At 63.2% G+C, this 57,671-nt stretch carries 42 protein-coding genes (2 of these 42 cut by a window edge); 21 read left to right on the top strand and 21 right to left on the bottom strand.

Annotation, left to right across the window (positions count from 1 at the left end; all coding sequences use genetic code 11):
- The 6 genes from WDU96_RS01775 to WDU96_RS01750 form a co-directional block, all read right to left on the bottom strand.
- On the bottom strand, positions 1 to 386 hold the beginning of the coding sequence (locus WDU96_RS01775; RefSeq protein ID WP_337336765.1) for a transglutaminase family protein. Its footprint begins 496 nt before the window's first position; the window shows 386 of its 882 coding nt (coding positions 1–386); it begins with the start codon at positions 384 to 386; the stop codon falls past the left edge of the window.
- Positions 383 to 2,887 carry a circularly permuted type 2 ATP-grasp protein gene (locus tag WDU96_RS01770; protein WP_337336764.1) on the bottom strand — a complete coding sequence of 835 codons (2,505 nt, stop codon included), beginning with the start codon at positions 2,885 to 2,887 and terminating at the stop codon, positions 383 to 385. The genes WDU96_RS01775 and WDU96_RS01770 overlap by 4 nt, the downstream gene beginning before the upstream one ends.
- Positions 2,884 to 6,156, bottom strand: a complete 3,273-nt coding sequence (locus WDU96_RS01765) for a transglutaminase family protein (RefSeq protein WP_337336763.1) — start codon at positions 6,154 to 6,156, stop codon at positions 2,884 to 2,886. Before WDU96_RS01765 ends, WDU96_RS01770 begins: the two co-directional genes overlap by 4 nt.
- A gap of 63 nt (positions 6,157 to 6,219) precedes the next feature.
- The gene (locus WDU96_RS01760; RefSeq protein WP_337336762.1) at positions 6,220 to 6,429 is read right to left on the bottom strand and encodes an SCO4848 family membrane protein; all 210 of its coding nucleotides are present in this window, start codon (positions 6,427 to 6,429) and stop codon (positions 6,220 to 6,222) included.
- A gap of 115 nt (positions 6,430 to 6,544) precedes the next feature.
- A complete protein-coding gene (locus WDU96_RS01755; RefSeq protein WP_337336761.1) occupies positions 6,545 to 8,413 on the bottom strand; it encodes an alkyl/aryl-sulfatase in 1,869 nt (622 codons plus the stop codon).
- A 117-nt stretch (positions 8,414 to 8,530) separates the two neighbouring features.
- Entirely contained in the window at positions 8,531 to 9,046 is a 516-nt protein-coding gene (locus WDU96_RS01750) for an adenine phosphoribosyltransferase (RefSeq protein WP_337336760.1), read from the bottom strand.
- Positions 9,047 to 9,145: 99 nt separating this feature from the next.
- Here WDU96_RS01750 and WDU96_RS01745 point away from each other — a divergent pair, with 99 nt between their 5' ends.
- The 5 genes from WDU96_RS01745 to sufU all read left to right on the top strand — a co-directional run bounded on the left by WDU96_RS01745 (position 9,146) and on the right by sufU (position 14,955).
- Complete coding sequence (locus WDU96_RS01745) at positions 9,146 to 10,828, top strand: glycoside hydrolase family 13 protein (RefSeq protein WP_337336759.1); 1,683 nt, start codon at positions 9,146 to 9,148, stop codon at positions 10,826 to 10,828.
- 36 nt (positions 10,829 to 10,864) lie between these two features.
- The gene (locus tag WDU96_RS01740) at positions 10,865 to 11,911 is read left to right on the top strand and encodes a LacI family DNA-binding transcriptional regulator (protein WP_337336758.1); all 1,047 of its coding nucleotides are present in this window, start codon (positions 10,865 to 10,867) and stop codon (positions 11,909 to 11,911) included.
- A 9-nt stretch (positions 11,912 to 11,920) separates the two neighbouring features.
- Entirely contained in the window at positions 11,921 to 13,138 is a 1,218-nt protein-coding gene (locus WDU96_RS01735; RefSeq protein ID WP_337336757.1) for an amidohydrolase, read from the top strand.
- Positions 13,139 to 13,201: 63 nt separating this feature from the next.
- Entirely contained in the window at positions 13,202 to 14,500 is a 1,299-nt protein-coding gene (locus WDU96_RS01730) for an aminotransferase class V-fold PLP-dependent enzyme (RefSeq protein ID WP_337336756.1), read from the top strand.
- Positions 14,497 to 14,955 carry a Fe-S cluster assembly sulfur transfer protein SufU gene (gene sufU, locus WDU96_RS01725; RefSeq protein WP_337336755.1) on the top strand — a complete coding sequence of 153 codons (459 nt, stop codon included), beginning with the start codon at positions 14,497 to 14,499 and terminating at the stop codon, positions 14,953 to 14,955. The genes WDU96_RS01730 and sufU overlap by 4 nt, the downstream gene beginning before the upstream one ends.
- Before the next feature lie 21 nt (positions 14,956 to 14,976).
- Here sufU and WDU96_RS01720 read toward each other — a convergent pair whose 3' ends face one another.
- The gene (locus WDU96_RS01720) at positions 14,977 to 15,876 is read right to left on the bottom strand and encodes a TerC family protein (protein WP_337336754.1); all 900 of its coding nucleotides are present in this window, start codon (positions 15,874 to 15,876) and stop codon (positions 14,977 to 14,979) included.
- Positions 15,877 to 16,106: 230 nt separating this feature from the next.
- On the opposite strand from WDU96_RS01720, the gene WDU96_RS01715 reads away from it, so the two are divergent.
- The 5 genes from WDU96_RS01715 (at position 16,107) to WDU96_RS01695 (ending at position 21,637) form a co-directional block, all read left to right on the top strand.
- Positions 16,107 to 17,537 carry an outer membrane protein assembly factor BamB family protein gene (locus WDU96_RS01715; protein WP_337336753.1) on the top strand — a complete coding sequence of 477 codons (1,431 nt, stop codon included), beginning with the start codon at positions 16,107 to 16,109 and terminating at the stop codon, positions 17,535 to 17,537.
- 68 nt (positions 17,538 to 17,605) lie between these two features.
- Complete coding sequence (gene purL / locus WDU96_RS01710) at positions 17,606 to 19,960, top strand: phosphoribosylformylglycinamidine synthase subunit PurL (RefSeq protein ID WP_420063923.1); 2,355 nt, start codon at positions 17,606 to 17,608, stop codon at positions 19,958 to 19,960.
- 20 nt (positions 19,961 to 19,980) lie between these two features.
- Positions 19,981 to 20,124: a hypothetical protein gene (locus WDU96_RS01705; protein WP_337336752.1), complete on the top strand. Its 144-nt coding sequence runs from the start codon at positions 19,981 to 19,983 to the stop codon at positions 20,122 to 20,124.
- A 40-nt stretch (positions 20,125 to 20,164) separates the two neighbouring features.
- On the top strand, positions 20,165 to 20,875 hold the full coding sequence (locus WDU96_RS01700; protein ID WP_337336751.1) for a hypothetical protein: 711 nt from the start codon (positions 20,165 to 20,167) through the stop codon (positions 20,873 to 20,875).
- Positions 20,876 to 20,884: 9 nt separating this feature from the next.
- Positions 20,885 to 21,637, top strand: coding sequence for a hypothetical protein (locus WDU96_RS01695; protein WP_337336750.1), 753 nt, complete (start codon positions 20,885 to 20,887; stop codon positions 21,635 to 21,637).
- Positions 21,638 to 21,689: 52 nt separating this feature from the next.
- On the opposite strand, the gene WDU96_RS01690 is transcribed toward WDU96_RS01695, so the two are convergent.
- The 3 genes from WDU96_RS01690 to WDU96_RS01680 all read right to left on the bottom strand — a co-directional run bounded on the left by WDU96_RS01690 (position 21,690) and on the right by WDU96_RS01680 (position 24,933).
- Positions 21,690 to 22,598, bottom strand: coding sequence for a glycine betaine ABC transporter substrate-binding protein (locus WDU96_RS01690; protein WP_337336749.1), 909 nt, complete (start codon positions 22,596 to 22,598; stop codon positions 21,690 to 21,692).
- Positions 22,599 to 22,741: 143 nt separating this feature from the next.
- Complete coding sequence (locus tag WDU96_RS01685) at positions 22,742 to 23,686, bottom strand: ABC transporter permease (protein ID WP_337336748.1); 945 nt, start codon at positions 23,684 to 23,686, stop codon at positions 22,742 to 22,744.
- Positions 23,683 to 24,933, bottom strand: a complete 1,251-nt coding sequence (locus tag WDU96_RS01680) for a quaternary amine ABC transporter ATP-binding protein (protein ID WP_337336747.1) — start codon at positions 24,931 to 24,933, stop codon at positions 23,683 to 23,685. The genes WDU96_RS01685 and WDU96_RS01680 overlap by 4 nt, the downstream gene beginning before the upstream one ends.
- A gap of 658 nt (positions 24,934 to 25,591) precedes the next feature.
- On the opposite strand from WDU96_RS01680, the gene WDU96_RS01675 reads away from it, so the two are divergent.
- The 3 genes from WDU96_RS01675 to WDU96_RS01665 are packed head-to-tail and all read left to right on the top strand — an operon-like array spanning position 25,592 to position 27,602.
- Entirely contained in the window at positions 25,592 to 25,996 is a 405-nt protein-coding gene (locus tag WDU96_RS01675) for a GntR family transcriptional regulator (RefSeq protein WP_337336746.1), read from the top strand.
- A complete protein-coding gene (locus tag WDU96_RS01670) occupies positions 25,993 to 26,910 on the top strand; it encodes an ABC transporter ATP-binding protein (RefSeq protein WP_337336745.1) in 918 nt (305 codons plus the stop codon). The genes WDU96_RS01675 and WDU96_RS01670 overlap by 4 nt, the downstream gene beginning before the upstream one ends.
- Positions 26,907 to 27,602, top strand: a complete 696-nt coding sequence (locus tag WDU96_RS01665; RefSeq protein ID WP_337336744.1) for a hypothetical protein — start codon at positions 26,907 to 26,909, stop codon at positions 27,600 to 27,602. The genes WDU96_RS01670 and WDU96_RS01665 overlap by 4 nt, the downstream gene beginning before the upstream one ends.
- Before the next feature lie 37 nt (positions 27,603 to 27,639).
- Here the strand turns inward: WDU96_RS01665 and WDU96_RS01660 are convergent, their stop codons facing one another.
- Entirely contained in the window at positions 27,640 to 27,933 is a 294-nt protein-coding gene (locus WDU96_RS01660; RefSeq protein WP_337336743.1) for a chorismate mutase, read from the bottom strand.
- Positions 27,934 to 27,999: 66 nt separating this feature from the next.
- Here WDU96_RS01660 and WDU96_RS01655 point away from each other — a divergent pair, with 66 nt between their 5' ends.
- Positions 28,000 to 29,184, top strand: a complete 1,185-nt coding sequence (locus WDU96_RS01655) for an AI-2E family transporter (RefSeq protein ID WP_337336742.1) — start codon at positions 28,000 to 28,002, stop codon at positions 29,182 to 29,184.
- An 11-nt stretch (positions 29,185 to 29,195) separates the two neighbouring features.
- On the opposite strand, the gene WDU96_RS01650 is transcribed toward WDU96_RS01655, so the two are convergent.
- From WDU96_RS01650 to WDU96_RS01640, 3 genes are all read right to left on the bottom strand, one after another.
- Entirely contained in the window at positions 29,196 to 30,401 is a 1,206-nt protein-coding gene (locus WDU96_RS01650; RefSeq protein WP_337336741.1) for a lactonase family protein, read from the bottom strand.
- Entirely contained in the window at positions 30,401 to 31,687 is a 1,287-nt protein-coding gene (locus WDU96_RS01645; RefSeq protein ID WP_337336740.1) for an adenylosuccinate synthase, read from the bottom strand. Before WDU96_RS01645 ends, WDU96_RS01650 begins: the two co-directional genes overlap by 1 nt.
- Before the next feature lie 78 nt (positions 31,688 to 31,765).
- A complete protein-coding gene (locus WDU96_RS01640; RefSeq protein ID WP_337336739.1) occupies positions 31,766 to 40,198 on the bottom strand; it encodes a DUF5979 domain-containing protein in 8,433 nt (2,810 codons plus the stop codon).
- A gap of 106 nt (positions 40,199 to 40,304) precedes the next feature.
- On the opposite strand from WDU96_RS01640, the gene argG reads away from it, so the two are divergent.
- Positions 40,305 to 41,747, top strand: coding sequence for an argininosuccinate synthase (gene argG, locus WDU96_RS01635; protein WP_337336738.1), 1,443 nt, complete (start codon positions 40,305 to 40,307; stop codon positions 41,745 to 41,747).
- A gap of 60 nt (positions 41,748 to 41,807) precedes the next feature.
- Positions 41,808 to 44,417 carry a penicillin acylase family protein gene (locus WDU96_RS01630; protein ID WP_337336737.1) on the top strand — a complete coding sequence of 870 codons (2,610 nt, stop codon included), beginning with the start codon at positions 41,808 to 41,810 and terminating at the stop codon, positions 44,415 to 44,417.
- Positions 44,418 to 44,448: 31 nt separating this feature from the next.
- Here WDU96_RS01630 and mnhG read toward each other — a convergent pair whose 3' ends face one another.
- From mnhG to WDU96_RS01595, 7 genes are all read right to left on the bottom strand, one after another.
- Complete coding sequence (gene mnhG / locus WDU96_RS01625; protein WP_337336736.1) at positions 44,449 to 44,811, bottom strand: monovalent cation/H(+) antiporter subunit G; 363 nt, start codon at positions 44,809 to 44,811, stop codon at positions 44,449 to 44,451.
- Positions 44,808 to 45,062, bottom strand: a complete 255-nt coding sequence (locus tag WDU96_RS01620) for an MrpF/PhaF family protein (protein ID WP_396668903.1) — start codon at positions 45,060 to 45,062, stop codon at positions 44,808 to 44,810. Before WDU96_RS01620 ends, mnhG begins: the two co-directional genes overlap by 4 nt.
- Before the next feature lie 5 nt (positions 45,063 to 45,067).
- Positions 45,068 to 45,637, bottom strand: a complete 570-nt coding sequence (locus WDU96_RS01615) for a Na+/H+ antiporter subunit E (protein WP_337336734.1) — start codon at positions 45,635 to 45,637, stop codon at positions 45,068 to 45,070.
- The gene (locus WDU96_RS01610; RefSeq protein ID WP_337336733.1) at positions 45,634 to 47,244 is read right to left on the bottom strand and encodes a Na+/H+ antiporter subunit D; all 1,611 of its coding nucleotides are present in this window, start codon (positions 47,242 to 47,244) and stop codon (positions 45,634 to 45,636) included. Before WDU96_RS01610 ends, WDU96_RS01615 begins: the two co-directional genes overlap by 4 nt.
- Positions 47,241 to 47,792, bottom strand: a complete 552-nt coding sequence (locus WDU96_RS01605) for a Na(+)/H(+) antiporter subunit C (protein ID WP_337336732.1) — start codon at positions 47,790 to 47,792, stop codon at positions 47,241 to 47,243. Before WDU96_RS01605 ends, WDU96_RS01610 begins: the two co-directional genes overlap by 4 nt.
- A complete protein-coding gene (locus WDU96_RS01600; RefSeq protein ID WP_337336731.1) occupies positions 47,789 to 50,725 on the bottom strand; it encodes a Na+/H+ antiporter subunit A in 2,937 nt (978 codons plus the stop codon). The genes WDU96_RS01605 and WDU96_RS01600 overlap by 4 nt, the downstream gene beginning before the upstream one ends.
- A 65-nt stretch (positions 50,726 to 50,790) precedes the next feature.
- A complete protein-coding gene (locus tag WDU96_RS01595; RefSeq protein ID WP_337336730.1) occupies positions 50,791 to 51,864 on the bottom strand; it encodes a LacI family DNA-binding transcriptional regulator in 1,074 nt (357 codons plus the stop codon).
- An 80-nt stretch (positions 51,865 to 51,944) separates the two neighbouring features.
- Between WDU96_RS01595 and WDU96_RS01590 the strand changes: the two genes are divergently transcribed.
- The 5 genes in view from WDU96_RS01590 to WDU96_RS01570 are tightly spaced (at most 29 nt apart) and all read left to right on the top strand, a layout consistent with a single transcriptional unit that may run on beyond the window.
- Positions 51,945 to 53,177, top strand: coding sequence for an MFS transporter (locus WDU96_RS01590; protein ID WP_337336729.1), 1,233 nt, complete (start codon positions 51,945 to 51,947; stop codon positions 53,175 to 53,177).
- A gap of 19 nt (positions 53,178 to 53,196) precedes the next feature.
- Entirely contained in the window at positions 53,197 to 53,892 is a 696-nt protein-coding gene (gene nucS / locus WDU96_RS01585; RefSeq protein WP_337336728.1) for an endonuclease NucS, read from the top strand.
- Between the two features lie 25 nt (positions 53,893 to 53,917).
- The gene (locus WDU96_RS01580) at positions 53,918 to 54,601 is read left to right on the top strand and encodes an HAD hydrolase-like protein (protein WP_337336727.1); all 684 of its coding nucleotides are present in this window, start codon (positions 53,918 to 53,920) and stop codon (positions 54,599 to 54,601) included.
- A 29-nt stretch (positions 54,602 to 54,630) separates the two neighbouring features.
- Complete coding sequence (locus WDU96_RS01575) at positions 54,631 to 55,908, top strand: coiled-coil domain-containing protein (RefSeq protein ID WP_337336726.1); 1,278 nt, start codon at positions 54,631 to 54,633, stop codon at positions 55,906 to 55,908.
- On the top strand, positions 55,905 to 57,671 hold the 5' portion of the coding sequence (locus WDU96_RS01570) for a bifunctional lysylphosphatidylglycerol flippase/synthetase MprF (protein WP_337336725.1). It continues 330 nt past the right edge of the window; only the first 1,767 of its 2,097 coding nucleotides appear in the window; the start codon lies at positions 55,905 to 55,907; its stop codon lies beyond the right edge, outside the window. The genes WDU96_RS01575 and WDU96_RS01570 overlap by 4 nt, the downstream gene beginning before the upstream one ends.

Below are 57,671 nucleotides of genomic sequence, written 5' to 3'. Positions count from 1 at the left end.
TCGGGGGTGTGCTTGACCCGAGGCGACTCGAGCGCGAACTCGGTGGCGCTCCACCCGTGAGGTCCGGTATCGCCGAGCAAGGGACGGGCGCTCTCCCACGGCATTGCAAGCGCCGTCTGATCATAGACAGGTGCGGTGACGGTCACCTCGCTCGTGGCCGCGATCTCGAGACGTGTGTGTGGCTCAAGGAGGTGGTAGTAGGTGACCGCGTTGCCGTAGTAGTCCACGTCGCGAGTCGTATCGCTGGGCACCGGGTCAAGCACCACGGTGTGGGATGCGACGTCTTGCCAGGGCAGTGACCGCGGTCGCAGATGATGCACACCCAGGCTGTTGCGCACCTGCTTGTCATAGCGATACTCGGTGCTGTGAGAGAGCACGTATTTCATGCGCGCCCGATCTCTTCGATCAGCGAGAGCGACGACATCTCCATCGACGGCGGACCAGCCGCGAAGTGCACATCGCCGACCGCCTCTGACAGTTGACGAAGCCCCTGCGACATCTGCTCGAGAAGTTCAGCGAGTGCGGGCCGATAGCCATCAACCTCTTGCGCGAGGGTCGCCGCGTCCGCGGCGTCGAGCATGTCAGCCAACTCGAACCGCAGCCGCTCTGGCCGGGTCGAGCCCGTCGACTCGTGCAACGCCGCCAGATGCGTGTGCAAATGCTCGAGCGCGAACGCGAGCGAGCGCGGGTTGTCGAGGTCTTTGAGCAGCAGCTCGAAGACGCTTCGCGTGCGACCGTAACCGCGATAGCGACGGCGATGCGTCACAAGACTCTCGGCAGCCAGCAAGACGCCGTCGAGAATTCCCCGATCGGTAGCACGAACCGGGTGTGCCGAGGTGGTTGCCGTGAGCAGCGCGCACAGCTGCATCGAGCGCTCGATGTAGCGCCCTGCCTCGATCATGTGCCAACCCGAGTCTCGAATCATGTTGGCCGTGACGCCGTGCAGCGAAAGCACGCCCGTCAGCATGCGTCCCGCGGACTCTGCGATCTGCGGGCTGTGCGCGGTTGTGCGCGCGACCGCCATCGCCCGATCGGCCGCACCGAAAACTCGCCACACGTCGCCCGAGAGCTGATCGCGAACACCCTCAAGCGAACTTCGCATGCGCGACAGTGCATGTGCCGCTGACCCGGGGCGACGCGCGTCTACCAGCAGCGAACGCAACTCTTCGTTCGGTTCCGCGAATCGGGTGCCCGAGAGCGAATGGATGACGCCGAGCAGTACCGACTCGGTACCGCTTCGGGGCGCGCGTTTGCGCTCAAGATCGGCTTGGGCCGCCAGAACGAGGCGCAGCATGTCTTCGGCACGCTCTGCGTAGCGGCCGGCCCAATACATGTCTTCGAGGGCACGCGGGGCGAGAGCGGGGATGGACGGGATCAGCGTGCGCGGCATCGTCAACGCCAAGCCCTGATCAGGATCGTCGGGGTCAGCCTTCAGCACCCACACGTCTTTGGTCAGAGGCGCGCCGTCGTCATCACGTGCCGTCGCCATGCCGCCAGCCAGGGTGCGGTACGACGATCCGTATCGCACCGTAAAGCCCCGCAACACCAGCGGCTGAGCCTCGGCAGCCCCGCTGCGTCCCCACGAGGGCGCTTGCGACAGCGGCAGCCGGGCGAGACCCACATACCGATAGGGGTGCGTTTCGATCTTGCTGATGAGCGCTTCAACGGGCACTCCGTCACCAGCCAGGTCGCCATCGAGCGTGCGCACGATGACGCCCTCCGGGTCATTGCGCAAGCGGTAAAGCACTTCGGCCAGGCCGGTCGCTTCGCCGCACCACCAGGCGGGAGTCGCCGGCAGGCGCAACTGCTCACCGAGAAGTCGCTCGCAGGCGGCAGCCATGAATGGCAGCAGCGCAGGGTTCTCAAGCACGCCGGAGCCAAGACCGTTGACGACCTGAACAGTGCCACGACGCACCGCTTCAACCAGTCCAGTGACCCCGAGTTGTGAATCTCCCCGCAGTTCAAGTGGATCGCACCACTGCGAATCGACACGGCGCAGAATGACGTCGACGCGGTCGACTGGCTCGGTGTTCGGCCAGCGCGCGGGCTTGATCCACACGCATCCGTCACTCACGATGAGGTCGTTGCCCTGCACGAGCGGAAACCCTAGCGTGTTGGCGATGAAGGCCTGATCATATGCCGTTTCAGAGTGCGTTCCTGGCGAGAGCACCACAACTCGAGGATCGGTATCGTCGCTCGCCGCGCACTGCAGCAGCGCGTCGCGCAGAATTGCGAAATACGGATCCATGCGGTGCAAGTCTGCTTCTTGATACAGATCCGGCAACAGCCGCGAGATCACAAGACGGTTCTCCATCGCGTACCCAAGCCCCGAGGGTGCCTGTACCCGATCGGCCAGCACCCGCCACTCGCCGTCTTCGTCTCGACCAAGATCGGTCGCCGACATCAACAACGGATGAGCTTGGGGAACACTCGGGCGCGCGATCGCGCGCACGAAACCGGGGTGAGCGGTAACCACGGCGGCGGGAATGATGCCCTCCGAAAGGAGTTTCTGCTCGCCGTAGATGTCAGTCATGATCGCGTTGAGCAGTTCAGCCCGTTGCACCAAACCGACCTCGAGCGTCGTCCACGACTCTGCGTCGAAAACCAGCGGCAATGGGTCTAGCTTCCACGGCCTGGCACCGTCGCCGGGGTGCGTGTAGGTAACGCCATCATCGGCGAGCGCTTGCGCGATCTCTTCGTCGAGGCGTCCGACTTCAGCCGAGGTCAGGGTGACAGCCGCCGCGGCAAGAGTCTTCCACGCAGCACGAAGCGTGCCTTCGGGCGCGATGACTTCGTCGTAGCGCGCCTCGGAAGCACGCTCGTCAGCGGCAGTGAGCGGCAATGTCGCCCGCGTCAGCTCTGCCGCGTATTCGTGGAGCACACTCACTTCGGAGGAACCCTCCGAAGGTCGAGCGTGCGCGGGTAATCGCTCGTGGCGGCTTTGCGCGCAGCATCCTGCATGGCCGCGATATCCAGCTCGCCGGCCGAGAACCCACGCTGCTCGAATCGACTCGCTCGACGAGCCTCGGCCTCGTTCGCGTTGACCGGAGGATGATCGTACGACCGACCACCGGGGTGCACAACGTGATAGGTCGCGCCGCCCAAACTCACTGAGGACTCGATGTCGACAACCTCGAAGGTCAGCGGTGCGTGCACCTCGATAGATGGGTGGAGCGCAGACCATGGCTGCCACGCGCGGTAACGCACCCCGGCGTAGTACTCGCCCAGGTGCTCGGTCGGAGTGAGTGGCACAGGTATACCCTGGCACGTCACAAGGTGCCGGTCGCCATCGAGTCCGCGCACGCGCACCTGGATTCGCTCAACCGACGAGTCGACATAGCGCGCGGTGCCGCCAGCGGTTGCCTCTTCGCCCAGCACGTGCCACGGTTCAATCGCTTGACGCAGCTCAAGTTCGATGCCGTTGCTCGCACCGCCAATTCTGGTGATGCCGATGCGAGGAAAACGGAACTCGACAAACGGGTCGAGCCAGCTCTCTTCAAAGGCGATGCCGTGCGCGCGCAGGTCAGCGACAACCTCGGCAATGTCTGCTCGAGCACCCTGCGGCAGCAGAAAGTCTTCGTGCAGGCGGGTTCCCCACCGCACCAATGGCGCCGTGTACGGCTTCTCCCAGAACATCGCGACCAGACTGCGCACCAGAAGAGCCTGCACGAGAGCAAGTTCGGGATGCGGCGGCATCTCGAACCCGCGCAGCTCAAGCAAGCCCAACCGGCCGCGACTGCTGTCGGGCGAATAGAGCTTGTCGATGCAGAACTCGGCGCGATGCGTATTTCCGGTGAGGTCGGTCAGCAGATGGCGAAGCGCTCTGTCAACGAGCCACGGCAGATTGGTGGCGTCTTCGTCGTCGGGATCTTTCGACAGGCGAAGCACTTCTTGCAGCGCGATCTCCATCTCATACACGGCTTCAGGGCGTCCCTCATCGAAGCGAGGCGCCTGGCTGGTCGGACCGATGAAGCGTCCCGAGAACAGGTAAGAGAGTGACGGATGCCGCTGCCAGTACGCCACAAGGCTTGCCAGCAGATCGGGGCGGCGCAGCAGGGGCGAGTCAATCGGCTGGGTACCGCCCAGAGTGATGTGGTTTCCGCCACCGGTGCCGGTGTGCAGGCCATCGAGATCGAACTTCTCTGTGGCGAGTCGGCTCTGCCGCGCGTGCTCATAGAGCGATTGAGTCAGGTCTCGCTGCTCAGCCCACGACGATGTCGGCTGCACGTTCACTTCGATGACCCCGGGATCTGGGGTGACCACAAGCTGACTGACGCGAGCGTCGGGCGGTGGACCGTACCCCTCGAGCACGATCGTCGTCTTGCTCTCGCGTGCTGCCGTCTCGATGAGAACCAGCAGATCGGCATATGCCTCGAGTGTGGTGGTCGGCGGCAAGAACACGTGCACGTGACCCGAGCGGGCCTCGATGGCGAGCGCGGTGCGCTGAGCGGTGTCAGGCTCGACAACGGTGACCTTGGGAATTCCTGGCACCAGCGACGGACCAGCCTCAAGGTAGCTCGGCTCCCCGGGCTGCTCGGGGTCGGTCCACGCGATCGCGTCAAGCGGCAGGCGCAGTCCCACCGCACTCGTACCCGGCAACAACACCAACCGGCCGCGGCGGAACGTCCACGCGGGGCTCGTCCATTCCTCTTCGGTGGTGATGGGCAGCACCCAACCGGTGGCTTCATTGACCGACTCATCGAGCTCGGCGACGTCAGCCTCGGCGAGGTCGTCTGAGTCGGGGCGCGGGCCCGCTGGCTTTCGCAACTCGGCGGCGACATCAGCGAGCGGGTCTTCGAACGCGGCCAATAGCTGGCTGGCAGGAAGGCCAAGCAGCTCAGTCATTCGACGCGCGAGCGCTTCGGCCTTCGCCATGGCGTCGGGCGCAGCCTCACCGTTCCAGGGGTCGGCAAACAGCGCGGGATCGCTCCACATGCGCACCCCGTCGGTGCGCCACTGCAGTGCGATGTTCCAGCGCGGCAGCGGTTCGCCCGGGTACCACTTGCCGTCACCTCGGTGCACGACCCCGCCCTGCGCGTACTGCTCGCGCAGCCGTTCGGCGAGGATCGTCGCGCGCTCGCGCTTCTGTGGACCATCAGCATCCGTGTTCCACTCCGCGGCCGTGGCGTCATCCAGCGCAACGAACGTCGGCTCGCCGCCCATCGTCAATCGCACATCCCCTTGGCGCAGTCGCTCGTCGACGGCTTCACCGAGCTGGTCGATGCGTTCCCACTGCTGGCTGGTGTACGGCTTGGTGGTGCGAGGGTCTTCGTGAATGCGTCGAACTTCGTTGTGAAAGCCGAAAGTGACCTGGGTGCGTCCGGTCGCTCCTTCAATCGGCGCCGCGGTGCTCGGGTGCGGCGTCGCGCTGAGGGGGATGTGCCCCTCGCCGGCAAACAGTGCGCTGGTGGGATCCATGCCCACCCACCCTGCTCCGGGAATGAAGACCTCCGCCCACGCGTGAAGGTCGGTAAAGTCGGCAGTGGGCCCGCTGGGGCCATCGAGCGACTTCTGATCTGCCGCGAGCTGCACGAGATAGCCCGAGACAAAGCGTGCCGCAAGACCGTACTTGCGCAGCAAGCTCACCAGCAGCCATGCCGAGTCGCGGCAAGAGCCGATGCCGATGCGCAGCGTCTCGTCGGGCGTCTGCACGCCCGGTTCCATGCGCACGTCGTAGGCGACGGCGCGGTTCACCGCAGAGTTCAGACTCGCCAGGAACGAAACAGTCGCCATGCCACCCTCGGGAAGCTCGGGAAGTTCGCTCTTCCAGCGTTCAGCATCGGCACTGTCGTCGACGGGCGCGCGGTAGGGCGCCAGGTCGGCAGCGAGTTCTGGGCGATAGGCGAATGGGAACTGTTCGGCGTACTCTTCCATGAAGAAGTCGAACGGGTTGATCACCATCATGTCGGCGACGAGGCCCACCGTGATCTCGAGCTTGCTGACCTTCTCAGGAAACACGATGCGAGCGGCCCAGTTGCCGAACGGGTCTTGTTGCCAGTTGATGAAGTGGTTCTTCGGACTGATCTCGAGCGAATAGGCCTCGATGGGCGTACGGGCGTGTGGGGCGGGGCGCAGCCTGATCACGTGGGGGTGCACCGTTACCGGCTCGGAGAACTCATAGCTCGTGTAGTGCTCGAGAGCGACCTTGATCGACATGGATCAAGCATCCCTGAATTCTGTTGCCGATGGGTTACGGACGCGCACGCAATCTGGTGCTCCTCACACCAGAAGCAGCACGCCGATGACAAGCGAAGCGGCGGCGAGCACCAGCGCGACCGTGATCAGCACGACGTGCACGCGGTAAAACGCGGTGCGTGCACCTGGCTCACCAGCGCGGGTGTCGTTGGCGATGCGGGGGTAGAAGCGCGGCCACACCACAGCGTTGAAGACGGCGTTCGCGAACAGGGCAATGGCTGCGATGGTTTCCACCCTTCGAGCGTACGTTGACCCCAGGGTCATGCCCGCCACGGCGCCATAGAGACAAGCCAAGACCCGCCGCACGCCTGAAATCCAGCCAATGCGACGGGTCGTTCGATCACAAGACCTACGGCGTAACGATATTGAAAGAGTCGTCACCGGGGGCGAGCACGGCAAGCAGTTGCTGCAAGATGTGGGCGTCACCGACTGTCTCGATACCGGGCGATGAAGAATCGCCCGCCAGCAGTGCAAGCAAACGCAGCTTGGCAATCTTCAAGGTCATGCCAACCTCACCGCCAGACTTTTCGCGGTACACCAGCACACCGTTGCGGACCGTCACCGCGAAGCGGCGATCGGCATCGGTGAATTCGATCGCCAAAGCGAGATCGAGCTCCCAGGCCTTTGGCCCGTCGATGCGGATCGCGATTGAGTCAAGCAACTGCTCGGGCGAGAGCTGCGCCAAGAGCGTGGGCGCGTTGGTCTTGATAGGTGTCCCGAAATTCGCGCCCCGCAGCTCGGTCGCACCCGAGAGAAAGAAGTTTCGCCAGGTTCCGTTCTCTGATCCATAGCCCAACTGCTCAAGCGTGTCGGCGTAGAGCGTGCGCGCGCTGGCGTGGCTCTCCTCAACAAAGATCGCGTGGTCGAGCAGCGTGGCCGCCCAACGGAAGTCGCCGCTGTCGTACGCCGCTTGTGCGAGTTCGACGACGCGATCAATCCCGCCAATGGCGTCAACATAGCGGGCAGACAGTTCAGTAGGCGTATGGGCCCACAGGCGCGCCGGGTTGCCGTCAAACCAGCCGAGGTAGCGCTGCACTATTGCCTTGACGTTGTGACTGACCGACCCGTAGTAGCCGCGCGCGTTCCATGCGTTCTCGAGTGCGGGCGGAAGCACGAATGCTTCTGCGGCCTCTGCCGCGGTGTATCCGCTGTTGATCAGTCGAAGCGTCTGGTCGTGCAAGTAGGCATAGAGGTCGCGCTGCGTCGACATGAATTCGACGATGCGCTCCTCACCCCATGTCGGCCAGTGGTGCGAGGCAAACACAACGTCGGCGCGTCCGGCGAACGTGTCGATCGCCTCGGTGAGGTACTGCGCCCACACGTGAGGGTCACGCACGAGCGCGCCGCGCAAGGTGAGTAGGTTGTGCAGCGTGTGAGTGGCGTTTTCGGCCATGCACAGCGCGCGGTGCTTGGGAAAGTAGAAGTGCATCTCAGCGGGTGCCTCGGTGCCCGGCGCCATCTGAAACTCGATTTCGACACCATCGATGGTGTGGGTTTCACCCGTCGTCGTGATCTCGAGCGTGGGCGCGATGATCGCCACCTCACCGGTAGAGGTAGTCTGACCAAGCCCCGCACCGACCGCGCCCTGCGGGCCGCGCTCCAGCGCCTGCCCATACATGTAGCCGGCGCGACGCGACATCGCAGTGCCCGCGTAGACGTTTTCAGATACCGCTTCTTCAACGAAGCCTTCGGGAGCGATGATCTGCACCGCACCCGAATCGACTTCGGTCTGCGACGTCACACCGAAGATGCCTCCGAAGTGGTCAATGTGCGAGTGCGTGTGGATCACCGCGACGACAGGCCTCTCACCCCGGTGCTCGCGGTATAGCGCAACAGCCGCGGCCGCGGTCTCAGTCGAGATCAACGGATCGATGACGATGATGCCGGTTTCTGACTCGACAATCGTCATGTTTGACAGGTCAAAACCGCGCACCTGATAGATGCCATCGGTGACTTGGAACAGGCCCTGCGTCGCAACCAGTTTGGATTGGCGCCAAAGACTCGGATGAACCGTCGTGGGGGCATCGCCCTGCAGAAACGCGTAGCTGTCGTTATCCCACACGACGGTGCCGTCTGCTGCGCGCACGATGCCCGGCTTGAGCGCTGCAACGAAGCCGCGTTGGGCGTCGTCAAGATCTCGTCTGTCAGAAAACGGCAACGATCTCAGTGCCTCGGCATGCTGCTCCTGGATCGTGAGCGTCGCTGGGTTGTGGTTCATTGCGAAGTGCTCCTGTTCACCTGCTGACGACCGTCTTTGGTCGTCGTACCAGGCTAAGAGTAAGCAGGTTTCGAAACCACCACCAACGAGTAAACAGTCGCGGCTGGTGTCGGCGGCTCAGGCGGTGAACACCGAGTGCACGTCACCGACGACGGCGCGCCCGCCCAGCGCCTCGAGCTCCATGAGCACCGAGGTCGCCACGACGGTGCCACCCAGCTTCGAGACCAGTTCGTGCGCGGCGACCAGCGTGCCTCCGGTGGCCAGCACGTCGTCAACCAGCAGCACCCGAGCACCGGGCTTCATGTCATCGTGCGCCTCGATGGTCGCGGTGCCGTATTCGAGCGTGTACGAAACGGCAGCAGCTGGTCGAGGCAGCTTGCCTGCTTTGCGGATCGGCACCAGCCCAACGTTCGCCGCCACGGCGATCGCACCAGCGAGCAAGAAGCCACGCGCTTCCACACCCGCCACGACGTCGAACTCGCCAGCGAAGGGTTCGATCATCGAATCGATCACCGCTCGATGGGCCGCGGCATCAGCCAGCAAGGGCGTGATGTCGCGAAACAACACACCTGCTTCGGGATAGTCGGGTATGGTGCGGATCAGCGACTGGGCGCGCTCTAGGGCTGCGTTCACTCGCCCACGATACCCCGCGTCGCACGACTTACTGAGCGACAGTACCACCGCCCGACCTTCTATCTCACAGGATGTAAGCGCTTGCATTACGCTGATGAAATGACTTCTCCCGTTCCAGGCACGCTCCCCACAGAATCCGAAGGCCGCGTTGGCAAGGAGTGGTGGCGCACCGCCGTGATCTACCAGATCTACCCGCGCTCGTTCGCCGACGCCACGGGCAACGGAATCGGCGACCTGCCCGGCATCACCTCGCACATAGGCGACCTCTCTGATCTGGGCGTCGACGCCATCTGGTTGAGTCCATTTCAGCGGTCTCCGCAGAAAGATGCGGGCTATGACGTGTCGGACTACTGCGACGTTGACCCACTCTTCGGCACGCTAGACGACTTCGACGACATGCTCGCCGCGGCGCACGAGCGCAGCATCCGGATCATTGTGGATCTTGTTCCAAATCACTCGTCCGACCAACACATCTGGTTTCAGCAGGCTCTTGCAGCCGCTCCAGGCAGCGCAGAGCGCGCGCGCTACATGTTCCGCGACGGCAAGGGCGCCAATGGCGAACTGCCCCCCAACAACTGGGACTCCGTCTTCGGTGGCCCCGCGTGGACGCGTATCAAAGAGGCCGATGGCAGCGATGGCCAGTGGTACCTGCACCTCTTCGACTCGTCGCAGCCCGACTTCGACTGGACCAACGAAGAGGTGCGCGAAGAGTTCCGCGGCATCTTGCGTTTCTGGCTCGACCGGGGGGTCGATGGCTTCCGCGTCGACGTCGCTCACGGCATGATCAAGGCCGATGGCCTGCCCGACTACACCCCCGATCCCGAGGCAGGGTCGATGGGTGGCGAAGAAGCCGATGTTCCTTACTGGGGCCAAGACGGTGTGCACGACATCTACCGCGACTGGCATCAGGTTGTCGCGGAATACGACGGCGACCGCGCGCTCTGCGCCGAAGCGTGGATGCCCACGCCAGAGAAAACCGCGTTGTGGGTGCGCCCCGATGAGATGCACCAGGCGTTCAACTTCGCCTATCTCGAGACCGATTGGAATGCCGCAGAACTCCGCGCGGTCATTGATCGCTCCCTCGCGGCGTACGGTGCCGTCGGCGCGCCGAGCACGTGGGTGCTGTCAAACCACGACGTTGTACGTCACGCGTCACGCCTCGCACTGACGGCCGAAAACCCGCAGGGCGCCGGCATCGGCCCCGATTCTGCGGGCCTTCCCGACCCGGTCGTGGGCCTTGCCCGCGCGCGAGCAGCCACAACGCTCATGCTTGCTCTTCCGGGATCGTCTTATCTCTACCAAGGCGAAGAGCTGGGGCTTCCCGAAGTGATCGACATTCCCGGCGAGGCACGGCAAGACCCCACCTGGTTCCGCACAAACGGTGAGCGTTACGGCCGCGACGGGTGCCGAGTTCCGATTCCGTGGACTGCCGAAGGTGGCGCCTACGGTTTCAGCGAGTCCGGAGAATCCTGGCTGCCGCAGCCAGCCGAGTTCAAGACGCTGGCGCGCGATCAGCAGCTGGGGGATCCGTCGTCGACGCTCTCGCTGTATCGCACGTTGCTCGAGCAGCGGCGAACTCACGACCTCGGTGCGGGCTCCATCGAGTGGCTCGAGGGCTTCGGTGACAACACGGTGGCTTTCCGCAACGGTGATGTCACCGTGATCGCCAACACCGGCTCCTCGGCAATCGACCTGCCGCGCGGATCGGTCATCGCGAGCAGCGGGCCTGTTGATGCTGGAGAGCTTTCGGGCGACACGACTGTCTGGATCGTCGTCTCCTAGCGAGGTCGGCGGGCGCAGCGGCTGGGGACGTACAAGATGGTGAGCATTGACGAGGTCGCCCGGCGCGCTGGCGTTTCGACCGCCACGGTCTCGCGGGCGCTCAGCGGGCGCGGAAACGTTTCCGCGCCCACCCGCGTCAGGGTCGAGACGGCGGCAGCGCAACTGGGGTACGTGGTGTCTGCCTCTGCGTCCAGCCTCGCGTCAGGTCGCATGCGCAACATCGGCGTGCTCGTTCCCTACATCGACCGCTGGTTCTTTTCCACCGTGCTGAGCGGCATCGCAACAGCACTCATGCGTCGCGGTTATGACATCACGCTGTACAACCTGACCGCTGATCGCGCCGAGCGCCGTGATCTCTTTCAAACGTTTCTTCGGCGCCAGCGGGTCGACGGCATCGTGGCGATCTCCATCGAGTTGGATGCGACTGAGACGGAACTACTGAGACAGCTGAAGCTTCCGGTCATCGCGATCGGTGGTCCGAACCCCCAGTTGACAACGCTCACGGTCGATGACGTCGCGGTGGCACGCCTTGCGACTGAGCACCTGTTGACGCTCGGTCACCGAGAAATCGCTCATATCGGCGCGAACCCCGAGTTCGACATCGACTTTCACGTGCCCACCCAACGCCGCTTGGGGTTCGAACACGCGCTTGCCGATGCCGGCATCGCCGCGGAGGCGGCGCTATATGAGCCCGCTGACTTCACCATTGAGGGTGGTTTTCGCGCGGCCAAGCAGTTGCTGGGAAAGCCGGGCGTCAGTCCATCTGCGATCTTCGCCGCCTCAGACGAGATGGCGATCGGGGCGCTGCTCGCCGCGCGCGAGCTCGGCTATCGCGTGCCCGACGACCTTTCGGTCGTTGGCATCGACGGCCATGATCTGGGTGAATTCTTCAACCTGACCACGGTCGACCAGTTTCCGCTCGGTCAGGGTGAACGAGCCGCCGAGGCGCTGCTCAGAGAGCTCGAGCCTTCAGCATGCGACCCGCTGCAAGAACCGACGAGCCTGCCGTATGAACTCATCGTGAGAGGGTCAACAGCCCGATTCCACCAGACCTCACCCGCGGCGACGGCCCGCTCGTCGTAGGCTCGGGTCATGGCTATCGATCTCGACGCGCTCTACATCGACCTGCACCGCCACCCTGAACTCTCGTTCCAAGAGACCAGAACGGCCGGCGTTATCACGCAGAAGCTCGACGAACTGGGCATCGAATACGAAGAAGGAATCGGAAAGACCGGTATCGCTGCCGTGATTCGCAACGGCGAGGGCCCGGTGGTGTGGCTGCGCGCCGACACCGACGGCCTCCCTGTGGAAGAAGCTACCGGGCTCGAATACGCCAGCGTCGTACGCGGGGTCGATCCTGCCGGAACCGCAGTACCGGTCATGCACGCGTGCGGCCACGATATGCATATCTCGGCGATGATCGGCGCTATCGAGCAGCTCACCCAAACGAAAGACGAGTGGTCGGGCACCCTCGTGATCGTCTTTCAACCTGCAGAAGAATACGGCGCGGGCGCACAGGCGATGATCGCCGATGGCGTGCTCGAGCGCTTTCCGAAGCCAGACATCGTGCTCGGTCAACACGTCACTCCGTTGCCCGCGGGCACGATTGGTGTGCGCAGCGGCACGCAGATGGCCGCCTCTGACGGCCTGCGTGTCGTACTGCACGGGCGAGGCGGCCATGGCTCGCGGCCGCACTCGACTGTCGACCCGGTTGTCATGGCAGCGGCAACGATCATGCGTCTGCAGACGATCGTGTCGCGCGAGATAGATCCTCGAGATGTCGCAGTCGTCACTGTGGGCTCGATTCACTCTGGGCTGAAGAACAACATCATTCCGCCCGACGCCACGCTCGAGCTCAGCCTGCGATATCCCAATGATGAGGCGCGCGAGCGCGTTATGGCCAAGGTTGAGCGCATCGTCAACGCCGAAGCGGCAGCATCGGGCGCCGAGCAAGCCCCCACGATCACGATCGATCACACGCTTCCGCCCACGATCAACGACGACGCTGCGACCGCACGTCTGCGGACGGCATTCGATTCGGCATTCGGTGCGGGCACTGTTGTCGACCCCGGCATGTTCACGGGTAGCGAAGACGTGTCATGGTTTGCGCGCGAAGCAGGCGTGCCGTTGGTCTACTGGTTCTGGGGCGGAGTCGACGCGAAGAAGTTCGCCGAGGCATCGGCCGCGGGAACAATCGAACGCGACATTCCGACCAACCATTCGCCCTACTTCGCGCCGGTGCTGCAGCCGACGCTGTCGAACGGCGTCGCAAACCTCGTGGTCGCGGCGCGCGAGTTTCTCGGCTCGTAGGCGCGAGCAGTCGGGCCCGGTCACACCGACCCACCGCCCAGGCTCGCGGCGTAGCCTAGAAGAGTGAACTCCGCCGCGTCCGCTCCTGCCCCCGAGGCCCTCGATGCCGCCGCTCTTCGCGCCGACTTTCCACTGTTGGCCGCTCGCGGCGATGACAATCCGCTGATCTACCTCGACTCGGGCGCGACAAGCCAGAAACCCCAGGCCGTGATCGACGCCGAAGTGGAGTTTCTCACCACAACAAACGCGGCCGTTCACCGCGGCGCACACACTATGGCCGCTGACGCCACCGATCTCTTCGAAGACGCGCGCGAAACCGTTGCGGCCTTCGTCGGCGCGCAGCCCGAACAGCTGGTGTGGACCAGTGGCGCAACGGCGGGGCTCAACCTCGTCGCCTACTCGCTCAGCAACGCCTCGATCGGTCGCGGGGCTCCCGCCAGTGCTCCCTTTGCACTGCGAAGCGGCGACGAGATCGTGCTCACTGAAACCGAGCACCACGCGAACCTGATTCCGTGGCAAGAGCTCGCCGCGCGCACGGGCGCGGTGCTGAAGCACATTCCAGTGCGCGACGACGGCACTCTCGATATGGATGCTGCAGCATCCCTCATCACCGAGCGCACCCGTGTGGTCGCTTTCACCCACGTCTCGAACGTGCTCGGAATCGTCAACCCCGTCAGCGAGATCATCGCGATGGCCAAAGCCGTCGGAGCACTCACCGTGATGGATGCGTGCCAGTCGGCACCGCACATGCCACTCGACCTCCCCGCACTCGGAGTCGACCTCGCCGTCTTCTCTGGCCACAAAATGATGGGCCCATATTCGATTGGCGGGCTGTACGGTCGTGCCGAGGTGCTCGAGGCGCTGCCGCCGTTTCTCACGGGCGGCTCGATGATCACCACGGTGACGCTCGACGAGGCCGCGTACCTTTCGCCGCCGCAGCGCTTCGAAGCTGGCACCCAGCCGGTCTCTCAAGCCATCGGCCTTGCTGCTGCCGTGCGCTACCTCGACGGTGTCGGCATGTCGGCGATTCACGCGCACGAAGAGCGTCTCGAGCAGCGCATGCGCACTGGACTGCGCTCGATCGAGGGAGTGAGAATGCTCGGCGACACCGATCGCAGCTCTCGCGTCGGCATAGCGGCGTTCGACGTCGAGGGCGTGCACGCCCATGACGCCGGGCAGTTTCTTGACTCGCGCGGCATCGCGGTGCGCGTCGGACACCACTGCGCCCAGCCACTGCACCGCCGTTTCGGCATGACCGCTTCGGTACGTGCCAGCGCCGCCCTCTACAACACTGACGCCGACATCGACGCTTTCCTCGACGGCGTCAGCGGCATCCGTTCCTTCTTTGGAGTGAGCTCATGAGCCTCGAATCCCTTTACCAAGAACTGATCCTGGAACACTCCAAGCGTCCACACGGCAAAGGCCTGGGCAGCGAAGAGGGTCGCACCGCGACGTCGCATCAGCGCAATCCTGTCTGCGGCGACGAAATCACCTTGCGCGTGCATCTCACCGACGACGGCTCGGCCGTGCGTGAGGTCACCTGGGAGGGCGTTGGCTGCTCGATCTCGCAGGCGTCGGCCTCAATGCTCGCTTCGCTCATTGACGAAGACAGCGGTGACAACGGTCTGCCGAAAGAGCAGGCCACCGCACTGATCGACGGTTTTCGTGAGGCGTTGCGCTCCCGCGGCAAGATCCCTCTCGACGAAGAGGTCTTCTCTGATGCGGCTGCGCTTTCGGGCGTTTCGAAGTTCTCTGCCCGCGTGAAGTGCGCGATGCTCGCCTGGGTCGCCCTCGAAGACGACCTCAGCCGCGCGTAGCCTCTTTAGACGAGCGTGACGCTAGCCGAGACCGGCGCGTTCGTCAGTTCCCAAGCGGTCACCCGCAACTGGCTTGCTCGACAGACCGACGGATCCTGAGCCTGGGGCTCCCGACAGCGCGGCGTCGACTGCAACAGATTCATCGACGTCGGCGTATTGCGCGCGCAAGCGCACCGGGCTGGTCTTCTTCTGCTCGCGCTTCGCCTTTCGAGCGGCGTAGGTCAGGTTGAGCGCTTCGACCAGAATCGCGAAGGCCATCGGTCCATAAATGAAGGCCTTGTCGATGTAGGCACCGAAGCCCTCGGCGATCAAGAACACACCGATCAGCAAGAGGAATGACAGCGCGAGCATCTTCACCGTCGGGTGCTTGTTCACGAAAGTGAAGATGAAGCGCGAAGCGAACAGCATGATGCCGAACGACAGCACCACCACGGTGATGATGATCACCAGATTTTCAGTCATGCCGACTGCGGTGATCACCGAGTCGAGTGAGAACACCAGGTCGAGAAGCAGAATCTGTGCGATCACCGAGCCGAAAGTCGCGGTAGCGACTTTGCTGCCGGCGTGACCTTCTTCTTCGAGCCCCTCCAGCTTGTGATGAATCTCAGTCACTGCTTTGTAGACCAGGAACAGACCTCCGGCGATGAGGATGATGTCTTTCCAAGAGAATCCCATCCCCCAGATGGTGAAGATGTCATCTTTGAGCGTGATGATCCACCCTGCGAACAACACGAGAATCACTCGCATCACCATCGCGAGGGTCAACCCTAGGTTGCGCGCTTTCGCCTGCTGCTCTTTGGGCAACTTCGACGCGAGTATCGAGATGAAGATGACGTTGTCGACGCCGAGCACGATCTCAAGCACGAACAACGTGACGAAGACCGCGATCAGGTCAGGGGTGAAGGCAAAAGAGAAGTCCACGGCCCCATCGTACGGATCAGAGCGCCGCCGTAGCCATAAACGTCGTCACCCCACCCGACAGGCGCAAGGGGCGAAGCACACTGACCGCTGGTCAGGCGCAGAGGGCGAAGGATAACGACCGCTGGTCAGGCGTGAAATCCGTCGCTCGAACTCAGGGTCTGGCTTATGCTCGAAAGGCGAACCCGGTCGCGGTAGCCCCTCCCTCATCTCCCACGTCTCGAAAGTCTCGAATGAACACGGACAGTCCCCCGCTCGCGCCTTCACGCGGCAAGCGCACCGTTTGGATCGCCCTTGCCGCCGTAGCCGTCGTCGCCGTGATCGCAGCATGGCTGCTGTGGCCACGCACCGAAGAACCGGCCGAGCCGATCGCTACCGTCGCTCTCACCCCTACCCCAACACCTGCCGCCTCAGCACCCGTAGCGGGCGTCGACTCCGCAAATTGGCCCGCGTGCCGAGTTGCCAAGGACATCACCGAGATTCCCGCCGCCCTCTGGAGCCATCCCGACACGACCGAAGAGCGTTGGATAACCGCATATGCAACCGGGCGCGAGGGCGATGCGATCCTGGCAACATCAGCAGCGGCGAGCAGCCTAGATCTGTCGCTGTTGGACGCGAGCAGCGGTGCTGAAGCCTGGCGCGCTGAGTTGCCCGAAACAGTCGGCTGGACGGCGTTGTGGGCGGTCGCACCAGACGACGAGCACCTTGTCGTGCTGATCAAAGCGCAGGCAGGTGGCGACTACGCACTTGTGTCGTTGGATCGTACGAGCGGCGCGATCGTCGACCGCACTGAGGTTGAATCAACTTTCCAGAACATACAAACGGCGTATGACGACGTCTTCAGCGCCACAACAGCCACTTTCGACGGCGACTTGCTCGTACTGAACAGCGATGCGCAGGTTCAACGCCTCGACCCTGCCGATCTTTCGACGCCGGTGTGGTCGATCGACGCGTCAGCATTGATCGCCAACCCGGCTTCTCAGGCTGCCAGCGAACCGATCCTCGCCGCAGGTGAGTTGATCTTTGTCGGCGATGCGGCTCACCGGCTCACCGATGGATCACGCAGCGCATGGGAACGCACCTCGGGCACATACGCCGAGGTCGATGAAGCGACGATTCACCTCTTCTCGGACGATGCGGGCGCACACGCCGAGCGTATTGATCCGACAACGGGAGCGAGCATCTGGCAGTCGACGGGCGATTTCGCGATCATCGCCGGGTCACAGCTAGCGACCGTGAGCGGCGACAACGCCGAGGCCGCGCTCCTCGACCCCTCATCGGGTGAGGTGACCAGCGTCAGGCTCAGCGGCTCGATTCCAGGGAATGCTTCGGCGGTGACAGCGTCGCAGTGTGAAGTCCTACCCTTCGGTGATGCCTACTTTGACGTGCGCGATTCCGGAGTCTCGATCACCAGCGGGGTAGGTCTCGTCGACGGCCTTGACTTCACCAGCTCGTTCACCTCCGACTCCGTCGTCTACGGCTTTGTCTACCCGCCCGAGCAAGCAGCGGTCCTGGCCGGTGTGTCACGCGACACAGGTGAGGTGCTGTGGCAATTCGACACCGGGATTGACTCGATGCGGGAGAACGAACTCAAGCAGACGGGTGGAACGCTGCTCACCGTCCGCAACAATGAACAGCCGCCGACTGTGTCGGGTATCGGCTGACCGCTCCGGCTTCGCACGCCAACTAGAATGAACGAGTCCGGCATCCCTCGATCCAGGAGTTCAGCCGCGTGACTACCCCTTCCCTGACGTCTTCCGCTGCAGCATCACGCCCGGTGGCCGACACCGTCGAGAACGCCATCGCAACCCCTGAGAAAGATCAGCCTTACGGCGCACTCGGGCTCAAGAGCGACGAGTACGCCTCCATTCGCGACATTCTTGGTCGCCGCCCCACCTCGGGCGAGCTGGCGATGTACTCGGTGATGTGGTCGGAGCACTGCTCCTACAAGTCGAGCAAGATCTACCTGCGCAAATTCGGCGAGAAGGTCTCTGACGAAATGCGCAAACGGCTCATGGTCGGCATGGGGCAGAACGCCGGCGTCGTCGACATCGGCGAAGGCTGGGCGGTTACCTTCAAGGTCGAGTCACACAACCACCCCAGCTACATCGAGCCCTTCCAGGGCGCAGCCACCGGCGTTGGCGGCATCGTGCGCGACATCATCTCAATGGGAGCGCGCCCGGTCGCGATCATGGACCAGTTGCGCTTCGGCGCAATCGATGACCCCGACACTGCTCGCGTCGTTCACGGCGTTGTGAGCGGCATCTCGTTCTACGGCAACTGCCTCGGCCTGCCCAACATCGGCGGCGAGACCGTGTTCGATTCGGTCTATCAGGGCAACCCGCTCGTGAATGCACTTGCTGTCGGCGTCATGCGCCATGAAGACATCAAGCTGGCAAACGCCACCGGCGCTGGCAATCAGGTTGTGCTCTTCGGTGCACGCACCGGCGGCGACGGCATCGGCGGAGCATCCATTCTCGCCTCTGACTCGTTCGATTCGACCGGACCGACCAAGCGCCCCGCAGTGCAGGTCGGTGACCCCTTCGCCGAGAAGGTGCTCATCGAGTGCTGCCTCGAGCTCTACAAAGACAACCTCGTCGAAGCCATCCAAGACCTCGGCGCCGCCGGCATCTCGTGTGCAACCAGTGAGCTCGCCGCCAACGGCGGTTCGGGAATGCGCGTCGACCTCGAGAACGTGCTGCTGCGCGACCCCACCCTTACCCCCGAAGAGATCCTGATGAGCGAGAGTCAGGAGCGCATGATGGCGATCGTCGCTCCCGAGAAGCTCGAGCGTTTTCTCGAGGTCGTTGGCAAGTGGGATGTCGAGACCAGCGTGCTCGGCGAGGTCACCGGCGACGGCCGCCTGCAGATCTTCTGGCACGGTGAAGAGATCGTCAACGTCGACCCATCAACGGTTGCCGTCGATGGACCCGTCTACGAGCGCCCCGTGGCGTACCCCACCTGGATCGACGCCCTGCGCGACGACTCAGCCGCGGCGCTGCCCCGTTCGGTTGACGCAGACACTCTGCGTGCGCAGTTCACCCAGCTTGTGGCTAGCCCTAACCTGGCCGACACCGCCTGGGTGACGAACCAGTACGACTACTACGTCGGCGGCAACACCGCCCTGAGCTTTCCCGACGACGCCGGCATGATTCGCGTCGACGAGCAGTCAGGGCTCGGTTTCGCCATCGCCACCGATTGCAACGGTCGCTACTGCCAACTGGACCCGTATCAGGGCGCCAAACTCGCTCTCGCCGAGGCGTACCGCAATGTCGCCGTCACGGGTGCCATCCCCACCGCGGTGACCGACTGCCTCAACTTCGGCAGCCCAGAGAACCCCGAAGTGATGTGGCAGTTCTCGCAGGCCGTTGATGGTCTGAGCGACGGGTGCCTCGAACTCGGCATTCCTGTCACCGGCGGCAACGTGTCGTTCTACAACCAGACCGGTGATCAGCCGATCTTCCCCACCCCGGTGGTCGGCGTTCTCGGCATCATTGATGACGTCGCGCGGCGTATTCCTTCGGGCTGGCAAGACGCCGGAGAGAACATCTATCTGCTCGGCGTCACGGCGAATGAGCTGTCGGGCTCACAGTGGGCCGGCACCGTTCACGGTCACCTCGGCGGACGCCCTCCGGCTGTCGACCTGAGCCAAGAACGCAAGCTCGCCGAACTCATTCACGCAGGCTCTCTGCAGTCGCTGATCTCATCAGCCCACGATCTTTCGTCGGGCGGACTTGCACAGTCGCTCGCCGAGTCGGTGATGCGCTTCGGGGTCGGCGCTCGCGTCTGGCTGAACGAGATTATGGACCGTGATGGGGTGGATGCTGCCACCGCGCTATTCTCGGAATCCACCGGTCGCGTGCTCGTGACCGTGCCCCGCGAAGACGACGTCAAGTTCCGCGGGCTCTGCGAAGGCCGCGGCTACCCGGTGCTGCGCATCGGAGTCACTGACTCTGCCGCCGATGGCGACGATCCAGCACTTGAAGTGCAGGGGCTGTTCACATTGCCCCTGGTTGAGCTGCGCGATCTGTCGACCGCGACGCTCCCCGCTGCGTTCGGGGCCACGATCACCGAAACCGCAGTCTGAGACCCGCGAGGAGACGAACAATGGGAAACGCCGTGGACGACGACGAGTACGCCGGCTTCAACGACGGTAGGCAGCGACGGATGAAGATCGTGGCGTGGGTGACCATCGTCGCGCTGATTCTTGTTGCCGGCGGTGCCACCGTCTTCGCCCTGCTGTTCGCATAGCCCCTGCCGGAGTGACCGTAGGCGCGGTTAGCATGGACGGGTGGAGCCATTCCTCCTTTTTGCGGGCACCTGGTGGTGGATCGCTCCGGTCGTCGTGGGCGCCGGTGCGACGGCCTATGGCGCGCTGACCACAAGGCCTCGCCGTGCACGGCGGCTTGAACTCGACGCCGCGCGCCACGAAGAAGCACTCGCCTACCGCGCCCTGCAGGCTTCTCGGGCCAACACGCGCGCAGCACACGCCGACGTGCTGGCTGCGAAGGCACGCCGCGGTGCCCCAGCCGCTGGAGCGCCCTCGCTGTACGACGCCAAACGGGTACTGCAATCTGCCAAGCAGCAAGAACGCGCGTCATCGCTGCAGCTGCGGGCTCAACGCGCCCGCGTGAAAGCTGCGATGACCCACTACAGCACCACCCCTGCCGGATCTCCGTTGCCTATCGAGACGTTGCTAGCACGCCATGATGCGGTCACCGCGCGATGGCTTTCATATGAGACCGACCCCTCGCTCGCGCTCACCTTTCCGCAGATGCTGAATGCGCAGCATCCCGTGACCCTCGCCTTTCTTCGCGCCCACCAGCGGGCAAATGCGCAACGACCCGATACCGCCTCTCGCGATCGGGTGAGCCCGGAACAATATGCGGCGTACCGCATCGCGGTGCGTGAAGCGGAGTCGACCCTGGTGGCAGCAGAACGAGACGCCGGGCGTGCAGCGCGGGCGGAGATACCCCGAACGGGCACCACCCCACCCAGCTAGCATGTTGGGGTGGGTGAGTTCTATACGTTCCTCGCGGGATACTGGTGGCTGGCATTTCCCCTGTTCGGGGTGCTCGCCTCAGTTGGCGGCGCCTGGGAGAGAAACGCTCGCCGCCGCCACAAACGACGCCTTGAAGTTCTTCAGGCTAAGGCATCGCTGAAAGCAGCGTCGCGCGCCGCAATAACACCGCCAGAAGGAACACCCGCTGAACAGGCTGCATCCGAGAAATCCACGCACGAGGGAACTATCGCTGGGCAGCTTGAACGCTTGTTCGCCGAGCACGATGAGGTTTCTGCACGGTGGCTTGACTACGAACTTGACGTCTCGAAGGTCATCGCCTTTCCGGCGATGAGTGATGGGCGACAGCCGCTGACCGCTGCTTTTCTACGCGCCAAACGGGTTGCTGACGGACTTCGACCCGCGTCAACCAAGGCACGTGTTACCAAAGAGCAATTGGCCGACTACCGCAGCGCTGTCACCGACTTCGAGGTGGCCTTCGACGTTGCTGAGAGAGACGCTCGCCGCATCAAGGACTCGAACTTCACTGAGCTCGAGCGCAAGCGCCTGGCGACAGCAAAGCAGCTGCTCGGAGTTGCGATCGACCAGGCTGCGACCCCAGCTGAGCGTCAGCTCGCCTACCGCCGGGTGCGCGAAGAGCTTGATGGCCTGCTTTCGCTCTCCGATGACGCCATCGACGGGCTCGAGAAGAAAGTCGCGCTCGAACTGCCGAGCGGCCTTGGCGAGGCACGCCCCGAGGCCTGACCAACGACGAAGGGCGCCGACCGAAGCCGACGCCCTTCGTTTCTGATCAAGATCAGGAGGTGAGTGAGTCGACCCACTCCTGGTTCTCTGAGATCCACTGCTCGACGATCGGCGAGTAGTCTTCGATGTCTTCGTCAGCGTTGAACATGACGTTCTCAAGCGAGTACAGCAGTTCGCTGTCCATCTTGAACTCGGTCAACCAGCCGGCAAGCGTCGGGAAGTTGCTCTCGAAGCTCTTGCCACCGAACGAGTGGATACCCTCGACGTCGCCGAGTGCACCTTCGGGGTCTTCAAGGTTCTTGATGGGGAACGCGTCGTACGCCCAGTGCGGGCTCCACAGGGTCACAGCGATGTTCTCGCCGGCCTCGGTAGCCGCGGTCAGCTCTGCAAGCATGGCGGGAGTCGACGAGGTCAGGTAGTCCATGTCTTCCAAGCCATAACCAGGAATGACGACCTCTTCGGTGACGCGGTTCAGGCCCGAGCCAGGCTCGATTCCGACAAGGCGGTTGTCGAACAGGTCCGCATTCTCAGCGAGCTCGTCAAGCGAGTCGATGGGAGCGTCTTCGTTCACCGCGATGGTGAGCTTGGCCTCTTCGTTCCATGCGCCGAGGTCGACCATCTCGTCGCCGTACTCGGCGATGTAGTCAGCGTGGGTGATCGGCAGCCAGGTGTCGAGCACGACGTCGTAGTCGTCGTCGCTCAGGCCCTGGTAGACGGGTGCGACGTCGGCGTATTCGAGCTCGACGCTGTAGCCCTTCTCTTCGAGAATGGCCTTCCACAGCTCGCTCGCTGCGATGCCTTCGTCCCAGCCGTTGAACACGGCGATGGTGAGATCCTGCTGGTCTCCGTTGTCAAGGCCGCCTTCTGCCGACGTGTCGTCAGAGCTTGCCGAGCAACCTGCGAGAACCATGGTCGCTGCTGCGCCCAGTGCGAGGGCTCCGGTGATGTTGCGCTTCTTCATTGCTGTTTCCTTTCCTCCCGTGTGCTGTGGCACGGGTGTGGGGAGGCTCGCGCTATCTGCACGAGCAGGTGGGCGGACGAATGCCGTTGCAGGCGGCGTCCACCCGGTCTCGTCGGCTGGAAGTCTCCAGCCGAAGTTTGTGATCAGGCTGCCGTCACGTTGCTTACGCGCGACGGTGCGTTGCCCTCAAGCTTCTGCTGCGCCATGTGGTCGGATGCCTCGGTGAGGCCGGTTTCGCGCGAAAGCGAAAGACGTGGCCTGGCGCGACCATCCGCGAGCGCACCCGTGATGCGGTCAAGGATGATCGCGAGAATCACCACGGCAAGCCCCGCTTCAAAGCCGAGTCCGACGTTGATGCGGTTCAGTGCTGCGACGACCTCGCCCCCGAGGCCGCCCGCCCCGACCATGCCGGCGATAACGACCATCGAAAGCGAGAGCATGATCACCTGGTTGACGCCAGCCATAATCGACGGCATCGCCAACGGCAACTGAATCTGTCGCAGGATGCGACCCGGTGACGCACCGAATGCCTGACCGGCTTCAACCACTTCTTTGTCCACTCCGCGAATGCCGAGTTCGGTCAATCGCACACCGGGTGCCATGGCGAAAACAATCGTGGCGACGATTCCGGGCACGACGCCGACGCGGAACAGAATCAGCGCCGGGATCAGGTAGACGAAGGCGGGCATCGTCTGCATGAAGTCGAGGATCGGGCGGATGATGCGCGAGGCGACGTCATTGCGAGCGCCGAGAATGCCGACGGGAACAGAGATGACGACCGCGATCGTGCTGGCGACCAGCACGAGCGCGAGGGTGTCCATCGCGTTTTCCCACTGGCCTACGCTGACGATCAAGAGCAGACCGATGACGCTGCCGAGGGCGAGCTTCCACCCCTTGACCCACCAAGCGAGCAGGGCGATCAGGGGAATGATGATCCAGTAGGCCGGGGTGGAAAGCACGAAATCGACGGCGTCGTAGAAGCCGAGGAAGACTGCACGCACGACGGCAAAGAAGCCACTTAGCGCCTCGGTGAGAACGTCGATGAACGCTTCAACCCAGTCGCCGATCGGTAGACGAAAGTCATTCATCGTGCGACCTCCTCGGTCGATGCGAGGCCCGGCGTCGCGGTGTCGTCCGTCCCCTCGTGCAGAGTCTCGTCGAACATGTCCATCGAGATTGTGGTGGGTGGCAGCTCAACGACAGGCATCTCGCCGGTGTCGCTCGTGATGTTGCCGAGTGCGGCGAGCAGGGTGACGCGCGGAACCACGCCGAGCAGACGCTGCTGGTCATCGACCACCGCGAGCGGCAGGTTTGATTCGACCGCGCTCTCGAAGAGATCGCTGAGCACCTGGTCGGGGGCCACTACCGGGTAATCGGTGCGGATGACCGACTCCAGCGTGGTGATGCCCTTCTTCACGAGGCGCATCACATCACGATCGTGAACAACACCCAGCAGCTTTCTGCCACCGCCAACCACGTACACGATCGAGGTCTGCATGTCGCGCATGGTGCGCAGCGCAGCGCGCGGGCCGGCGCTTGCGCTCATGACCGCACGGGCTTTGTCCATCACATTGGATGCTGAGAGCACCCGAGCACGGTCGACGTCAGCGACGAACTGCGCAACATAGTCATCAGCGGGATCGGTGAGGATCTCTTCCGCGGTGCCCTGCTGCACGATTCGCCCATCGCGCATAACGGCGATGCGATCACCGAGGAACATCGCCTCGTTCAAATCATGGGTGATGAAGATGATCGTCTTGCCGAGCTCTTGCTGCAGCTCGATCAGCTGTTCTTGCATCTCGCGGCGAATGAGGGGGTCGAGTGCCGAGAAGGCCTCGTCCATCAACAGGATGTCAGTTCCAGCGGTCAGCGCACGGGCAAGGCCCACACGCTGCTGCATTCCCCCCGATAGCTCACTGGGCATTGCGTCCGCGCGATCGCCGAGGCTTACCTTCTCGAGGATCTCGCGAGCACGAGCGTTGCGCTCGTCGGCGGGAACACCCTGGATCTCTAGGGCGTACGCGGCATTGTCCAGCACAGTGCGGTGCGGCAGGAGGGCGAAGTGCTGAAACACCATCGAGATCGACGAACGGCGAATATCGCGCAGTTCTTTCGCCGACGCGGTGCCGACGCTGCGGCCCTGCACCAACACGTCACCTGCCGTGGGCTCAAGAAGCCCGTTCAGCATGCGGATGACCGTCGACTTTCCTGAGCCCGAAAGCCCCATGATGACGAAGATCTCACCGGGCTTAACCGTAAAGCTCGCGTCGATCACAGCAGCTGTTCCGGAGTGCGCGACCTCAGCGCGGGTTGCGCCAGCTTTCAGTCGTTTCACTGCGTCTTTAGGATTGCGGCCAAATACTTTGTATAGATTGCGTGCCTCAAGGGCATTTTCGACGGTCAATTGCTTCACCTGGGTGCCGCTTGAAACCGCGGTCACTCTCGGTTACGCCCGGGTGACGGTCATTGGCGCCACAGACACGTCACCTCACAGGTGACGCGGCAGCGCATCCGGCGATGCAACATCGGGTTCATCGCTAAGACCGTCGACCATACGCTCGTCGCACATGAACCCCCAGGGTCCCACTGATGCGACAACCGCGGACTGGTCGTCAGAGGCCAAAAGCCTCTTCAACGCTAACCCGCGAGAGCATGCGCGTCAAAGTGAAACCCGAGCGCCGGTCGTCATTGGAAATATGTTGCTCCCGGTATGCGTCGAGTTATCCACCCCACGCGTCAACGCGCACAACTGCTCGAAAAGCCATCCAACCTGGCTTTATGCGGCGCTGGCGCCTCTAGTCTCGTCACGCGCCACACGTGCATGACGATTCGCTTGTCCATTGGAAGCGCGCGCCAGATGCCTTGTACCGTTGCCAGCTGTCGACCCCGCGCGAGCAATGAAGACCACGCTCGTCATACGGCGGGGTTGACAACAGCGCGATCCCTGTTGCATGGTTAGTTAGTCAAGTAAGTAACCAACCAACGGAGGCGCCGTGATCGAAGATGGCCGTGCACTCTTCCTGCAGATTGCAGAGAGTGTCGAAGACTCGATCATCGACGGCAGCCTGGCCCCAGAGGCACAGGCTCCGTCGACGAACGAGCTTGCCGCATTCCACCGCATCAACCCCGCTACGGCAGCCAAGGGCATTGCCCTCCTCGTCGACAAAGGCATTCTCTACAAGCGCCGAGGCATCGGCATGTTCGTGGCGGCGAACGCACGAATCCTGCTCCTTGAAGAGCGCCAAGCGCGCTTCGCGCTGCGATTCATCGACCCGCTCATCGGCGAAGCTCGCAAGCTCGGCCTGAGCAGCGATGACCTTGCCGCACTCATTCAGTCACGAGCAGCTTCTGCTGTCACACCTACATCCGACTCAATCCAGGAAGGACCCGCACGATGACTGCAGTCATCGAGGTCACCGACCTCACCAAGCGATACCGCGAAGTCACCGCGGTTGACAATGTCAGCTTCACCATCGAGAAAGACACGATCTACGGCCTGCTCGGCCGAAACGGCGCCGGCAAGACAACGGTGATGTCGATCCTCACCGCGCAGAACTTTCGCACGTCTGGCAGCGTCAAGATCTTTGGCGAGGAGCCCTACGAGAACGCTGACGTGCTCAAGCGGATGTGCTTCGTTCGCGAGAGCCAGAAGTACCCTGACGACGCGCTGCCCTCGCACGCGTTCCGCATGGCGGCACTGTTCTTTCCGCACTGGAACCAAGAGTTGGCCGATCGGCTGGTCGAGGACTTCCAGCTCCCCAAGAAGACACGCATCAAGAAGCTCTCGCGCGGGCAGCTGTCGGCGGTTGGCGTGATCATTGGTCTCGCGTCGCGCGCCGAGATCACGTTCTTCGATGAGCCCTACCTGGGTCTGGATGCCGTCGCTCGCCAGATCTTCTACGATCGCCTGCTCGAGGACTATGCCGAGCATCCACGAACCGTGATTCTGTCGAGCCACCTGATCGACGAAGTGTCGCACCTGATCGAACGCGTACTCGTCATCGACAAGGGCCAGATCATCATGGACGAGAGCACGGATGCTACGCGTGACCGCGCGGCGAACATCGTCGGCGATGCTGCAGCAGTTGACGCATTCATCGGCGAGCGCGAGGTGATTCATCGTGAGAGCCTCGGCCGCGTAGCCTCCGTGACGGTGCTGGGCGCTCTGACCGGCGAAGATCGCGCACGTCTCGCGGCGACGGGCCTCGATGTCGCGCCGGTGTCACTGCAGCAGCTGATCGTTCGCATGACGCAGCACGCCAGCGGTAACACCGATGAACAGACCTCTCTCGACGAAGGAGCAATGCGATGAGCCGCACAGTGAACGTCGTTCGAATGCAGTTCATCAACAAGCAGACCTACGTCTGGATCCCGCTGATCATTCTGGCAAGCGCATTTGCCATCACCCTCGCGATCTACGGCATTCTCATCGCTGCCGGAGTCGATGGCCCCAAAGTAGGCGGCGGCGCGCAGGCGCCGCTGTGGTACTTCTTCGCGGTGGGAATCCAAGCTCTCACGATGACATTCCCTTTCTCGCAGGCCATGAGCGTCACGAGACGCGAATTTCTAGGCGGCACGCTGCTTGCAGCCATGCTGGCCTCGATCGCACTCGCTGCCGTGTTCGTCGTCGGAGGACTCATCGAGCTCGCCACCGACGGGTGGGGGCTGAACGGCTGGTTCTTCTACCTCGAATGGGTGTGGGAGAGCGGTCCGGTGGGCGCCGCGTTCGTGTACTTCGTCACTGCAATGCTGTTCTTCATCACCGGACTGTGGTTCGCAACCGTCTACCGACGTTTCGGCGGTCTCGGGTTGACGGTAGCGCTCGTGGGACTCGCCGTGGTCGTCGTCTTTGCAATGTTCGTCATCGGACAGCTCGACGCCTGGGCCGCAGTGTTCACGTGGATCAATGAGTTGGGCGCCGTGGGGCTATCGCTGTGGGGCGTGGTGCTGCTGGCGGTAACTTCGCTAGTCGCCTTCTTGACGCTGCGCCGCGCCACGCCCTAGCGGGTGTCACCTGCAGCCGACGGCCACTTGGGACAACTCAGTGGCCGTCGGCTGCTTCGGTGTGGTGACGAATAACCTCGGCGACGACGAAGTTGAACCACTTTTCGGCAAACTCGGGATCAAGCTCTGCGTCGAGAGCGAGCTGGCGCAAGCGCGCGACCTGCTGCTCTTCGCGGGCAGGGTCAGACGGCGGCATCCCATGCTCTGCTTTCAGCACACCTACCTGCTTGGTGGCTTTGAAGCGCTCCGCAAGCAGATACATCAGTGCAGCGTCGACGTTGTCGATGCTGCCGCGGAGGCGCTTCAGCGTGAGTGTCGGGTCTTCGTTCATGGGTGGTCCTCCCCTCAAATGTCGAGGATACCTGAGCGTCAGCCGAGTGCCCACTAAGGTGAAACCATGAGCGATGGCACACCTGAGTCGACCCCTCTTGCCGCGTCTGCCGCAGCGGGGACAGATAGCGCCCATGTCAGTGCAGGTGCAGACGCGGGCTCAACCGCCCTGTCGACCTACCCCGAGGCGCCGACTGCCCGATTCTGGGCAAGGCTGGACGGCCCGTTTGGGGTGGGGTTCATGCTCACGCTCGGCGGTTTGGCGGCGCTGGTGTTGGGACTCGCCATCTCGAATCTCGTCACGATCATCATCTACATTGCGTTCGCGCTCTTCGCTGCGCTCGGGATCGATCCCATCCTGAAGCGTCTTGAGCGCCACAACGTGGCTCGTGGCTGGGGAGTCACGATCGTGTTTCTCACGCTCACCGTCGCCTTCGTGGGCATTCTGTGGTTGATCATCCCAACCCTGGTGCAGCAGATCACTCAGTTCGTGACCGACCTGCCCACGACCATCTCGAACTTTCAGAACTCCGACTTCTTTCACTGGCTAGAAGGCATCTTCGGCACCGGGCTGTCGGGTCTGCTCACCGAGGCTGAAACCTTCTTCACCAACCCGTCGAACATCGCGAAGATCGGCGGCGGCGCGTTGCAGGTCGGCGTCAGCATTGCGACCGGCATTTCAGGTCTGCTCATCGTCGTTGTACTGACGCTGTACTTCGTGGTTTCGCTGGAGCCCATGAAAGAAGCGCTCGCTCGCTTTGCCCCCGCGCGCAACCGGCCGAAGGTGAGTGCGATGACCAACGAGATCACCGATTCGGTCGGTGACTACCTGATGGGCATGGTCGTGCTGGCCTTCTTCAATTCGCTCGTGGCTTTCACGCTGCACCTCGTGCTGGGTCTGCCCTTCCCGTTGCTTATGGGCGTGCTCGCCTTCTGCATTACGATCATCCCGCTCGTCGGCCCCGTACTCTACTGGATCGTCGCATCGGTGCTCGCGGTGTTCACCAGCCCGATCTCGGCGCTGATCTTCGCGCTCTGCTACCTCGTCTACATCCAGATCGAGGCCTACGTGATCACGCCGAAGGTGATGAGCAAGGCCATCGAGATTCCCGGCGCGCTCGTTGTCATCGGAGCGCTGATCGGTGGCACACTGCTCGGCCTTCTCGGAGCGCTTGTCGCTGTTCCGGTCACGGCCTCTATCCTGCTCATCATCAAACAGGTATTGATTCCCCGGCAAGACGCAAAGGTCTAGCGGCCCGCGCGCTACCGCGCAGCGAGCAGGCAGGTCGGCGACGGCGCTTCAACCCGGTGTCGCACCGCAGAAGGCACGCCAGTGCGTGTGTCGAGGGTGAGCGAAGCAATGTCGTTTGAGAACTGACCGGCGACCACCAGCGTGTCACGCACGACCACGTGGTGGCGGGGCCAGTTCACGCCCGCCTCAACAACCGCGACCGGAGCCAGCGCATCGCCAGCACCGCGCACGCGGATTGTCGCGAGGGTATTGCTACCGCGCACGCCCGCGTAGAGAAATTCGCCGTCGCGAGATGGGGCAAGTTCAGCGGCGGTATCACCGGGCAAGGTTCCCGCGCCGAGCTGGGATCCCGCCACGAGTCGCCACTTGCCCGTGATGTCGGGGGCGAGCGCGAAGATCTCGCAACTGAGCTCTGCGACAACGTACAGATGCCCGCTCGGATGCCACACCATGTGCCGTGGGCCGCTGCCAAGCGGAAGCACGACCTGCTGCACGAACTGCAGTTGCGAATCGACCATGCGCCAGAACCTGACGAGGTCAAGACCCATATCTGTGGTCGCGATCAGGCCGTCACGCACGAACGCTGCCTGATGGGTGCGTGACGGTCGGGATGCTGCCACCCCTGGGGCGTCGGCCGGAACCTGCTCGACACCGGGCACATTGTCGATGGGGCCATCGTGATCGGGAATGAGATGCGAGAATTCAGATCCGGCTGCCGCGCGGAGCGCACGAGTCGCCTGCGCGAGGTCGGCGCCGGGATCGGGCTGCGGTTCCTGCGACGCATTGAGCGCGTACGGGTCTGCCGCAGGAGCACCGAGAGTCGGACTCGATGGGCGACCAGCGGCATCCAGGCTCATTCGAACGACCCGGCCATCACTCCAGCAACTGGCGATCAACGACAACCCGTTCGGCGCGACGGCGACGTGACAGACGCTTTCCCCTGCCTCGACCGCTGTGCCGAGCGGCGCGAAGGAAAACTCGCCGGTGCGGCGATATGCCTGCACGGACCCCGCGCCTTCAAGGGCGGCATATACGACATCGAGAGTGGGATGCGCGCTGATCCACGATGGCGATCCTGATGCCGCCGCAACCTCGCCGCCGAAAGAAAGCGGCCCGCCTGCTGACTCTGAGTCAACATCGCCCGCCACGAGCGTGCTGATTCCCGAGGCGATGCCCCCAGCGCCAGCCGCATAGCCGCCGAGCCAGAACCGCGCCATCAGTCGACGAGATCGTGGCGCACGATGACTGCATCGCGAGCCGGCCCCACCCCGATGACCGAGATTCGGGTGCCGCTCATGGCCTCGAGTGCGAGCACGTAGTTCTGTGCCTCGATCGGAAGTTCTTCGAAGGTGCGCGCCCCCGAAATATCGCCCTGCCATCCGGGGTGGTACTCGAGAATCGGCGTCGCGTGGTGAAAGTCGGACTGATTGACCGGCACCTCGTCGAAACGTTCGCCATCGACGTCGTAGGCGACACACACGGGAATCTGCTCGAGCCCACTCAGAATGTCGAGCTTGGTGAGCACGAGGTCGGTGATGCCGTTGATGCGGGTCGCGTACCGCGTGATCGGGGCGTCGTACCAGCCGACTCGACGAGGGCGGCCCGTGGTCGTGCCGAATTCGAAACCGCGGGAACGAAGGAAGTCGCCGTTTTCGTCGAAGAGTTCCGTCGGGAACGGTCCCGATCCGACGCGGGTTGTGTACGCCTTCACGATGCCGACAATGCGGTCGAGACGGTTCGGTCCGACACCCGAACCGGTGGATGCTCCACCCGCGGTCGCCGAAGATGAGGTCACGAACGGGTAGGTGCCGTGGTCGACGTCGAGCATGGTGGCCTGGCCACCCTCGAAAACGACCACATCTCCGTTGGAGAGCGCGTTGTCGAGCAGCAGTCCGGTGTCAGCCACCATCGGTTTGAGCCTGGGTGCGTACGACAGCAATTCGTCGACGACTTCGTCGGCGGTAATGGCGCGGCGGTTGAAGAGCTTCACCAGCAGGTGGTTCTTCTGGTCGAGCGCACCTTCAACCTTCTGGCGAAGGATGTTCTCGTCGAAGATGTCTTGCACCCGAATACCGACGCGGTTGATCTTGTCGGCGTAGGCGGGGCCGATGCCTCGACCGGTGGTGCCGATCTGACGCTTGCCCAAGAAGCGCTCGGTCACACGGTCGAGTGTGCGGTGGTATTGCGTGATGAGGTGCGCGTTGGCACTCACCCGCAGTCGCGAAGTGTCGAGTCCTCGGGCTTTCAGTGCATCGAGTTCGGCGAACAGCACTTCGGGGTCGACAACCACGCCGTTGCCGATCACCGCGTTCACTCCCGGCGAGAGAATGCCGCTCGGCAGCAGGTGCAGCGCGTACTTTTTGTCGCCAATGACGACCGTGTGGCCGGCGTTGTTGCCGCCGTTGAACTTGACGACCCAATCGGTTCGGTCACCGAGAAGATCAGTGGCCTTGCCCTTGCCCTCGTCACCCCACTGCACTCCGACGATCACAATGCCTGGCATAGGTCTTCCCCCCGTAGTCGAGACGGTTACACCCCATCCTATCCGGGGCGCACCGTCTCGACCTAAGAGCGTCGGAGGTCAGACCTCGCGACGGCGTCGCACGATCAGCAGAATGCCCATCCCGATCACGAGTACGGCAAGCGACGACGCGATCGATACCGCTCGAGAATCGAGGCCGGTCGCCGGCAGTGGCGGCTCGAAGGTGTTCTCGAGTGTGAACGACAGCGCGGCATCGCCATAGATCTCGAAATAGCCGTCGTCTGCTGCCGCACTGTCGGAGACACTCGTGAGACTGATCTGTGGGATCACGTTGCCGTCCGCATCGTACAGCTGCGTCGAATCGGCTCCGCCCGTGTCGGTCTCGACGAGCCCACACCTGGTGCCCGCCTGAATTGATTCGTAGGTGGTGGTGTAGTCGTTGCTCGAGTCGAGCGTTCTGACTGCGCCGCCCACGATGTTCGGCACGATGCTTCCATCACTCGGATCGATGCATTGCATGGTCACCTCGAACGGGCCCTCTCCGCGTTGGTCAGCTCCCTCACCGCTCACCCGCTTTTCGACGGTGACCGAGCCGCTCAAGAAGGTGTTGGTGACCACAACGCGCACCGGGTCGTCTGTCGGGCCACCGATGATCACCTGGTTTGGCTCGACCGTGCTTTCGTTGGCGCCTGCCGCATCCGTCTCGGAGATGTGACAGCTTGAGCCGGTCGGAATACCCGTGATCGTCACCTCAAGCGGTTGATCGCCGCCGAGAATAATCTCTTCGTCGTAGACCACGAATGGCAGCAGGGTGCCGGTGGTCATCACGCAACGCACGTGAACAGTGAAGGGACCCTGCCCGAAATCTGCTGCGCCACTTCCTACGACGTCCTTTTGAATGACGAGATCGCCGGAGCGGAACACGTTGACCACGAACATGTCGACCGACGTGTTCTCTTCGACCGTGACTGAACCGCTCAGCGGGAGGATGAACACGCTGCCAGCCCCGCCGGTATCGGTTTCAGTAAGCGAGCACTCCGCTCCGTTCGGCAGACCTTGATAGCTGTTGCGATAGTCGTTGTCGGCATTCAGCGCACGCAGTGCTGTTCCGGGAACATCGATCTCGATGGTCTCGCCCTGAAGCTCCCAGGTGCACGAAAGGTGAACCCAGAACGTCGTCTGCGAGCCGTATTCCGAGCCCTCACCGATGATCACCTTGCGCACATCGATCCCGCCGACGTCGTAGCGGTTATCAACACCAATCGACACCGATGCGCCGGGTTCGACAATGACGGCGCCGTCGGCCGGCGTGAACGTCACTTCTGAGGCATTCGCTTGATCGGTCTCAGCCAGCACACATGCTGCGCCGTCGGGCAGATCTTGGTACGTGGCGGTCATGCCGGTGGCCGCTGCGAGATCGCGAGAAGCTCCGCCTGGGATCACAATCGTCGCACCATTGAATGTGCACGAAAGCTCGACCGTAAAGCTTGCCGGCGTCGCCCACTCGGCAGCCTCGCCCGATACTGTCTTGGTCACCACGATCTCACCGAGGTCAAAGGTGTTGTCTACAGTGACGGCGACCGGCGCCCCAGGTCCCCCGACAACGACCTCGCCGTTGTTCGGCGAGATGCTCGACGCGGTTGCTCCACCGTCGTCGGTTTCGGTGACGACGCATTCGGCACCGGGCGGCAGCGCCTCGTAGCTCACGGTCTCGCCGACGGTGAAGGTGCGAGTCGGACCACCGGGAATATCGATATCTGCGACCACCCCATCGATCTCGGCGGTACACGCCAGCGAAACGGTGAACTCAGCGTCGTCCCAAAGCCCCGCACCGTCGCCAGATGTCTCTTTGGTGACTGCGATACTGCCAACTTCGAAGGTATTCACGACCGTGAAGGATCGCTCAACCTCGCCCTGCACCTGCCAGAAGCTCACCGGCTCTCCGGTGACGTCGTCATAGATCACGTTGCTGACGGAATTGCCCGGGTCTGTCTCGCTGAGAATGCAGTAGGCACCGGCGGGAAGCCGCTCATAGGTCGCGGTGAAAGCGTTCGAGTCCGACAGCGTGCGCACATCACCACCGGGAATGTCCACAAACAACTGCCCACTGCCGATGTCAATGCACGTGATTGTGACCTCGTAGGAGGAGTCGGCCCAACTCGAATCGCCGTCGAAGGTCTTCTTCACCGTCGCGCTGCCCTCGGCGAATGTATTGGTGATCACCACATCAACCGCCTCGTCGTCGACGATCGTGGTCGGAGAGAACTCGATGATCGTCGACGTGGCGTTGCCATCGTCGGTTTCCACGATCGAGCACTCCGAACCAGCCGCGATCTGATCGATCTGCACTGTTGCGGGCACCCCTGGATCCGCGGCGTCGGGCCCGAGCACGACCTCGCCAGACCACGTCGTGTCTCCGTCGAGCGTGCAGTCGACCTGCAACACGTACGGCCCCTCCGCGAAAGGCGAGTCGAGCGGTTCTACAACCTTGCTCAGAACAAGCGAACCGTCGCCGAAGACGTTCTCGAAGGCAACCTCGTTCGTCACCGCGTTGCCTTCGCCGGGAGTAAGGGTGATCGTGGTCGAAGTAGCGCCGGTCGAGGGCACGTCACCGTTGGCATTGGAGGCAGTGGTCGTCGTGCTTGCTGCCCCATCTGTGTCGGTCTCAACCACCGAGCAGCTCGCGTTCGCAGGCAACCCGGTGAGCGCGGCAGGATCACCAACATCGATCGAGACGAGCATTGGGCTGACCACGTAACCCTCCGCCAGCACGGTCTGCCCGTTGAAAGTGCAGGTGACTGCGACGCTGAACGGTCCGTAGTCGATCGGGTTGGCGTCCTGGTCGACCGCATCGGATTCGACGGACTTGAAGATCTCAAGGCCGGCTAGATCGTAGAAGTTGTCGAGGGTCGCCTGTCCGACTTGCTCGGAATTGTCCGGCCCGGCAACGACGCCGCCGGTTCCCGACGACGAGACCTGACCATTGTCGCCCTCGACGATCTCGCACTCTGCGCCATACGGCAGATTCTCGACCGTCTGAGGCTCGCCTGGGCTGAGCTGCAACACGATCGGATCAAGCTCGGCCTCGACGGGCGTCCCCGCCGCCGAGACGCACTGCAGAGTCACCGTCAATGGGTCGGGGGCGAACGATGCTCCTGGCCCGCTCACGGTCTTGAGCACCTCGAGGTCGCCGGTAGCCAGAGCCACACCCGTCTTCGTGCCTTCGACGGGAACCATGTCCTGCGATCCGCTGCTCTGCTCAAGCGTGAGGTGCGCACCGGTCGCAACCGTGTTCCACGCGATCGTGTTCGTGCCCGCGGTCTCAGACACTGCCGGCGTGTAGGTGCGGCCATCGACCAGCACTACTTCACCTGGCTCGAGCGGGTCGTCTGACAAGTCCATCACCACTTCGATACCGGTGATCGTCGCCGGATCCGCTACCTCGCTTACGTCGACCCAGTCACCGACTGCGCAGGCGCCCGTTGACGTCGTCGCGAGGTCATCGGTGCATACGTCTCCCGTCGACACCCGGTAGCTCCACGACAGCGGCGTACGGTTGACGATCTCGATGCTGCCGGGAACGAAGATGGGCGTCCACTGGCTGTCGCGTTCTATCGAACTGATCGCGCCGGTATCACCGGGAGTGGGAATGCGATCCACCAGCATCACGCGATCCATCGGGATGTTTCCCGTGTTCGCGATCGCCATTCTCCATTCCACGACTCCACCGGGCTTCGAAATCGGCACACACGTGGCGGTGTAGAAGCCCTCTGCACCAGGGTCGAGCACATCGGACGATACAGGTCCGCAGTCCTCGCCTGATGGGGAGGTGAACTGGCCGAGCTCGGGATCGAGCACGCGCACGAGTTTGCCAGAGCGCGCCGCGCCGGCAGACAGCACCTGCACCTCGGTGTCGGTGCTGCACGTATCGGTGTCGGGCCCCGAGCCGTTGCATTCGTCGAAGATGCGGTCGCCCGAAACGTCGGCACTGTTGTTGATCACAGTGTTTGCCGCCACGCCGGGGACCGTCACCATGTCGATAGTGATCGTGTAGGTCTCACCGACTTCAAGATTGGTCCCGTCTGGAAACCGGAAGGTATACACGTTGTCCACCACAGTGACAGCGACATCGGCGGTGTCGACCGGCATCGGCAGACCGGTCGAATCCTGCGCTGTGCCCGTCAAGGAATAGCTATAGGGACCGTCGGCACCGGCATCCGGGTTCAACTCGAGCAGCCCAGCATCGGGGGTGTCGGTGATCACGGGGTTCTCGATTGGCAATTCGCCGTCATTGGTCACCGAGATTGTGTACGGAATGACCGCACCGGGCAGCACCTGGCTTCCCTCGACGGGGGACTTCTCGATCGTCACCGAGCTCGGCAGGTGCTCGTAATAGATGGTGTCGGATGCTTCGGCGTGCACGAGATTCGGGTTATCGGGGTCCTCAGACTCGCAGACGGTATCGAGAATCGCGCAGGCATAGACGTCGATGTCGTTGGTGAACTCACCTGGCGCTGCTTCGCCCGGCGCCGGGTCGAGATCGCTTCGGTCTGTGGGCACCTCGCCCCCGGAGCGCAACTGTGAACGACGTTCGACGATCACCGGCACATCTTGGCGAGGATCAGTGGGGTTCTCCCACTGCGCGAACTCGCCGTCATCGTTCAGCTGGAAGAACGTGAACCTCACGCCCCTGACATCGGCGGCGTCAAGCCCGGCGGGCAACGGGTCTGCAAGAAACTCCGCCTCGGTCTGGGCGACGCCGTTGGTCCAGGTTCCGCCTGTCGTGATCAACTCGCCGGCGACATCGGTGTACGTCACATCGCGCAGAACGTCCATCCGCACGCGGTTGATGGGCTCGGTGAAGGTAACCGACTGATCGATACCGACATAGTCGAACGCGTTCCAGAACGTGTCATCTCGGTCGACGATGCGCGTAGCACCAGTTCGCGCGGAGCCCTGCGGCTGCACCGAGAGCGTCATCGTCACGGGGTCGTTGTCGGGCTCGGTCTGGGCGTCTGGAGTGAACACCTTCTCGCCTGCGACTTCGAGGCTCAGCTGGTCGAACTCGACAGTGGCATCGGCCTCAGCCTCGGTCACGTTCTGTCCGTCGACTCCACCTCCAGCGTCGCTGACGGTCGCCAGGGCGACATTGGTGAGCGGATCAGGAACCGGGTCGGTCGTTGAATCCAGCACCACGTCAGTCGCACGGGTTTCGGTGCGAAGGCGCAGGTCCATGACGACAACGCCATGAGCGTCGGAGTCGATGCGGCCGAAGAAGTCGACCGTCACCCCGACGACATTCGCCAGCGTTGCAGCATCCAGTGCGAGAGCTTCGTCACGGTCGAGCACCGACGACGTATCGGCGACGCCGTCACCGTCTTCATCACGCGCCAAGGTGACGGTCGTGAGCGACGCGTCTGAGCCGGCGGGATTGTCGATCTGGCGAAAGGTGAGCAGGTCGAAGTACTCGAACGGGGTCTCAGATGCTCCAGGCATCGGATCTTGGATGGTCAGCTGGTCGACCTTCGTGGCGGTCGAGTTCACGACATCGAGGGTCACGCGACCTGTCGGATACTGCGCCTGTGTACTCCCCTCGATCGGAAGACCGAACGGGCTGTTCGACCAGGTCTTGGTGAGGTCGACGTTCAGCGGCACGTCGAGGATTGCGATCGTGTCGGAATCGTCGGAGTCGACGACGACGTCACCTTCGGCGTCGGTGCCGCTCGCGTTCGCGACATCGAGCACTGTGCCGATCGCGTCGTCGCCGTCGTCGACGTTGTAATCGAGATATCCCATCACGGGCTCCCCGTCTGAGCGACGCTCGTCACGCAGCCGGAAGTGCAAAGAGACCTCGCGGTCATTGCCGCTCGAGCGCGTTACTCCGCTGCCGACCGGCGGCGCAGTGGGGTCGGTGGAATCCATCCGACCGCTGCCTTCTTCGAAGATCACGCGCACGCCGAGTGCCGCACTGCGATCTGCCCCGTTGAGGGTCAGCCCCTCGAAAGAACCGTCGCACGGGCAGGGGTCACCCGTGATCGGCTGCCACGATTCACCATCCCAGATTTCGATCGCGGCGATCTGGTCGTACTGCAGGTAGGGATCGTCGTCGGCGGTGATGGGATCGATGCTGATGAGGTCGAACGCATCGTAGAACGACTCGGCGAGCGCTGCGGCGTCGGCGTCATCGTCGCCCGCGAGCGAGGCAGGGTCTGCTTCATCCTGGATGACCATCTGCTCGATACCGCTCAGACCACCGGTTGACCAGTAGAGGTGGGCGCGGACGTTGGCCTGCGAGCGCGCGACGACGGTGTTGGGGGTGATGTCCTTCTCGAGTACGTCCGGGCCCTCTTCGGGGTTCCACGGATCGAGATCGACGTCATCACAGTCCGACGACGTCGCTGCCAACGCCGACGTCAAGCCGTCAGAGCCGCCAGCCGAGCTCGTGCCGCAGTTCTCGATCGTCACGGGAGCTTCGGTCAGCGTCGACGGGTCACGTTCACTGTCTCGAATCTCGGCAGTGAAGTGGGGCGCGACTGTCGTGCCGGGCGGAAATGACGACCCGTCATCGGCGGTGTAGACGAACTGCAGCCCTTCGATCTGCGCCTGCTGTTCCGGAGTGATGTCCATCGTGAAGTCGTCGACCGGACCCTCTACCGATACCGGCTGACCCGACGCGTCGAGCAGGGGAACCCACTCGGTGCCGTTCCAGTAGTTGATCGTCATGGTGGTGTTCGGCGGCACCGCCGTGTTCGTGATCTCGGTCGCATCGAAGGTGTCCCAGAATGTCCCGTTGACGTCATAGGGCACTGTCTGGGGTTCTTGCACGATGATCTCGGTGGCGTCTGTCGTCGACCCGGGGAACGGACTCAGCTGTCCGGTCAGGGTGATCAGTACCCATTCGCCCGGTCGATCGAGAATCTCAGACGGATAGATCGACTTGTCCAGGATCGTCTCGAGGTGCTTCTCGTAGACGAGAAGATCGTCATCGGCGTCCGCCGCGACGTTGCCACCGGCAGGACCGGTGCCGTCGACCGTCGCTACGTTGGTAAGCGAGGCCGGATATCCCTCCTGATCAGGATCGGTGTCGACCTCGAAGGGGATATCGGTAGTGGCTCCGGGCTCGATGTCTCCCGTGAAGGTGATCTCGAACCGCACGACCGTGCCGCTCGGATCCGGGGTGGATCCGCTGGGGAACGATGACGGCCCTTCGGATGTGCCGTCATCGTAGTAATACGTGATCGTCGCGCCGGTAGCACCCTGCGGGTATTCGATGCCTTCGGTGAACCCGCCGAAGGCCATCGACGCGTTGAAGCCATCGGCATAGGGGTCGCCCCCCTCACCGAGCGCGGGCTCAGTGATCGTCATGTCGGTCAGGGCGAAGTCGCTGTCGTTGCCCGCGGTGATGGTCGCTGTGCTCGCTTCGCCGGCAGCGACCGCGTTGGGGTCGAAGACCTTCGCTGCCGCGATGTCGATATCTTCGGCAACGACTTCGTGCGTCGCCGAAGCATCGTCACTGGATGTATTGCCGGCAAGATCGATGGTGCCGTCGACGGTGTTGGTCACCATCGACGTCGGCAAGCTCTGCACGTCGTCGGGATGCTGCATCCCGATCTCGACAGAGCCGGTCGATCCTGCAGCGATACCAGGATCGACCGTGCTGGTGAACACGATCTGCACTCCCTTGACGTCGGCTGGGTCGACGTCGTCGGGCGCGGTCGGCTGCGCCGGTGCGGTGACGACCGCTCCGGCAACCCACGAGCCGGTGGTGTCATCCCAGACCAGCACCTGGGCGGTCTCAGCGCCGTCGGGGTACGTCACCGCACCTATGCCGGTGAACGGAAGGGTGTCGAAGGGGTTGTCGGCGGCTGTCGGGTCGACCGGGTCGGTGAGCGTCACGGTATCGACGTTCGCGTTGGAGCTATTGGTCGCCGACACCGTCGCCGTGACGGGCAGCCCCGGGGTCGCCACTGCGCTCGGCGGATCGAGCACCTTGGCGGTATCGACGGCGAGGTCGAGCGGCACGACGAGCGTCACGTCAGCAGAAGAGTCAAGCGGACCCGAGGTCTGGGTCGACGCATCGGTCACCGCGGTGTTGGTCAGCGTGGTGCCGTTGAGTTCATAGGGAAGCGGATCGCGGGCGGTGACGCTGATCGTGACGATCCCGGTCGTTCCACCAGGCAGTCCCGTGCCGCCAGACGCGGTGGGCATGTCGAAGTCGACCTCGACGTCTTGACCGTCGACCGAAGACGAGCCGCTGAGTCCCGCGCCGATGGCGACGCTGTTGACGATGAGTTCGGCCGGCACCGAGTCGGTGAGCACGGCGTCGTTGCAGCCGGTCGTGATCGAAGTGCACGACACCACAATGGTGTAGCTGAACGTCTGACCCGGTGCGACCTCAGAGACGCTCGCGGTTTTGGTGATCTCGACGTCGCCGTCTGCCGCAAAGGCAGCAGGGGCGGCAACGACAGCTCCGCTCAGCACGACCGCGATCGTGGCGACGCACGCGATTATTCGCGCTCGCATCTGTCGCATCTGTCGCATCATTTTTGGTTTCCCACGAGGTGAATACGCACGCACGACACGATACCGACGATGCCGCCGAGAAGATAAGCCGGTTGTGGAAGATAGTCTTAACTGCATGTCCAAGGTCCTTCAGTCCCTCCCGGTCGGCGAACGCGTCGGCATCGCCTTTTCTGGAGGCCTCGACACCTCCGTAGCGGTCGCGTGGATGCGCGAGAAGGGTGCTGTCCCCTGCACCTATACCGGCGACCTCGGGCAGCCCGACGAAGACGACATTGCGGCAATCCCTGATCGCGCCCTCGAGTACGGCGCTGAGGTGTCCCGCCTGGTCGACTGCAAGACGGCGCTGGTCGAAGAAGGCTTCGGCGCGCTCGCATGTGGCGCGTTTCACATCCGCTCTGGCGGCCGCACCTACTTCAACACCACGCCGCTCGGTCGCGCTGTAACCGGCACCTTGCTGGTACGGGCAATGAAAGACGATGGCGTCGACATCTGGGGTGACGGCTCTACGTACAAGGGCAACGACATCGAACGCTTCTACCGGTACGGCCTGCTGGCAAACCCCGCGCTGCGCATCTACAAGCCGTGGCTCGACGCCGATTTCGTCACTGAACTCGGCGGCCGTCAAGAGATGAGCGAGTGGCTGGTTGAGCGTGGCTTCCCGTATCGCGATTCAGCTGAGAAGGCCTACTCCACCGACGCCAATATCTGGGGAGCCACCCACGAAGCCAAGACGCTCGAGCACCTCAACGTCTCGCTCGAAACAGTGCAGCCGATCATGGGCGTGAAGTTCTGGGATCCGAGCGTCGAAATCGAAACCGAAGACGTCAGCATCACGTTCGACGGTGGCCGTCCGGTTGCGCTCAACGGTCAGGAATTCGCCGACCCCGTTGCGCTGGTATTCGAAGCGAACCGCATCGGCGGGCGTCACGGGCTCGGCATGAGCGACCAGATTGAGAACCGCATCATCGAGGCCAAGTCGCGCGGCATCTATGAAGCGCCGGGCATGGCTCTGCTCTTCATCGCGTACGAACGCCTCGTGAACAGCATCCTGAACGAAGACACTCTCGCTACCTATCACGAGCAGGGCCGTCGTCTCGGTCGTCTGATGTACGAGGGCCGGTGGCTTGAGCCACAGTCGCTCATGTTGCGCGAGTCCATTCAGAAGTGGGTGGGGTCGACGATCAGCGGCACGGTGACGCTGCGTCTGCGTCGCGCCGAGGATTACACGATCCTCGACACGGTGGCGGCCGGCATGTCGTACTCCCCAGAGAAGCTCTCCATGGAGCGGGTCGGCGACGCCGCTTTCGGACCCACCGACCGCATTGGACAGCTGACAATGCGCAACCTCGACATCGCTGACTCACGGGCTCGGCTTGAGTACTACGCCTCGGCGGGGCTCATCGGCGGGCCGACAGGCGAGCTCGTTGGCCGTGTGACCGCTGGCGCGGCGAGCGAGATCACCGAACACGCGACGCCGCTGAGCGCCGAGCGCGAAGAACTCGCTGACGCTGTCGATGAAGCATCCGAGGGTTCGGCGTTCGATTTCGGCACCGACTGAAGACTCTCCGCCACGCGCACATAGGCACTGCGCAGCCCGCACCACAACGAAAGCTCTTCAATGTCGACGCTGACAGACTCCGAGAATCACGACGTACCCGCACCGCGCCGTTCGGTGGGCCGAACGATAGGCATCACGGTGTTCAGTGTCGTCGCTGGGGTGACGGTTATCGCGCTGATCGCGGTGAGCGTGCTCGTGTACAACGTGCAGCGGTCCTTCCCGCAGCTTGAGGGCACCATCGAGCTGCAAGGCTTGGCAAGTGACGTCACCGTGCAGCGTGACGTGCTCGGCGTTCCCACCATCACCGCACAGACCACAGATGACCTCTTTTATGCCGAAGGCTATGTGCACGCGCAGGATCGCTTCTGGGAGATGGACTTTCGTCGCCACGTAACCAGCGGTCGCTTGTCGGAGCTGTTCGGCGAGTCGCAACTCGGCACCGACAGATTCTTGCGCACGCTGGGTTGGCACGAGATCGCCGAACAAGAAGTTTCAGCGCTTGATGAGACCACGCGCTCCTACTACGAGGCTTACGCCAGAGGAGTCAACGCGTATCTCGCTGAGAATGACGGCGCTGATGCCTCGTTCGAATACGCCGTGCTGGCGCTTCAGAATGACGACTATGAGATTGAGCCTTGGACAGCAACCGACTCCGTCGCCTGGCTGAAAGCGATGGCTTGGGATCTTCGCACCAACATCGGCGACGAAACTGAACGAGCCATCCTCGCGTCGACGCTCTCATCCGACGAGATCGACGAACTCTACCCTGGGTATCCGTTCGACGAAAACCCGGTGATCGTTCCACAGATCTCTGACGCTCCCGCAGTTGCCACCGCATCGACTGCGATCTCTGCGGGCAGCGACATCAGCAGCGCAGCATCCATCGAGTGGACCGAGGTCGACGGTGTGATCGAAGCCGTCTCTGCTCTCGTCGGCGACGCGGGCGAGGGCATCGGCTCGAACTCCTGGGTCGTGTCGGGCACAATCACGGAATCTGGGTTGCCGCTGCTGTCGAATGATCCCCACCTCGGGGCTGCGCTGCCCAGCGTCTGGTACCAGATCGGCCTCAAGTGCACGACGGTCAGCGAGGACTGCCCGTTCAACGTCTCGGGGTTCAGCTTCTCGGGTCTACCCGGTGTGGTCATCGGGCACAACGATCGGGTCGCGTGGGGCTTCACGAACCTCACCACCGATGTCACCGATCTCTATCTTCAGAAGATCGAAGACGGCTCATACTGGCGAGATGGCGAGCTCGTGCCACTGGAAACACGCACCGAAACGATCAAGGTTGCCGGCGGCGAGGATGTGCAGCTGAACATTCAGACCACCGACAACGGCCCGATCGTCTCAGGTCTTACCGACGACTTCACCGCGATCGCAGCGGCCCCTTACGTCGGCACAGATGGCACGATCACCGAACCCACCGATGCGCCGGCAGGCGACTACGCGGTCAGTCTGCGCTGGACGGCGCTCGAGCCGGGCACGACTGCAGCTGCGATCTTCTCGCTCAATCTTGCTCAGAACTTCGAGGACTTCCGAGGTGCCGCCGAGCAATTCGACGTGCCCGCACAAAACCTGATCTATGCCGATGTCGACGGAAACATCGGCTACCAGACTCCCGGTCGACTTCCGATTCGCGGTGCGGCCGACGGTTCGATGCCGCAGCCCGGATGGGACTCGGCCTTCGACTGGCAGGGCTACATTCCGTTCGAAGATCTGCCGGTGTCGTACAACCCTGACGAGGGCTACATCGCGACCGCCAACAACGCGATCGTGGGTGAAGACTACGAGTATTTCCTCACCAGTGATTGGGACTACGGCTGGCGCGCAGCCCGCATCACCGATCTGCTTGATCGCAAGATCGCCGAGGGACCACTCACTGTCGAAAGCATGCGCGCGATCATGGCTGACAACGAGTTCTGGATCGGAAAACGGCTGATCGCTGCCTACCTTGATATCTCGGTCGATGAAACGGGCCCGGATGCTGCGCTCGCGCTGCTGGAGCAGTGGGACGCACAGAACAGCGCCGACTCGCCTGCCGCCGCCTACGCGAATGTGCTGTGGGATGAACTCGCGAAGAACCTGTTCACGCGCGGACGCGAGAACCCCGCGCCATTGTCAGACCAGGCGCGCATGTTCTTGGTCGTTGACGAACTTCTCGCAGACCCGGCTTCGCCGTGGTGGACGAACGAGGAACTCGACGTAGCGAACCAGCAAGAGATGCTCGAACTGAGCGCCAAGAACGCCTATGACACCCTCGTCGATCTCGCGGGAAGCAATCCCACGGCATGGCGATGGGGAGACCTGCACGCGTTGACCCTGACGAATGACTCCTTCGGCACGTCGGGTATCGCGCCGATCGAATATCTCTTCAACCGCGGCCCGTACCCGGTGGGCGGTGGCAGCTCGGTGGTCAATGCCACGGGCTGGGTCGTTGGCAGCGGCTTTGAGACCGTCACCGTTCCCTCAATGCGCATGGTAGTTGACCTGGCAGACCTGGATGCGTCGGGGTGGAACAATCTGACCGGCGCGAGCGGCCATACTTATCACCCGAACTATGTCGACCAGACCGAGGGGTGGCAGAACGCGGAGCTGACATCGTGGCCCTTCACGCGCCAAGCCATCGAGGACGCGACAACACACACCCTCACCCTCACGCCGGGGCAATAGCGCGGCGGAACGCGAGCACCGCTACGGGCGCCTAGCCGCCAGCGGCAGGCGGGGTGCGCTGTGAGTCAGCGAGCTCGTCAGCGAACAGGTGACTGCGATCGATCGTGCCGTTGCGATAAGCCTGGCGTCCGATCATATGCGCCGAAAGCGGAGCGGTCGCGAGCTGGATCAGCACGATCGGAATGAGAAATGCTACGACGGGCCACGATCGAAGCGACAGCGCAATTGCCAAGCAGATGAGCACCAAGCCCAGCACCTGCGGCTTGGTGGCGGCGTGCAGTCGTGACGGCACATCACGAAACCGCAATAGACCGATAGCGGCAGTGAGGCACAGCAGCGCACCAGCAAGAATCAGCACCAGCGCGGCGATATCGAGTGCAGCATCCCAGGTCATGCGTTGTCCCTCCGTGCTACAAAACGCGCGATCGAGATGGAACCGAAGACCCCGACAGCGGCGATGATCAGCATCACCGGAAGAGAGCGGGTGTGATGATTGATAGCCATCTCGGCGCCCATCACGCACATGATCTCGGTGAGAAGCACATCGGATGCGACCGCTCTGTCGAGAATCGACGGTCCGATGATGATGCGCCACAGCGTGAGCAGCGCCGCCACGGTGAACACGGCATAGATCACCATCAGCATGACGTTCACGAGGCGCCTCCTCCTGCTCGCTCGGCTCCAGCAAGCACTTGATCGACCTGATGGCGTGAACCGACCGCGCGCACAATGCGGCGTTCCCAGCGCTGGGTGCTCTTACGGTGCTTCTCGACATCGGCAGCGCTGCGCACACCGATCACGTGTAGGTAGAGAATGCGCCGCTCACGATCGGCCTCTAAGACAAGCGACCCAGGAATAAGAGACGCGGTCACCCCGACGTGGGTCATGATGAGGTCGTCATCGGTCAGCAGCTGCACCGCGATGATTGCTGCTCCGGGCTGCCTGCGAAGATCAAGCGCCTGCCACGCAACAGTGAGCGAACCTGCGACAAGTGACGCGAGAAACTCGCCAACGAAGATGAAGCCATACCAGAAATTGAGGCGCCCAGACAGTTCCACCGGGGGCAGTCGGAACACCCGGGTCACGAGCAGCGCCATGATCACGCCGGTGAGGAACGCCAGCCACGTGAACTGGCCCCACAGCAGCATCCACACCGCGACCAGCCAGACGAAGAAAGGCAGCTGGCGCCAGAGTTGCACGGCGAGCGGTTGCGGGCTCATTCCTCTGGCTCCTTCTCTTGGTCTCCGGTGCTGATCTCATTCTCTACTTCGAGCTGCACAAGTGTCACTGGCTGCAGCAGCGCATCGCCGATACGAGTGCAGATCGCGTAGAGCGGGCCAGCGAAGATCGTCAAGGCGACTGTCACCGCCACCATTCCCGCTGTCGCAGCGGTCATGATCTTCGGGATCGCGCGGCGCTCGGTGTCGACACCGGACGGCGATGCTCCCAGATACGAGATGCGTGCCTCAGTTTCGGCGGAATCATCGTCTTCGCGCCAGAATGCGAGGTTCCACGCGCGCATCAAGGCGTAGAGGGTGAGCAGGCTGGTGGCGATGCCCCCGACGATGAGCACCATCATCAACCAGGTGCCCTCTTCAGCCGCGGCGTCAAACAGCGCGTACTTGCCAATGAACCCAGAGAACGGCGGCAATCCACCCAGGTTGATGGCCGGAATGAAGTACAGCACGGCGATTACCGGCGCGGCCTTCATCAGTCCCTTCACCCGAAGGATCGACGTACCGCCCGCGCGACGTTCGACGAGGCCGACCGCCAAAAAGAGCGTGGTCTGCACCACGATGTGGTGGACCATGTAATAGATCGTGGCGCCGATTGCCGCAGGTGTGGCGATCGCAAGCCCGAAGATCATGTATCCGACGTGACTCACGAGGGTGAACGAGAGAATTCGCTTCAGCTCGGCCTGCGCGACTGCGCCCAACACCCCGACGACCATGGTTGCCAGCGCCACCCACAGCAACACGTCGTTGATGTCATTGTCGAGAAACATCTCGGTTTCGGTGCGGATGATGGCGTAAACGCCCACCTTGGTGAGCAACCCCGCGAAGACGGCGGTGACCGGTGCTGGTGCGGTGGGGTACGAGTCTGGCAGCCAGAACGACAGCGGGAACACGGCCGCCTTGATCGCGAACGCGAGCAGCAGCATGATGTGCAGCACATACTGCGTCTGCTGCGGCAGCCCGCCCATGCGCTCAGATATCTGCACCATGTTCACGGTTCCCAGCGCGCCGTAGATCATGGCGATGGCGGCCAAGAAGAGAATCGATGACACCAGCGACACGACGATATACACGACGCCGGTTCGGATGCGTGACTCCGTAGAGCCGAGAGTGATCAAGACGTACGAGGCAACGAGGAGGATCTCGAAGCCGACGTAGAGGTTGAACAGATCGCCCGCAATGAAGGCCGTGAAGATGCCCGCGGCGAGAATCAGATATGACGGGTGAAAGATCGACACCGGGGTGTCGTCATCGTTGTCTGCCGCTCCCTGGCCCACCGAGAACAACAGCACCGCGAGCAGCACGATGCTCGAAACCATGACCAGCAGCGCCGCAAGCCGGTCTACGTAGAGCACGATCCCGAATGGAATCGGCCACCCACCCACCGACACCGCGATGGCGTTGTTGCTCGAATCCACGGTCGCCAGCAAGACGGCGGCGATGGCAGTCACCAAGGTCAGAGTGGTGACAGAAACGACAATCTGCGCGCGGCGGTACCGCCCCGCAATCAGCGCCAACGCGGCTCCCAGCAACGGAAGTGTCACGAGCAGCGGCACGAGCTGGGGTGAGATCACCAAAAAGAACTGGTTCATTTCTCACCACCCGCTGGCAGGTCATCGTCTGCGCTTTGCGGCCGGTCAACACCGGCATCGTCGTTCAGACGCGAGTAGTCTTTCGCCCCGAGCACACGAATGGGCGAAGTGTCGAGGCCGACGAAGTCGGACCGGGCACCCTGGTCGTCACCCTCGATCTCAGTCTCGACGTCGATCGCTTCATCAACATCGCTCGTGCCACGGCGCACGGCGATGTCTGCTTCATCGTCGGTAACCGTATCTGCCTGGCCCAGCTGCCACGACCGGTAGATCAGGGCAAGCAGAAAAGCCGAAATGGCAAACGTGATCACGATAGCTGTCAGTGTCAGCGCCTGAGGGAGCGGATCCGACATCTCATCGACTTCAACAGATCCGTAGAATGCCGCTTCACCGGGCTGACCCATCACGATGAGCAGCAGAAGGTTCGCAGCGTTTCCGAGCAGCAGGAAGCCAATCAGCACGCGGGTGAGACTGCGCTCGAGCATCGCGTAAACGCCGCAGGCAAAGAGCACTGCCATGATGATGATCAGTACGAGTGACACGCTCATCGGATGTTCACCTCGCGCGTCGTTGTGCCAGCAGCATCCATCGACTGGCGATCGACCTCGGCGCCCAGGCTGCGCAAGACGTCGAGGACAAGGCCAATCACGACGAGATAGACGCCGATGTCAAAGATCGTCGAGGTGACGAACTCGATGTGTCCGAGCACGGGAATCTCTGCCTCGAAGACCGCGCTCGTCAACGGGGCCGCGCCGAAGAACAGCGGCACGATCGCACACGCGACCGCGATGCTCATTCCGACGCCGAGGAGGCGACCCGCATCAGTGGGTGCTGCCGCACCGAGTTCGTAGCGGCCGCCCGCCACGTATCGCATCACGAGGGCCATGCCAGCGACCAAGCCGCCCGCGAAGCCGCCACCGGGAAGGTTGTGACCGGCGAACAGCAGATACAACGACACCAAGATGATCGTGTGAAACAGCACTCGGACAATGACTTCGAGCAGAATCGAGCGATTCTCAGGTCGAATCTTCTGCCCGCCCACCAGCCACGCGGTGCGGGTGCTGCCGCCGGCGGTGCGAGGCTTCATTCCGTCAGGCGTTTCAACGAGAGGTGTGCGGCTGCGCCCGAACCGGTCGGGAATCGACTGCACCTGCGAGAGGGTGTCGGAGCGGTGCGTCACGAAAACGAGGGACGCCACACCGGTTGCCGCGAGAATGAGCACCGAGAGTTCGCCCATGGTGTCCCAGCCGCGGATGTCGACCAGCGCCACATTCACCACGTTCTTGCCATGCCCGAGTGTGTACGCGAGCTCGGGAAACTGCTCAGAGATCGGTGGCGTATTTCGCGCTGCAGTGGCGACGATGGCTACGACCGCCATCGTGATGCCGACTGCGGCACCGAGCAACGCCCGGAACAGCGGCGCCACAGACTGGTTGTGATCGCCGAGACGCGAGGGAATGCGCCTGAGAACCAGGGCGAACGCCACCAGCGTGACGGTCTCGACCAGAATCTGGGTGAGCGCAAGGTCGGGGGCGCCGCTGCTTGCGAAGAGCAGCACCATTCCGAGCCCGGTCACCGAGACCAGCACGACACCCGTGTATCGCTTGCGTGCTCGCACCGCGATGATTCCCGCAACGATCATGACCGGCGCCACCAGCAGCTGCATCGGGGTCTGATACAGGTCAAGCTCTGACTGCCAGTCAGAGCCAGCGAGTAGTGCCGTTCCTTCTGCGGCGACGAGCACGACGAAAATCGTGCCGACATACACCGGCAGTGAACCGCGTTGCGTGAGGCTGGTGGTGATGACAGACAGCCGCGCGATGCCACGCAGCGTGATGTTGTACACGTCGCTTGCGGTGAACGGCAGCACGCGTGAGGTGAGATCGCGCTTCGCCGTGATCCAGAATGCCACCGCTCCCAGAACGAGGGTGCCGAGCGAGATCCACAGCGCGGCCTCGAACCCGTGCCACAGGGCCAGGTGCGCAATCTCGTCGGGAGCCGCGATTCCGGGCGAAGACAGCGGCGACTGGTCGGCGTAGCCTGCCAGCGGTGCGTCGAGAGCTGCGGCGAACAGACCGCCCAGAATGGTGAGCGTCGAGAGGATCAGCGGCGCGCTCAGGAAGCCAATTGAGGTCTTGGGCCACGTTGTGGCTGGGGCCGGATCGCCGTTGACACCCGGCTTGGTCCAGAATGCGCCCCACAGAAACCTGATGCCGTATCCGGCGGTCAGCACTGCGCCGGCGGCGACGCCCACGAGGGCGATGATTCCCCAGACCTCGCCCTGCACGGCTTCGTCAAGCAGGGCAGTAAGCGTTGCTTCTTTGGCCACGAATCCGATCGTGGGAATGACACCTGCCATTGAAGCGATAGAAACGAACGCCGCCGTTGCGAGCAGCGGGGCTTGCCGCCCGATGCCCGACAGTTCACCGATGTCGCGGGTTCCGACCTGACGATCGATCACACCGACGATGAGGAAGAGCGCCGATTTGAACAGCGCGTGGCCTAGCAGCAGCGCAATGCCAGCGAGAGCGGCGTCGCGCGTGCCGTAGCCGAGCGCGACTGCCAGCATGCCGAGCTGGCTGACCGTGCCGAAGGCGAGGATGCGTTTGAGGTCACTTTCGCGCAGCGCTTGAAAGCCGCCCAGCAGCATTGTGAACACTCCCAGGGTGATCACGATGGGTCGCCATGTCGGAGTGAAGGCGAACACGGGCGCAAGCAGGGCGATGAGGTAGATGCCGGCCTTCACCATGGCCGCGGCATGCAAGTAGGCGCTGACAGGTGTCGGCGCAGCCATGGCACCGGGAAGCCAGAAGTGGAACGGGAAGATCGCCGACTTGCTCAGTGCTCCTACCAGCAGGAGCACGAGGGCGACGTTGACAACCGTTCCACTCGGCGCCTCGGCAAGGATCAGCGAGATGCTCGAGGTGCCGGCCTCGACCACCATCAACACCACGCCGATGAGCATGACGAGCCCGCCGAGAGTGGTGACGAGCAACGCCTGAAGGGCTGCTCGTCTGCTGGCCGCCCTGCGGTGGTAGTAGCCGATCAGCAGGTAAGACAACACGCTGGTGATTTCCCAGAACATCACCAGCACAACGAGGTCGTCAGTCAGCACCAGGCCGTACATCGCGCCGGCAAAGGCGAGCAGCACCGCAGAGAACTGTCCGAGACCCTCGGCGTTGTCATCGAAGTACCAGCGGCAGTAGATCATCACGAGTGCGCCGACGCCGGTCACGACGAGGGTCATCAGCCACGAAAGTGTGTCCATGCGCATGGACAGCGCGATATCGAGGCTGGGTATCCACGCGTAGGTCTCGAACGGCGCGCCGCCAGCGACGACCGTTGGGGTCATCATGAGCGCCTGGGCGAACGCGATGAGAGGCAGGACCGCCGCGACGAGGAAGGCCCGTGAACCAATGCGGGCTGCCAGCCACGGCAACAGCATTGGCGTGATGGCAAACGCGCCAAGCAGGAGGAGCATCAAGCTTCCTCCTCGTGGTCGTCGACCGCGGTAAGCCCGCGGTGCTGGCGATCAGGGTGTCGGAGTCAGTCTACCCGTGCGCCGCGCTCGTCCGGTGCTGCTGCCGTGGTATTCCCCTCGCGGAATTCACAGGTGAAGTTCACGCTCGCTGCGGGGACGCCCTTGAGCATGGCGGTGACTGCTCGGCCGGCGGCCCGCCCCTTTTCCGTGGCTGGCTGCACCAAGGTGGTCAACTCGAATGGCGCAAGGCCGTCTACAACGATGCCGTCGAAGCCTGTCACACTGACGTCTTCGGGCACGCGCAACCCAGATTCCTGCGCCGCGCGAATAACCCCGGCCGCAAGCAGATCGCTCTGTGCGATGACGGCCGTGACCTGGGGCATCGCGCTCGAGAAGATGGCACGTCCGGCGATCAGCCCTTCATCGATGAAGCTTCCGGCGGCGGCGAACACCGGTGCGTCAGAGAAGACGTCGCGGGCACCAGCCAGTCGGTCACGGGTGACATCGATGCGAATGTCGATCTCATCATCAAGCCACGCTCCTCTCCAGCCCGAACGCACCGGCAGCGCGGCAATGGCTACCCGTTCGTGACCGAGTGACCTGAGGTGGCTCGCTACTTGCCGTTGCGCTTCTCGGTTGTCGAGCCCGATCCGAGGAACGTCAGCACCGGCATCGCCCTCGATGACGACGACGGGAATGCCCCGTGCCTTCACCGCGGCCAGAGATTCGCGAAGATTGCCGCTGCAGCCGATCAATACGGCGGCATCCACCGGCGCGGTGGTGAGAGTCGCTGCGCGAGGCGCGTCCGCATGGGGCGCATCGCGCAGCAAAAGCAACCCGGCCCCGAGCTCAGCGACGCCGTCAGCCAGTCCGTCCATCATGAGCGTCTGCACAGGATCGAGAAACGCTGTCCCAAGATGCTCTTCGAACACCACGCCGACAATCCCAGAGCGGCCGCTGCGCAACGAGGCGGCCCGCGGGTCAGGACCGGTGTATCCCAGAGCCGCAGCTGCCTCGGTCACCCTCACGCGGGTGGTTTCAGACACTGGCGCTTTGCCGCTGAACACCACGGATGCCGTCGACGGCGAGACACCGGCCTCGCGCGCGACGTCAGAAATGGTCGCCCGACGCGTGCTCATATCGGTTCGATCATAGACGGGCCAGCTGCCGGGGTCGAATCGATTCGAGAGTGGGTATTCGAGTCGCTAATGTTGCGGCTATGGAACTCGCCCTCACCCGCTCAGAGCTCGTGCGCTGGCGCACCGCCATTTTTGCGATCTTTCTGGCAAGCGGGCTCAGCATCGCCACTTGGGCTTCTCGCGTTCCGGCGATCAAAACAACGCTCGATGTCGACAACACCCAGATCGGCTTGATGCTCTTGGGCGCTGGTGTCGCCTCCATCGTTGGTCTGTCACTCGCAACACCCGTTCTGGCAAGGTTCGGAGCGCGCAGGGGCATGCTAGTCGCGATTCTCACCTTCGCCGCCGGCGTCGCCGTCATCGGCATCGGCACCGATCTGCTCGGGTCATATGTCGCCGTGATCGCGGGCCTGGCGCTATTCGGTCTGGGCAACGGAGCGGTCGACGTGATGATGAATGTCGAAGGCGCGGCGATAGAAAAGCACACCGGCAAGACGATTCTTCCGCTGTTTCACGGGTTCTTCAGCTTCGGCACCGTGATCGGAGCGGGCATCGGGGCGCTGGCCGCCGCGTGGCAGATCAACGTATTGCTGCACGCCCTCTTCATGACCGCGATCATCATCATCATCGCGGTCGTCTCCTACGCCAATGTGCCGGTGCGTGAGATCACTGGTGACACTGCTGCCGCAGAGGACAAGCCGCACTGGCGTGCGCGCGTGCACACCGCTATGGCAGCGTGGCGCGAACCACGCACCTACGCCCTCGGCATCATCATTCTCGGGATGGCATTCGCCGAGGGTGGCGCCAACGACTGGCTTGCTCTCGGAATGGTCGATGGACACGGTGCCACCCCGGCGCTGGGTGCGCTGGGGCTGGCAGTGTTCTCGGTCAGCATGACGGTGGTTCGCGTGTTCGGTGGACCACTGGTGGATCGATTCGGCCGCGTCACTACCTTGCGAGTGCTGAGCGGTCTGGCAGCGACGGGTCTGCTGCTGTTCATTCTCGCGCCCACTGTGCCACTCGTGTTCGTCGGAGCCGCGCTATGGGGCGCTGGCACGTCGCTCGGATTTCCGCTGGGCATGTCTGCGGCGGCGGATGATCCCGCCAAGGCTGCCGCGCGCGTCAGCGCTGCCGCGACGATCGGCTACGTCGCCTTCTTGTGCGGCCCGCCGATTCTCGGCTTTATCAGCGAGCAAGTCGGTCTGTTGAACACGCTGTACATCCTCGTGGCGCTCGCAATCGCCTCGGGTCTGGCCTCGTCTGCAGCGAAGCCGATTGCGGGCTCGAAGGTTGGCGCGGGCCATCAGCACTGACCCCGACTAGGCTCGTCGGGTGCGCCTCGTTATTGCTCGTTGTTCTGTCGACTACACCGGACGGCTGACGGCCCATCTGCCATTGGCCACGCGCTTGCTCGTTCACAAGAGCGACGGAAGCCTGCTGGTGCACAGCGACTCACTGAGCTACAAGCCATTGAACTGGATGAGCCCGCCCTGCCGCCTCGAGGTCGAGGAACCCGATGAAGAGTCTGCTTCTGTTGGAGTCATCGAACACTGGCGCGTGACCCACGCCAAGACCGGCGACTCGTTGCTGGTGCGCATCTATGAAGTGCTCCACAACTCCAATCACGAGCTCGGCGTCGATCCCGGGCTGCAGAAACACGGGGTCGAGGCTGACCTGCAGCGTCTGCTTGCTGAGCAAGTCGAGGTGATCGGTGACGGACTCACCTTGGTGCGGCGGGAGTTTCCGACGGCGATTGGTCCGGTCGACCTGTTGCTTCGCAATCCCGAAGGCGGAACGATCGCCGTCGAAGTGAAACGGCGGGGCGACATTGACGGCGTCGAGCAACTCACCCGCTATCTCGAACTGCTGGGAAGAGATCCGCATCTGGCACCGGTGACGGGAGTTTTTGCCGCCCAAGAGATCAAACCCCAGGCGAAAGTGCTCGCGACAGACCGTGGCATCCGCTGCGTCACGCTCGACTATGACGGCATGAAAGGAACCGAGTCTGGGGCACCGCGCCTGTTCTGACTCTTTCGAACGATAGCGTTGACGCGTGACAACTCGCTCTCGCTGGACCTGCATTCTCTGGGACGTTGACGGAACGATCGTGGATGCCTCTGAGGGCATCCTTCGGCGTCTCACCGTCACACTCGAACATTTCGGAAGGCGAGCGCCGACTCGTGCCGAACTCGTGCACTGGATCGGGCCGCCAATGTTTGAGTCATTCCAGGTGAGCGCCGGCATGACGCCAGAAGAGGCCGCTGAGGCGGTGGCGTACTACCGAGTGCACGGCAAGGCCGACGGATACACCACGGGTGCCAAGCTCTTTCCCGGCATCGAGGAACTCATCCATGAGATTGCCGCCGCCGGAATTGCGCAGGCCACCGCGAGCTCGAAGCCTGAGATTCAAGTGGTGGCCCTCATGGAGCACTTCGGGCTTGCACCCTCGCTCACGACGATGGCGGGGGCCAGCCCCGATGAGAAGACGCTGAGCGCGAAGGCAGACATCGTCGCGGAGGCGCTGCGCCGGCTGCGCGTTGCAGGCGTCGACACCGACCAACCGGTACTCATCGGCGACCGCCATCATGATGTCGAGGGTGGTGCGCAGCACGGCGTGCCCGTTATCTTCGTGCGATGGGGATTCAGCTGGCCTCACGAGGCTGACGGCGCGATGGCAGCGGTCAATTCCGTCGACGAACTGCGCGATCTTCTGCTGATCAACGACACCGACAACTAAGCGACACCGACAACTAAGGGGGCCCGCAGATGGATGACACCACACGCGGAGTTCTCGAGTGGGTCGTTCCTGCGGTCGTCGTCTTCGTCACCGCCGCGATTGTGATCGCGGCGGCTATTTGGGCGATCAGGCGCGCGCGTCGCTCGCCTCGCGCTCGAGCCGGAGCCGAGCAGGTGCGCTCCCGCGCGGGCATCACACTGGTACGCCTGGACGATGCCGTCGATGAGCTTGAACTCGAGGTAGCACTCTCTGGTGCGCTCTACGGCGGCCACGCCCCCACGTCGCTGCGACGAGCAAGGCTGAGCGCGCAACGCGTTCGCGATGACGCCTTTGCTCGGTTCGAGGCGATCAGCGCAACGCACGTGCACCCGGCCGAGATCAGACGAGTGGCCAACCGCATCGAGGCGCAGGCGCAGGCCGCACTCGCCACAATCGCGAGCGCCCGTGCTGAGCACGCGGAATGGATGGCGGCGAACGTGTCAGCGTCCGACCAGATCGCAGCCGCCGAGCAGAGACTCCGCGAGCTTCGTGATTCGATGGGCGACCCCGAGGCGCTCGTATCGTCGATGGCGGCGCGCTACGACGCCGAAGAGTGGAAGCCCGCCGCGCGTGCGGCCCACGGCGCCCTTGCCGCCGTCGCAGATGCGCAGCGGCACCTCGCCGCAGCGATCGAACTAGCAGCGGATCCTTCGCGCGCTGCGCTGCCAGAACTCGCCGCAGCAGAGCGTAGCCTTCGCAGCGCACAGGTCGACGCTCGCGCGCTCGAGGAGGCGCACCGGCTCGCGGCGCAGGCCTCGGCTGCGCTCAGCGACGAACTCGCCGCCGCGCGCACCGCAGTGCGCCAAGCGATCGTGGTCCGTGAGCATCTCGGCGCCGAAGCGAGCGACCTTTTGGGCAATGAGATTCGAGCGTGCGATGCCGAGCTGAACAAGATCGAGGTGGATGCTGCCCGTCGCCCCACCGACGCCGTCAACCAGATCGCGCGAGTACGTGATCGCCTCGATTTGGCCGTGGGCGATGCCAACACAGCGCAGCAGCGCATCCGAGGCGCGCGCACCGCACTGCCCGGCACTCTGGCTGCCGCGCGCATCGCCATCGCGCACGCGGAAGCATCCCTCAGCCATTCCTCCACAAGCGCCGATGCGCGATCGCGCTTGATCGCAGCTCAAGCATCGCTGGCTGACGCTCGCCAAGCGAGCGACCCCGTGGCCGCTCTCGATGCCGCACGGCGAGCGCGATTGCACGCTGAAGATGCCAGCGCCCTGGCCGACTACGACTCCGAGCAGCAACGAAAGAAGATGCCATGACAGGCTCCCCTGCAGTGCCCGATGACGTGGCTCCGCGCCAGCGGCCCGGTTTCGTCGCATTCGTCGCGCATATTCCGGCGACGATCTCGCTTATCGGCATCATCCTCGCCAGCGGCATCATCTGGGGTGGTCTCTGGTCGCCGTTCGAGCAGAGCCCGACCTTCGACGTCGTCGCCTACGGCCTTCCCGCTCTCGAGGCAGGTCGCTGGTGGACTCCCGTCACCGGCACCTTCTTTGTCGTATTGCCGTGGGTGTACGTTCCGACCATCCTCAGCTTCGCCGGAATGGCCTACCTCGAGTGGCGTCGTGGATGGCGTGTGGCGCTGGCTTATTTCACGATCGGCCAGCTCTTCGCTGTACTGGCCTCGTCTCTGCTCTTCTTGGTGCTCGCCCGTCTGCCGTGGAACTGGGCGATCACCGAAGCCGCCGCGCTGGATGTAGGAGCCTCGGGCGGAACGATGGCGTGCTTGGCGGCAGCGATCGGCTTGCTGAGACAGCCCTGGCGAGTGCGAGCGTGGCTTGTGCTGCTGGCGTTCGTGGGAATTGCGGTTCTCTACTGGGGCGAGCTCGCCGACGTCGAGCATCTGCTCGCCGTCGTGCTCGTGCTCTCGGTAGACCGCTCGCTCAAGGTCCGCCGCACCACGGTGCGCGAACAGCGATTGCTCGCAGTGGTCGGAATCACCTTTCTCGTGGCGCTCGAGATCGTCACGCTGTTGGTGCCCACCGATGGCATGTTCGGACCGACCGAACCCGCCGATGGCGGCTTTGTCGACGTCGCGATCGACCTTCTCGTGCTCATCCTGATCGGGCGCGGACTACTGCGAGGACGCCGCTGGGCCTGGATCATCAGCCTCATTCTTGCGGCCATCAACCTGCTCTCGGGCATCGTCGTGGTGATCTTCATCGTGTTGGTATCGGAGTCTGTCGTCGAAGGCACTCTTGACAGCGAAACCGAACTGGCCGTGGCGAGTTCGGTGCTGTGGACAGCATTTGCCATCTATCTGCTTCGCGTGGGAGGAGCATTCCGTTCCCGACGCAAGTCTCCGCTCGGTGATCAGCCCACGCCGGCGCTGTCGGAAGTGAAAGAGGCTCTCCACTCGCACGGTGGCGGAACGCTCTCGTGGATGAGCACGTGGGACGGCAACGAATACGCTCGCGTCGGCGACAGCATCCTGACCTACCAACGGCGCAACGGTGTCGCCCTGGTTCTCGCTGATCCGATTGGCCCGGCAGGGTCTCGAGCCAAGGCAGTCACTGATTTCATCAGCATGGCTGAGGACGCCGGCCTCGTGCCGTGTTTCTTCAGTTCAGACGAAGAGACCAAGAAGGCGGTGCCCCCAACCTGGCGCAGCATTGTCGTCGCCGATGACACCATCGTCGATCTGGAAGGACTCGCCTTCACGGGAAAGCGCTGGAGCTCAGTGCGCACGTCGCTCAACCGCGCTGGACGCGAGAACATGACCTTTCGCATGACGACGCTTGGTGAAGAGACATGGGGCGTTCGTCAACAGCTGCGGGCGATTTCAGAGATGTGGGTCGGCGACAAGGGTCTTCCCGAGATGGGATTCACCCTCGGCACGCTCGACGAGGCAGCCGATCCGGAGGTGCGCCTCGCTCTTGCGCTTTCACCCGAGGGAGATGTCGACGGATTTCTCTCTTGGTTGCCGGTCTACGGGGCAGATGGACAGGCGCGCGGCTGGACGCTCGACCTGATGCGGCGGCGTGATGGTGGCTTCGCACCGGTGATGGAGTTTCTCATCGGC

The organism is Microbacterium marmarense (genome assembly GCF_037204165.1).
Taxonomy (GTDB): Bacteria; Actinomycetota; Actinomycetes; order Actinomycetales; family Microbacteriaceae; genus Microbacterium; species Microbacterium marmarense.
The sequence above is the reverse complement of the archived record's forward strand: the minus strand, read 5'-3'. Positions and strand labels throughout refer to the sequence as shown.

Bases quoted from the DNA above. Each gene is read 5' to 3' on its own strand.
- WDU96_RS01595 (WP_337336730.1), bottom strand. From the start codon at position 51,864: ATGAGCACGCGTCGGGCGACCATTTCTGACGTCGCGCGCGAGGCCGGT.
- WDU96_RS01640 (WP_337336739.1), bottom strand. From the start codon at position 40,198: ATGCGACAGATGCGAGCGCGAATAATCGCGTGCGTCGCCACGATCGCG.
- WDU96_RS01600 (WP_337336731.1), bottom strand. From the start codon at position 50,725: ATGCTCCTCCTGCTTGGCGCGTTTGCCATCACGCCAATGCTGTTGCCG.
- WDU96_RS01670 (WP_337336745.1), top strand. From the start codon at position 25,993: ATGACTGCAGTCATCGAGGTCACCGACCTCACCAAGCGATACCGCGAA.
- WDU96_RS01645 (WP_337336740.1), bottom strand. From the start codon at position 31,687: ATGCCAGGCATTGTGATCGTCGGAGTGCAGTGGGGTGACGAGGGCAAG.
- WDU96_RS01735 (WP_337336757.1), top strand. From the start codon at position 11,921: ATGGCTATCGATCTCGACGCGCTCTACATCGACCTGCACCGCCACCCT.
- WDU96_RS01620 (WP_396668903.1), bottom strand. From the start codon at position 45,062: ATGCTGATGGTGATCTATGCCGTGTTCACCGTGGCGGCGCTGCTCACG.
- mnhG (WP_337336736.1), bottom strand. From the start codon at position 44,811: ATGACCTGGGATGCTGCACTCGATATCGCCGCGCTGGTGCTGATTCTT.
- WDU96_RS01755 (WP_337336761.1), bottom strand. From the start codon at position 8,413: ATGAACCACAACCCAGCGACGCTCACGATCCAGGAGCAGCATGCCGAG.
- WDU96_RS01745 (WP_337336759.1), top strand. From the start codon at position 9,146: ATGACTTCTCCCGTTCCAGGCACGCTCCCCACAGAATCCGAAGGCCGC.
- WDU96_RS01630 (WP_337336737.1), top strand. From the start codon at position 41,808: ATGTCGACGCTGACAGACTCCGAGAATCACGACGTACCCGCACCGCGC.
- WDU96_RS01705 (WP_337336752.1), top strand. From the start codon at position 19,981: ATGGGAAACGCCGTGGACGACGACGAGTACGCCGGCTTCAACGACGGT.
- WDU96_RS01650 (WP_337336741.1), bottom strand. From the start codon at position 30,401: ATGGCGCGGTTCTGGCTCGGCGGCTATGCGGCTGGCGCTGGGGGCATC.
- sufU (WP_337336755.1), top strand. From the start codon at position 14,497: ATGAGCCTCGAATCCCTTTACCAAGAACTGATCCTGGAACACTCCAAG.
- WDU96_RS01575 (WP_337336726.1), top strand. From the start codon at position 54,631: ATGGATGACACCACACGCGGAGTTCTCGAGTGGGTCGTTCCTGCGGTC.
- WDU96_RS01715 (WP_337336753.1), top strand. From the start codon at position 16,107: ATGAACACGGACAGTCCCCCGCTCGCGCCTTCACGCGGCAAGCGCACC.
- WDU96_RS01665 (WP_337336744.1), top strand. From the start codon at position 26,907: ATGAGCCGCACAGTGAACGTCGTTCGAATGCAGTTCATCAACAAGCAG.
- WDU96_RS01655 (WP_337336742.1), top strand. From the start codon at position 28,000: ATGAGCGATGGCACACCTGAGTCGACCCCTCTTGCCGCGTCTGCCGCA.
- WDU96_RS01685 (WP_337336748.1), bottom strand. From the start codon at position 23,686: ATGAATGACTTTCGTCTACCGATCGGCGACTGGGTTGAAGCGTTCATC.
- WDU96_RS01610 (WP_337336733.1), bottom strand. From the start codon at position 47,244: ATGAACCAGTTCTTTTTGGTGATCTCACCCCAGCTCGTGCCGCTGCTC.
- WDU96_RS01765 (WP_337336763.1), bottom strand. From the start codon at position 6,156: ATGTCGATCAAGGTCGCTCTCGAGCACTACACGAGCTATGAGTTCTCC.
- WDU96_RS01605 (WP_337336732.1), bottom strand. From the start codon at position 47,792: ATGAGCGTGTCACTCGTACTGATCATCATCATGGCAGTGCTCTTTGCC.
- WDU96_RS01690 (WP_337336749.1), bottom strand. From the start codon at position 22,598: ATGAAGAAGCGCAACATCACCGGAGCCCTCGCACTGGGCGCAGCAGCG.
- argG (WP_337336738.1), top strand. From the start codon at position 40,305: ATGTCCAAGGTCCTTCAGTCCCTCCCGGTCGGCGAACGCGTCGGCATC.
- WDU96_RS01740 (WP_337336758.1), top strand. From the start codon at position 10,865: ATGGTGAGCATTGACGAGGTCGCCCGGCGCGCTGGCGTTTCGACCGCC.
- WDU96_RS01615 (WP_337336734.1), bottom strand. From the start codon at position 45,637: ATGAGCCCGCAACCGCTCGCCGTGCAACTCTGGCGCCAGCTGCCTTTC.
- WDU96_RS01660 (WP_337336743.1), bottom strand. From the start codon at position 27,933: ATGAACGAAGACCCGACACTCACGCTGAAGCGCCTCCGCGGCAGCATC.
- WDU96_RS01590 (WP_337336729.1), top strand. From the start codon at position 51,945: ATGGAACTCGCCCTCACCCGCTCAGAGCTCGTGCGCTGGCGCACCGCC.